The organism is Pseudoduganella sp. jia 9 (genome assembly GCF_055502615.1).
Window position 1 is genome coordinate 171,416 of record NZ_JBUPWE010000010.1, and the last position, 57,671, is coordinate 229,086.

Here is a 57,671-nt window from a genome sequence, read left to right on the forward strand (position 1 = left end):
ATGGCGACATCGCCCACGGCGCGCACGATTCCGACGCGCACCACGAAGAGGAAGACGACGACCACGGCCACCATGGCCTCGAGCCGGGCCAGAAGCCGCACGAGTCGCCGTTCGTGGTCTGGTTCCCGCTGGCCGCGCTGGCGATTCCTTCGGTGATCATCGGCTTCCTGGCCGCCGGCCCGATGCTGCATGGCGACTTCTTCAACAACGTGATCTTCGTCGACGCCGCCAAGCACCCGGCGATGAAGGAACTGAACGACATGTGGCACGGCCCGGTCGCGATGGCCCTGCACGGCCTGCAGACGGCACCGTTCTGGCTGGCACTGGCCGGCGTGGCAGCGTCGTACTACTGCTACATGATCAATCCGCGCGTTCCGGCATGGTTCTACGAGAAGTTCAAGTTCCTGCACACGCTGCTGGACAACAAGTACTACATGGACGCGTTCAACCAGGCCGTATTCGCCAAGGGCGCGCGCGTACTGGGCAACGGCCTGTGGCAGGTGGGCGACCGTGCGATCATCGACGGCTTCGTCGTCAACGGTTCGGCAAAACTGGTCGGCTGGTTCTCGTCGCTGACGCGCCTGGCGCAGACGGGTTACATCTACCACTACGCGTTCGTGATGATCATCGGCATCCTGGGCTTCCTGGTGTACTTCCTGCCGTTCTGGCACGCTTAACGCCACACGCAAAAGAGATAAAAGATGCAGTCAACGATTAATAATCTTCCTCCTTACCTCAGCCTGTCGATCTGGCTGCCGATCCTGTTCGGCGTCATCATCCTGGCGATCGGCCGCGATTCGCGCGCCGGACTGGTACGCGTGCTGGCACTGATCGGCTCGATCGTCTCGCTGCTGCCGACGATCCCGCTGTTCACGCAGTTCGACAATGCGGCGCACGGCATCCAGTTCGCCGAAAGCAGCCCGTGGATCGAGCGCTTCAACATCCACTACTTCCTCGGCATCGACGGCCTGTCGCTGTGGTTCGTGCCGCTGACCGCGTTCATCACGATCATCGTCGTGATCTCCGCCTGGGAAGTGATCCAGGAACGCGTGGCCCATTACATGGGTGCGTTCCTGATCCTGTCGGGTTTGATGATCGGCGTGTTCACCGCGCTGGACGGCCTGCTGTTCTACTTCTTCTTTGAAGCCACGCTGATCCCGATGTACATCATCATCGGCGTGTGGGGTGGTGCCAACCGCGTGTATGCGGCGTTCAAGTTCTTCCTGTACACGTTCCTCGGCTCGCTGCTGACGCTGGTCGCGATCATCTACCTGTACAACAAGTCCGGTTCGTGGAACATCCTCGAATGGCACCAGCTGCCGTTGACGATGACGGAGCAGGTCGCGATCTTCGTTGCCTTCTTCATGGCGTTCGCCGTCAAGGTGCCGATGTTCCCGGTGCACACCTGGCTGCCGGACGTGCACGTGGAAGCGCCGACCGGCGGTTCCGCCGTGCTGGCCGCGATCATGCTGAAGCTGGGCGCCTACGGTTTCCTGCGCTTTTCGCTGCCGATCACGCCGGACGCCTCGCGCGACCTGGCACCCGTCGTCATCGTGCTGTCGCTGATCGCCGTGATCTACGTGGGCCTGGTGGCCCTGGTCCAGAAGGACATGAAAAAGCTGGTCGCCTACTCGTCGATCGCGCACATGGGCTTCGTCACGCTGGGCTTCTTCATGTTCAACGACATGGGTACCCAGGGCGCCATCATGCAGATGATCTCGCACGGCTTCGTGTCCGGCGCGATGTTCCTGTGCATCGGCGTGCTGTACGACCAGGCGCACTCGCGCCAGATCGCCGACTACGGCGGCGTCGTCAACAGGATGCCGAAGTTCGCCGCGTTCTTCATCCTGTTCTCGATGGCCAACTGCGGCCTGCCGGCGACCTCCGGGTTCGTGGGCGAGTTCATGGTGATCCTGGGCGCCGTGCAGTTCAACTTCGTGACCGGCATCCTGGCCGCGACCGCGCTGATCCTGGGCGCTGCCTACTCGCTGTGGATGGCCAAGCGCGTCATCTTCGGCAAGGTGGCCAACCACCACGTGGCCGAACTGAAGGACCTGAACAACCGCGAGTTCCTGATGCTGGGCCTGCTGGCGATCGCGACCCTGTACATGGGCCTGTACCCGGCGCCGTTCACGGATACGATGCAAACCTCGGTGGCCGACCTGCTCCAGCACGTCGCGCAGACCAAGATTGCGCAATGATTGCAGATAGGACCCTAGTTACATGAATCCGAACGATACCAATCTCGCACCGATCTACGCGGAGATCTTCCTGCTGATCGCCACCTCGGCGATCCTGCTGATCGACGTGTACCTGCCTGCCGCGAAACGGAACATCACGTACATGCTGTCGCTGCTGGCCCTGGCCGGCGCGGCGGTGATCACGTACGGCGATTTCGCCGCCGGCACCACGACCTATGCGTTCAATAACATGGTCGTGTCCGACCCGATGGGCAACCTGCTGAAGCTGTTCACCTACCTGTCGGTGGGCGTCACGCTGGTGTATGCGCGCCAGTACACGACCGACCGCGGCATGTTGAGCGGTAACCTCGGCGGCGAGTTCTACGGCCTCGCGCTGTTCGCCACGCTGGGCCAGATGGTGATGATCTCGGCCAACAGCTTCCTGTCCATCTACCTGGGCCTGGAACTGATGTCGCTGTCGCTGTACGCGCTGGTCGCCCTGCGCCGCGACAACACCAACGCCACCGAAGCATCGATGAAGTACTTCGTGCTGGGCGCGCTGGCTTCCGGTTTCCTGCTGTACGGCATGTCGATGCTGTATGGCGCGACCGGCACGCTGGACCTGACGACGATGTCGGCCAAGATCGCCGCCGGATCCATCAACGACACGATCCTCGTGTTCGGCCTGGTGTTCGTGGTGGCCGGCCTGGCCTTCAAGCTGGGTGCCGTGCCGTTCCACATGTGGGTGCCGGACGTGTACCAGGGTTCGCCGACCGCCGTCACGCTGCTGCTGGGCGGCGCGCCGAAGCTGGCCACCTTCGCCATCGTCGTGCGCCTGCTGGTGGAAGGCCTGATCCCGCTGGCTTTCGACTGGCAGCAGATGCTGATGATCCTGGCCGTGATGTCGCTGGTGATCGGCAACCTGACCGCGATCGCGCAAACCAACCTGAAGCGCATGTTGGCTTACTCGACGATCGCGCAGATGGGCTTCGTGCTGCTGGGCATGATGGCCGGCGTGATCGGCACCGACCAGTCGAACGCCTCGGCAGCCTACAGCGCCGCGATGTACTACTCGATCACCTACGTGCTGACCACGCTGGCCACCTTCGGCCTGATCATGGTGCTGGCCCGCGCCGGCCACGAAGCCGAAGAGCTGTCCGACTTCAAGGGCCTGGGCAAGCGTTCCGGCTGGTACGCGCTGCTGATGACGGTATTGATGTTCTCGCTGGCCGGCGTGCCGCCGATGATGGGCTTCGCCGCCAAGTTCGCCGTGCTGCAGTCGGTGCTGAAGACGGGCTACCTGTGGCTGACCGTGTTCGCCGTGATGGCTTCGCTGGTGGGTGCGTTTTACTACCTGCGCGTCGTCAAGACGATGTGGTTCGACGAGCCGGCCGACACGGCGCCGATCAAGGTTGCCGGCGACAAGAACATCGTGCTGGCACTGAATGGCCTGATGGTCGTGGTGCTGGGCGTGATTCCCGGCCCGCTGCTCGATGCGTGCCTGCACGCGATGAGCAAGACGCTGGCATCGTAAGCCATGGATATCGGCGCCTCGGCATGGCTGGTCGTCCTGCTGGCCCTGGTGCTGGCCAACCTGCCGTTCTTCAATGAGCGCATCCTGGCCCTCGTCCCGCTGAAAGGCGGGGCAGGCCAGGCTCCCTCGAAACCCTTCCTCGTCCGGCTGCTCGAACTGACGGTGCTGTACTTCGTCGTCGGCGGCATCGGCCTGGCGCTGGAAGGGCGCATCGGTACCGTGTTCCCGCAAACGTGGGAGTTCTACGCGATCACCGCCTGCATGTTCGCCGTCCTGGCATTTCCCGGCTTTGTGGTCCGCTATCTGGGCAAGCGTCACTGAGAGCGCCTGGCAAACCTCCATGGCTGCGTTGCAGCTCCTCGCCGTACAGACGCGTACTGTCTTCGTCGCTGCGCCTTGCCCTGAAGGTTTGCCAGGCACTCTGATGCGCCACCGGCATCACCGGCGCTTCACGGCCGGTGCTGCGCTGCTACACTGTGGCCTTTACGATCATGGGAGTTTGCATGAGCAATGACGCTCACCTGGAAGAAGTGAAGGTCGACGGCGGCATCGCCTACGACGGCGGTTTCCTCAAGATCCACAAAGACCATGTCCGGCTGCCCAACGGCGCCGTGACGAGCCGCGAATACATCCGCCATCCCGGCGCTGTGGTCGTGCTGCCGGTGCTGGACGATGGCCGCATCCTGCTGGAACGCCAGTTCCGCTATCCGAATTCCCAGGTTTTCATCGAGTTCCCGGCCGGGAAGATCGACGAAGGCGAGGACCATCTCGACAGCGCCAAGCGCGAACTGGAAGAAGAGACGGGCTACACCGCCACGGACTGGCAATTCGTCGCCACCATCCACAATGCCATTGCCTATTCGGACGAGCACCTGGACCTTTACCTGGCGCGCGGCCTGACGAAAGGCCAGGCGAAACTGGACGACGGCGAATTCCTCGAATGCTTCACCGCCACGCTGGACGAGCTGCTCGAGTGGGTGCGCACCGGCCGGATCACGGACGTGAAGACGATCATCGGCACATTCTGGCTCGACAAGCTGCAGCGCGGGGACTGGAAGCTGGGCTGACCATGCCGCGCGTTTCACTGATGCCGCTGCTGCCGTTCCTGCCGGTTCTATTGCTTGTGCTGCTGTTCCTCGCGGTGCAGGCCGCGCAGGCCGCACCGGCGCGCACCGCATTCCAGGTGCGCTGCGAGGATACGATCACGAAAACCGTCTCGGTATTCTCGGCAAAGCAGAACGGCTACACGATCAACACGCAACTGTCCTATAAAATGCTGACCGCGATGAAGGGCGTCGCGCGCCGCAACGAGTTCGTGCTGGGCCTGACGCGCACCGAATCGGTGGTACGGGCCGGTGCCGAAGGCGCCATGCTGCAGGATCCGGCCAGCGGCTATGAGTGCATCGCGCCGCGGCTGAAGGTGGAGCTGACCTACGCGCCGGTGAAGATCTACGTCGGCAACGAATTCCCGGTGGGGTCGTGCGGCTACCGGGAAATACTGGCGCACGAGATGCGGCACATGCAGGCTTACATGGATCACTTGCCGAAGGTGGAAAAGACGGTGGCCGCTGCCCTGGCGAAGCGCTTCGGCGGCAAGCCGTTCTATGCGCCGAGCGGCACTGCGCGCACGGCGCTGTCGTTCGAGATCGATTCCGGCTGGCTGCCATACATCAAGGCCGAAATGGCGAAGGTGGAAGCGGTGCAGGCGGCGATCGACACACCCGCCGAATATGCCCGGCTGTCGAAGGCGTGCAATGGCGAGATCCAGAAGATACTCGTGAAAACCCGCGCCGGGCGCTGAGAGCCGCGGCACGATCCCCATGGCTGCGTTGCATCGTCTTGCCGTACTAAAGGACTGTCTTCGACGATGCGCCTTGCCCTGGGGGCCGTCTCAGGGGCCTGGAATATGATGAAGAAGAGATGAATTATTTTGCATTGATTCCCGCCGCCGGCGTGGGCGCGCGGATGGCGGTGGGCTATCCCAAGCAATACCTGCCGCTGCTGGGCAAGCCGATGCTGCGGCATACGGTCGAGGCGTTCCTCCGTTCGCCGCTGGTCGCGCACACCTATGTGGTTGTCAGCGCAGCCGACGCCTACGCCGGCGACGTCCTGCCGCCGGACCTGGCCGGCGTGACGGTGCTGCGCTGCGGCGGCGCCACGCGGATGGAATCGATCCGCAACGGCCTGCGGCTGCTGGCCTCGAGCATCGGCGCCGAGGACCGCGTGCTGGTGCACGACGCCGCGCGGCCGGGCCTGACGCCGGCACTGATCGAAAAGCTGGTCGCCGAAGCGGGCATGGAGCCGGCCGGCGGACTGCTCGCGCTGCCGGTCGTCGACACGGTGAAGAGCACGCGCGGCGGCATCGTCACCACCACGCCGCGCGACGGGATGTGGCTGGCGCAGACGCCGCAGATGTTCCCCTGCGCGCTGTTGCGGCGCGCGCTGGAGGAAGCGCCCGAGCCCGAAGCGATCACCGACGACGCCAGCGCCGTCGAACGGCTGGGCCTGTCGCCGCGCCTGGTCGAGGGTCATCCGCGCAACCTCAAGGTGACGCTGCCGGCCGACGTCCGCATCGCCGAAATGTATCTATCGATGGATTCCACCCAATGAAAAAACTCCCGTTCCGCATCGGCCAGGGCTACGACAGCCACCGCCTGGTCGAAGGCCGCCAGCTGATCCTCGGCGGCGTCGACATTCCCCACGTCAAAGGCCTCGACGGCCATTCCGATGCCGACGCGCTGCTGCATGCCGTGACCGACGCCATCCTGGGCGCGGCCGCGCTGGGTGACATCGGCAAGCATTTCCCGGACACCGCCGTCGAGTTCAAGGGCGCCGATTCGCGGGTCCTGCTGCGCGCCGCCGCCGCCAGGGTAAAAGCGACCGGCTATGACATCGGCAATGTCGATGCGACGATCATCGCCCAGCGGCCGAAGATGGCGCCGCACATCGCCACGATGGTCGCCAACATCGCCGCCGACCTGGGTGTCGAACCCGGCCAGGTGAACGTCAAGGCAAAGACCAACGAAAAGATGGGTTACCTGGGCCGCGAGGAAGGCATCAACGCCGAAGCCGTCGCGCTGCTGGTGCTGCACGCCGAATGACACGCGACCTGTCCGCCTACCGCGAGGTGGCCGTCGAATCCTTCGACGACCGCGGCACCGTGCGCGTGCGCCCCGTGGTCGGGCAGGCCTATCATCCGCTGCTGCGGGTGCAGTGTTCGCGCTCCCTCGTCACCGATCACCCGCTCGGCACGCGCTTCCTGGTGCAGGCAAAACTGACCGACAGGCTCGGCGGACCGCCGTTCCTGTACGTTTATCACGGCGATCCGGTCGTGGTGCTGAGCGCCGCGCAGGCAAGAAAATTCGTCGCCGAGTTCCGCCGCGGCCGCATCTGAAATCCCGAAAACCGGTGCCGGGCTCCGGTTAACCGGCAACAAGCGTTCCAGAAAAACTGGAGCCTGTCACCGGTTTTACGGACACCTGTCCCGGCAGCAGGTGGCGACATGCGGTGCCACGCAACGGTCAGTGGACGGCGTGCAGCGCGGTGTGCTTGCGCTCGCGCCCGAAATGCCAGCCGACGGCCGCCGTGGCCAGCGCGAATACGCCGCCGACCAGCATCGCGCTAGGCACGCCCAGGTGGTCGACGGCAAGGCCGCCCACGCCGGCACCCGATGCCAGCGCCACCTGGGCGGTGGCGACGAACAGCGCGCCGCCCGTCTCCATGCCATCCGGCGCGGCGCGGAACATCCAGTTCTGCAGGGAGATCGGCATCGCGCCGAAACCCAGCCCCCAGATCATGACCAGGGCCGTCGCGGCAACCGGATCCTGGCCGAACAGCGGCAAGGCCACCGTGGCCAGGCCCATCACGAGTCCAGTGCCGATCAGCGCGCCGCGGGCGCTCCGTTCCGCGGCCCAGCCGCCGATGATGTTGCCGAGGAATCCGGCGGCGCCGTAGGCGAGCAGCAGAACGCTGACCGTGCGCACGCTCATTGCCGACACCTGCACGAGGAACGGGGTGATGTAGGTGTAGGCGGCGAACTGGCCGACGAACATCAGCACCGTGGCCGCCAGGCCGACCCGGGCCTTGGCATTTTTCAGCAGCAGCGGCAGGTCGCGCGCCTTCGTGGCCCGGGTCGGCGGCAGCGGCGGCAGCAGGAAGACCTGGATTGCCAGCACCAGCACGCCGATGCCGGCGGCGATGCCGAATGCGGTGCGCCAGCCGAACAGTTCGCCGATCAGGGCGCCGGCCGGCACGCCAGCCACGGTGCCTATCGATACCCCGCCGAAGATCAGTGCGGTGGCGCGGGTGGTGTACCGCAGCGGCACCAGCCGCGGGCCGATCGCGACACCGATCGACCAGAAGCCGCCCACGCCGATACCCAGCAGCGAGCGGCCCATGAGGATGGGCCAGAACGACGTGGCGAAAGTCACCAGCAGGTTCGAGATCACCATCACGCCCATCAGCGCCCACAGCACGTGGCGCCGGTCGGCCCGGCCCACGCCGACGGTCACCGCCAGGGCGGAAATGGCGGCGACGATGCCGGGCACGGTGACCAGCAAACCGGCCAGGCCTTCGGTGACACGCAGTTCCGCAGCCATCTGCGGCAGCAGGCCGACCGGCAGGAACTCGGTGGTCACCAGCGCGAACGCGCCAATGCCCACCGACAGGACGGCCAGCCACGCGGCCAGGCCGGGCGGGCCGTCGTCCGGCGCGGGAAGCAGGGGATCGGGACTGGACGTGGCGGGTGCATGCATGATGATTCCTTGAGTTTTTAACCGGCCGGTTATAATCTATCGGGGCAGCATCACACGTCAAGGAATTTTTAACCGATCGGTATGAAAGTAAAGACGCATCAGGGAATGGATCCGCCGGGCCAGCCAGACCGTCCCCGCACGGGGCGCCCGCGCACGTTCGACGAGGAAGAAGCCCTCGACCGGGCCATGGAGGTTTTCTGGGAGAAGGGGTACGAAGGCAGCTCGTTGCCGGAGCTGACCGCGGCGATGGGCATGAACCGACCCAGCCTTTACGCGGTATTCGGCAACAAGGAGGGGCTGTTTCGCCGCGCGGTCCAGCGTTACCAGAGCACTCGGCTGGACTTCTGCGATGCGGCGCTGGAAGCCACAACCTCGCGCGAGGTGGTGGAACGGCTGCTGCGCGGTTCGGCCGATGTGCAGACATGCCCCGACAGTCCGCATGGCTGCCTGGGCACCAGTGGCGCGCTGGCCTGCGGCGACGAGGCCCGCCCGCTGCGCGATGAGCTCGTGGCACTGCGCAGCGCGCGCGAACAGCGCCTGCGCCAGCGCCTCGAACGCGCGGTCGCGGAAGGCGACCTGCCAGCCCACGCCGACGCGGCGCAACTGGCCAGTTTCGTCGCCACGATCGTGCAGGGCATGGCCGTGCAGGCCGCCGGTGGCGCCACCCGGGGCGAACTGTATCGGACCATCGATTTCGTCATGGCCGGATGGCCGGGAAAACAGGAGACCCGATGATTGCGATTCGTGAACTCGACCACATCGTGCTGCGCGTGGTCGACCTGGACAGGATGATCCGCTTCTACACCGGCGTGCTGGGCTGCCCGATCGAGCGGCGGCAGGACGAGATCGGCCTCGTGCAGCTGCGTGCCGGCAGTGCGCTGGTCGACCTGGTGCCGGTGCACGGCAAGCTGGGCCGGATGGGCGGCGCGCCGCCGGGGAAAGAGGGCCGCAATGTCGATCATTTCTGCTTCCGGGTCGAGCCGTTCGACGAAGCCGTCATCCGCGCGCACCTCGACCGGTGCGGCGTGGCCAGCGGCCCCGCCGAATCGCGCTACGGCGCGGAAGGCGAGGGGCCGTCGATCTATATCGAGGATCCCGAGGGTAATACGGTGGAACTGAAGGGTGCGCCATACCCGCCGGCGGCGAAGACCGGATCCTAGGCCGGGCGCAGCGGGAAGGCGACGCGGAATACCACGTGCGGCGCTTCGTAGCGGTAGGTGACGGTGCCGCCATGCCCCTTCACGACATTCTCGGCAATATACAGCCCGAGGCCCATGCCGGTGCGGTTGGCGCGGTTCTGCAGGGCCATCCGCTTGAACGGGTTGAACAGCTGCGCTTCGAGTTCGGGCGGGATCGGCGCGCCGTCGTTGCGCACTTGCAGCACGGCCTGGCCGTCTTCCTCGCGGAGCGTGACGAGGATCGGCAGGCCGTTGACGCCATGGTGGCGGGCGTTGCTGAGCAGGTTGCTGATCACCTGCGCCATCCGGTCCGGGTCGGCGCAGCCGAGCACCTCCGGCGCGATGTCGGCTTGGTAGACGGTGCCGGGATGCGCCATGCGGGTTTCATCGAGCAGGTCCTCCGTCATTTTCGACAGGTCGACGTCGGTCTTGCGCATGAAAAGTCCCAGTCCACTGTCGAGCCGGCTCATATCGAGCACCTGGCTGATCAGCCGCTGCATCCGGCCGGACGAGCGCTCGATGCGCTGACCCAGTTGCTGCGGCTGGGCGCCATGCTGCAGTACCGAGGCCGCCATCGAGATCGACTGCAGTGGATCGCGCAGGTCGTGGCCCAGCATCGCCAGCAGTTGCATGCGGGCCTTTTCCGTCTCGGCATGACGCGCCATGCTGGCCCGGTGCATCTCGCCCAGCAACTGGTCGGCCACCATCAGCCGCGCCGATTCCCATGGCACTGCCTTGTCGTGCACCGATTCCACCCATTCGTCGAACGAGCCGCGCGGTGTCAGGCGATGGCCCAGCGGGCCGGTCCTTTCCTGCTTGTCCGGCTTGCCGGCCCAGCGCACGGTTTCGATCTGCTCCTTGCGCAGCGCCAGCAGCCAGCCGGCGGTGGCCGGGTCGAAGTGCAGGGCCAGCAAGCCGACCCAGGGCCCGAGGCGCTCGCGCAGCGCTTCGGGCCACTGCCCACGGCTGAAGCGATGCAGCATCTCGTCGCCGTCCGGCGGCAGCGATGCGACGATCATCGCCGCCAGTTCGTCGTCCACGCCATGCGCCGTCAGCTTGCCTTGCTGTGCAAAGACCAGCGCGTCGGCAGCCAGGTTCGTGGCCAGTTCGTCGGCATGGCGCTCCAGGGCGGCCAGCACGTCGTCCTCGTGCAGCAGCGTTTCGATCAGGCGCGTGCGCGCCACGGCGGCGTGTTCGGCCAGCGCCGCGCGCTCGCGCGAGTCGATGCTCTGCACGGCGGCGGCCAGTACCTGCGCCATCACGTCGCACGCCATCCGCACCGAATACGGCACGCGCAGCGGCGCCATGTGGTGGCAGGCGATCAGGCCCCACAGCCGGCCATTGATGACGATCGACACGCTCATCGACGCGCCCACCCCCATGTTCTGCAGGTATTCGATGTGGATCGGCGATACGCTGCGCAGCACGCAATGGCTCATGTCCAGCGGTGCGTCGGCGGCCGTGCCCAGCACCGGCACCGGCGTGTAGCCGACGTCGGCGATCAGGCGCAGCGTGTTGATCGTATACAGGCGGCGCGCCTGCGCCGGTATGTCGCTGGCCGGGTAGCGCATGCCGAGGAACGGGTGCAGGTCGTCGCGCCGCGCCTCGGCAGTGACATCGCCGCTGTCGTCGTGGCGAAAGCGGTAGGCCATCACGCGATCGAAGCCCGTGATCTCGCGCACCTGCTCCACGGCATGGCGCAGCAGCGCCTCGGTCGAGCGCTGCCGGCGCAACCTTTCGATCGCGGCATGGGCTTTCAGCGCAAAGGCGGCCAGGGCGTCGGCCGCCACCTTGCGCAATTCGAATTCGGCGATGGCGTAAGTGCCATTACCGTGCACCACGCAGTCGAAGGTGTGGCCGTTGCCGCGGGTTTCGATGCCGCTTGGCGAATCGGCACCTTCCTCCAGGCAGGTGCGCAACTGCCCGGTCACGTCCGCCGCCAGTCCCAGCTGGCTGTACGGGGTGCCGGCGGCCGGCGCGAAGCCGAGCAGGTCGGCCACGTTGGCGCTCCATGCGCGCAGCGTGCCGTCGGCCGCGAAGGCCAGCATCGCACCATGCGGCTGCACCAGGCCGGGAATGTGGATCGGTTCGTCCGCGCAATTGTCCAGGCCGACCGGAGGGGCCGGCATTGCCTGGGCGCCCGGCTGTCCCTTCATGCCGCCCGCGATACCAGGGTGGCACCTGCCGCGCTGCTGCGCCGCAGGGTGATCAGGCTGTCGAACGCGTCGCAGGCGCCCCGGCAAGCCTCGGCGATGGCCGCCTCGCCCTGTACGCTGGCGCGCAAGGCACGGAGGAAATGCTGCCAGCGGGGGCCGGGCGCGACGCCGTCGGCACGCAGGTAACGCAGCGGATGCGGTGCCAGGCGGTCCGCCAGCCGGCGGTACAGCACCGCGCCGCCGAGGCGCGAACCCTCGATCACGTACGCGACGCCCCAGCGATAGGCCGCGGCGTCGCCGCCATGCCAAGGCACGGCAGCGAACGGCACGGCGCCGCCAAGCGACGGATCGTCCAGGTCGGCCTCGATCTGGGGCAGGTGCGGTGCCGGCGCCAGCAGCGCGCCATCCTGTGGCCCGTCGGCGAAACGGGCCTGCCAGGCCTCGATCGGCACGAGCCAGCTGCGCAGCAGCGCCAGGTGGTCGCGGTAATCGTGCAGTGTCGGTGCCGGCCGGGCAAGCGGCATGCTGCCGTCCAGCTCGGCGTGGCGGGCGGCGGTGGCATCGCGCAAGGCGGCAAGGATGTCGGGATGTGCTGCGGTCATCCCACTATTGTATCGCTCAGTCAACGTCTTCGTCGTCCGATTCGTCGCCCGGCACGTCCCGCTTGCGTTCCGCATCGGCTTCCAGCCGTAGCCGCGCCGCGGAACCCAGGAAATCGTCGACGCTGTGGTCCGGGCTCTGGCGCACGGCGGGCGGCAGCAGCACCGACATGTACAGCTCATCGGACAGGCGGCCGGTGCCTTGCAGGTTGCTCATCGCGACCAGCCCGGAGCCGAGCCCCAGCAGGATGCCGCAGGCGATCTGCAGCCGCCTGGTCGACATGTGCGGCCGCACGGTTCGCACATGGAAATACACCATGCCGCAGACGATCAGGATCGACACGTGGTTGCCGTAGCGCGTAAAGACTTCGGCGGACCAGGCAAAGGCCAGTACCGCCGACAGCGCCTTCCAGGCACCGATGGTGACCAGCCCGGCGCCCAGGATGAACAGGTGCCGCCCGAGCCGCGCGTGGCTGCCGAACAGGCGGTTGACCAGCGCCCAGACGCCGCTCCAGACCAGCCCGGCACCCACGCCGGTGGCGATCGTCAGCAGGTAGCGGATCGCCTGGAAGCCTTCGGTATCGGTCAGCGCTTCGTCGACGCCGAGGAACAGCGCGATCAGCGCCACCCCGGCCAGTGCCGGCGCGCCGCCTTCCCACGCATGCATCGTGGTGTCCGTCAGTTCCGGTTCGACCGGAAAGGCGGCGTCGCGCACGCGCAGCCGCGTGTGCCCGAGCCGCACCGTCGTCGTGCCGTTCAGTGCCACCGCCTGCTGGCGCCGGCCGTGCAGCACGATGCCGTTCTGGCTGCCCAGGTCGCGCAGCACCAGGGCACCGTCGCCATCCTGCTCCAGCACCGCGTGGTGCGGCGCGGTATGGGCATCGTCGAGAACGAAGTCGTTGTCGTAGCCGCGGCCCAGCGTGACGGGCAGCGACTCGAAGCGCTGCCTGGACAGCACATCGCCGTTGCGCGCGAGGATTTCAATGAAGTACGGTGCCGTCATCTGGTACCCGTACGCGCCAGCGCTTCGAGGAAGGCGCGCGCGGTGCGCATGCCATTGTCATAGGACACGCCGCGCGCATCCAGCCGGCTTTGCAGGTTCATCATGCCGTCGTCGGTGCTGGCCGTCAGCAGCGAGAAGTCGTACAGGCCGGCGAACTTGCGGTAGGCGCGCACGCACAGCACGGCGCGCATCGGCAGCGAACCATTCGTCACGAACTGCTCGGTGCATTGCGGGCCGGTCAGGCGGCTGTCCTTGTAGTTGCCGAAGGACTCGTTCTTGAACGAACTCGACGACAACTGGGCGAAGCGGATCGCATCGAGCCCGGTGCTGCGCAGGTATTGATGGCGGATGCCGACCGCCCCGGTCTGCAGCGCATTGGAAACGAAGACCGATGACTCCATCGTGCAGCTGGTGGTGTCGACCGCGAACGGTTTTTCGGTGCGCGACGTGGCCTGGGCGCTGGAGTTGCCCCAGCAGCGCATCTGCTCCGTTTCGCGCACCGGCACTTCGTACGGCCCCATCGTTTTCTTCGTCAGCGGCCCGGCCAGCAACTGGTCCACCATTGCTTTCTGGTGCGCCAGCAACTGCTGCGTGACGATGGCGGTGAAATCCCTTGGCGCCGCGGTTTTGTCGCCGACCTGCTTCAACAGCCGCTGCGCATAGCGGATCGGCACGAGGAAGCTGACCAGTTCGCCGTCCAGCCGCTTGGCCACGTTGACGCCGGCCACCTCGCCATTGGCCGTCACGCTGGGGCCGCCGCTCATGCCCGAATTGATCGGACCGGTAAACATCAGCTGGTCGTAGAAGCTGCGCGAGATGACGCCGTTGTACGCGCCTTCGGAGATGGCGAAGCCCAGGTCCAGCGGGTTGCCCAGCGAGTACAGGTACTGCCCCTGCGTCAGCCGCACCGTATCTTCCGGCACCTTGAAGAAGCCGGTGCCGTAGCGGTTCACGCGCACCACCGCCAGGTCATGCAGCACGTCGACCGCCAGCAATTCGATGTTGCCGCGCTGGCCGGACGTGTCGACCCATTCGCCCGTGTAGGTTTCCGGATCGAGTGCGAATTGCGAGACGACGTGGTAATTCGTCAGCACCAGGTTCGAGGTGCCGACCAGGAAGCCGGAACCGACCGAGGACTGCGTGCGGCCGCTTTTCAGCAGCGAACGCACCTGCAGCAGGTCGGCCTTGGCCGCCGCGTACAGCTTTTGCGCAGCGGAGGAGGGCGTAGGCAGCGGTGCGGAGTCGGCCTGCGCACCCTGCGCGCCCGGTGCCGGCACGCGCCGGGCAGCGGGAGCGCCGCCGGGTGGTGTCTGTGCGCCCGGCATCGTCGGGGGTGCCGATGGGGGAACGGGCGCGGCCGCGGCGGCGGCGCCCCAGGTCACGGTGATCGCGAATTGAACGGTTGCGGCAAGCCGGGTGGGTTTCATGCAGTTCCTGGACTACTTTTCGACAACGAAGAGTGTACCTCAGGAACCCTCGCCCGGGACGGCGCCAGCCCGGCCGTTACGCTTGGTTACTTTTTACTTACGGATGAAAATACGTGGAGTATCGGGTGGATATTACTGTTCGCCGTCGCTGGTGGCGGTGGCGACCACGGGCGACATCATGTGGCCCAGCTTCAGCGCCTTGGTGTTCAGGTAATGCTGGTTGAACACGTTGCGGTTGACCAGCAGCGGCACGCGTTCGGCGACCGGCATGCCGAGCTTTTCCATCGCGGCGATTTTGCGCGGGTTGTTCGTCATCAGGCGCAGGGCGCGCACGCCGAACTGGCGCAGCATCGGCGCCACCAGCTCATAGCTGCGCTGGTCCGGCTTGAAGCCGAGCTGCTCGTTGGCCTGCACGGTATCGGCGCCCGCCTCCTGCAGCCGGTAGGCGCGCATCTTGTTCAGCAGGCCGATGCCGCGGCCTTCCTGGCGCAGGTACAGCAGCACGCCGCGGCCTTCGGCCGCGATGCGCTGGAGCGCGCCTTCGAGCTGGGCGCCGCAGTCGCAGCGCTGGGAAAACAGCACGTCGCCCGTCAGGCACTCGCTGTGCACGCGCGCCAGCACCGGCGCGCCGTCGCCGATATCGCCCAGCACCATCGCCAGGTGTTCCTTGCCGGTCGAATGCTCGATGAACGCGTGCAGCGTGAATTCCGCCCACGGCGTGGGCAGCGCGCACGAGGTGACGTATTCGAGATCGGCGGGATCGACAGGGATTTCAGCGACGGGCAGCATGGCTAAGCTCTTTTCATTCGGGTACGTATAAGCCCTTCATCATAGCAAAGATTGCGGTTCCGGCAGAAGCGGCCAACGGTCGAGCCCGCATCCCTGCCACTGGCACGGGAGACGGGCTCTTCCATGCTACCGATCAGTAAGGCAGGTCGAACACCAGCACCTCGGCAGCTTCGGCGTGATCCAGCTTCACCTGCGTTTCGCGGGTGATCTTCAGCGCGTCGCCGCCTTTCAGCGCGGTGCCGTTGACACTCACCGTGCCGCGGATCACATGGACGTAGCCGGTGCGCTCTTCGTCCAGGGCGTGCGTCACGCTGTCGCCCTCGTTGAGGATCGTCGCATAGATGCGCGCATCCTGGTGAATCAGTACCGAGCCATCGTGGCCGTTCGGGGAGGCGATCAGGCGCAGCTTGCCCTGCTTGCTCTCAGGCGAGAAATGCTTTTCCTCGTAGCCCGGGGCAATACCGGCTTCGGATGGCTGCACCCAGATCTGCAGGAAGTGCACGCGCTCGGTCTTCGAGTGGTTGAACTCGCTGTGCCGCACGCCGGTGCCGGCCGTCATGCGCTGCACGTCGCCGTAGCGCAGCACGCTGCCGTTGCCCATGCTGTCCTGGTGTTCCAGCGCGCCTTCCAGCACGTAGGAAATGATCTCCATGTCGCGGTGGCCATGCGTGCCGAAGCCCTGGCCCGGCATCACCTTGTCCTCGTTGATCACCAGCAGCGGGCCAAAGCCCATGTGACGCGGATCGTGGTAATGGCCAAACGAGAAGGTATGGCGGGAATCGAGCCAGCCGTGGTTGGCGACACCGCGTTCTTCACTGCGACGGACTTCTTGCATGATATGCTCCTTGAATGTTGTTTGCGATCGTTTCGAACACCTGTTTCGTGGTGTTCGCTGCTCGGATGTAACTACTATACGCCGCCCCGAACGAATCAAAAAACGGAAAAAATACCGTTCAATTATCGAAAATTTCGAACATGCTCAGACTCAGCCTGGAAGCCCTGCAGATCGTCGATGCCATCGATCGCCGCGGCTCCTTTTCCGCCGCCGGCAAGGAATTGCACCGCGTGCCTTCGACCATTTCATACACCGTGGGCAAGCTCGAGGATGATCTCGGGGTGCAGGTGTTCGAGCGCAACGGCCCGAAAGTGGAGTTGACGAAAGCCGGCCGTGAACTGCTGAAAGAAGGCCGCTACCTGCTGCGCGCGGCACAAGACCTGGAGCACCGGGTCAGGCGTGTGGCATCCGGCTGGGAAACCGAGCTGGCGATCGGCCATGACTCGATGTTTTCCAGCCTCGCATTCGGCGACGACATCCGCGCCTTCTACGAAGTTGCGCAGCAGACGCGCCTGCGCATCGTGCGCGAGGCGCTGTCCGGTACCTGGGAAGCGCTGCTGGACCGGCGCGTCGACCTGGTGATCGGCGCGCCAGGAGATGGCCCGGCCGGCGGCGGCTACGTTTCCGAGCCGATCGGCACGCTGGGCTGGGTGTTCGCGGTGGCGCCATCCCACCCGCTGGCAGCCGTCCAGGGCCGCCTCGGGCGCACGCACCTGCAGCAATACCGCGCAGTGGCAATGGCCGATTCGGCGCGGCAGATGGCACCCCGCACTGTGGGCCTGTTGCTGGGGCAGGATACGCTGACGGTGCCCGACATGGCGGCCAAGGTGCAGTACCAGGTCGCCGGCCTCGGCTTTGGCTTCCTGCCCGAGCCGTGCGCGCGCGCCGCGATCGCCGCCGGCCTGCTGGTGGAGAAGGAGGTCGAGGAACCGAAACCGGACGAAACCTTCTATCTGGCCTGGCGCACCGGCGAAACGGGCGCCGCGCTGCAATGGTGGCTGGCGCGCATGCGCGCCGGCGTGCTGTTCGAGCGGATGTGCCGGCACCTGCCCGCGGCATGATTGCGGTGCATCAATAAGATGCGTCATGGCAAGCTTTTGCGTGGAATTGTGTTGCGGTAACTGTTGACTGTCGCCAATTATTCGGGGGTACTATCCTCTTCGTCGGCTCCCGCCCTTCGAGAGATCCTCCCCATGAATACGCTATTCCTGCAGTTGCTTGCCGACCGCCAGGGCAATCCGGCGGGACTGGTGCTGGCGCTTTCCGGCGGCCCGCCGGAAGAGCCCGCGCAACCGCTGCTGCGACTGGCGGCGCGCATCCCCTGTCATTACCGGCCCGGCCTGTCCGAGCGCTGCGCCGAACCGTTGCGCAAAGCCGGGTGGCATGAGTTGCCGTCCGGCCGTACCGTGCATGCCGATCGGCCGCCCGGCAACTCCTTGCCCGGCCATGTGATGTGGATCGAGGGCGACTGGGCACTGGCACTGCCGCAGCGGCCCGCCGGCAATGGTGCGGCATCGCGCGCACTGGCGTTGCAGCTGGTGCAGCGCGTCGCCGCCGATGCGGATACCCACGACATCGAGGAACTCCTGCGCCGCGACGCCACGTTGTCGTATCACCTGCTGCGGCTTGTCAATTCGCTGGGCATGGGCAGCGGCCGCAAGGTGACGAGCTTCTCGCAAGCCATCCTGCTGCTGGGCCGGCAGCAACTGCGGCGCTGGCTGAACCTGATGCTGTTCGCGGCACGCCGCGGCGACGAACGCTCGGCGATGCTGCTGGCACGGGTATCGGTGCGGGCGCGACTGATGGAGCTGCTGGCCCGCGCCATTGGCCTGGACCGGCTGAACCAGGAGCAGGCATTCATGACCGGCATGTTTTCGCTGCTGGGCGTGCTGTTCGGCGCGCCCCTGGCCGACGTGCTGGCGCCGCTGGCGATCGCCGATGCCGTCCAGGGGGCGCTGCTGGATCGCCAGGGCGAGCAGGGCGCATTGCTGGCGCTGGTGGAAGCAGCGGAACGGAGCGATTTCGGGCCGGTGGCCGCGGCGCTCGACCGTGCCCGGCTGCCTGCCGCCGATTTCAACGCGATGGTCGTCGAGGCCAATGAATGGATGCTGGTCGTGACCGGCGACGTGGCTGGCCGATCCCATGGATGACACGGCGATCGCGCGCTGCCTGGCGCTGTGCCGCGCGGCCCGCTCGCAAGCGGGCGCCGCGCTGGCGAACACGCTCGGCCAGCTCGAAAGTGCGCTGGCCGAAGCGGGTGCGCAGGCGGAACCGGGCGACCGGCCGCAGCCGGTCGAAGCTGCCGAGGCGGCGCTGGAACTCGACCTGGCCGGTTACGTCACCGCCTGGAACGCCGGCGCCGTGCGGATGTTCGGCTACACGGCCGGCGAAGCTGTCGGCCGGCACGTGCTGTTCCTGTACACGGATGACGACGAGGAAAGCAGCATCGCCGAACTGGTCGTGGAAACGGACCAGGCCAGCGCCGAGGTGCGCCGCCGCAAGAAGTCCGGCGATACCATCCGCGTCCGGCTGTCCATCATGCTGATGAAGGATGACACGGGCGACACCGCCGGCATGCAGGTGCGGCTGGCGCAGGTGGATGAAGGCCTGTCGGTGGCGGCGAAAGCGAGCCTGCATGGCCGCATCATCGACGACACCGACCAGGGCGTCATGATTACCGATGCCGGCGAACGCATTGTCTCCGTCAACAGTGCGTTCACGCGCATCACCGGCTACACGATGGCCGAGGCGATCGGCAAGACACCCGACCTGTTGCGCGCGGCCCTGCACGATGCCGGCTTCGGCGTGCAGGTGCGGGCCGCGATGGCGGGCGCCGGACCATGGCGCGGCGAGATCGTGGGCCGCCGCAAGAACGGCGAGCTGTTCCCGCAATCGGTGATCGTCGGTGCCGTGCGCGACGAGGCAGGCCGGATCAGTCATGCGTTCTCCCTGTTCAGCGACATCAGCGTGCACAAGAATGCCGAGGCGCGCATGCAGCGCATGGCCAATTACGACGCATTGACCGGTTTGCCGAACCAGGGCTTGCTGATGCAGTTGCTGGCACAGGCCATGGCCGAGGCGCGGCGCAACCGCGAGCCCGGCGCGCTGCTGGTCGTGGAGGTCACGCGGCTGGGCGCCATCGCCGACACGCTGGGCCACGACGTGGGCAACGCGGTGCTCGTCGAGGCTGCCCGCTTGCTGCGCTCGCGGCTGCGCGAGGGAGATATCCTGGCGCGGCTCGGTGGCGGCAAGTTCGCCATCGGGCTGCCGCGCATCGACCGGCGCGAACATGCGGCACTGGTGGCGCGCAAGCTGGTCGACGTGCTGGCGGCACCGATTGCCGTGGGCACGCACTCGCTGCAGGTCGGCACCCAGGTGGGCATCGCGGTCTGGCCCGAGGATGCGCACGAACCGGGCGCGCTGCTGCGCGGCGCCGACGTGGCCGCCACGCGCGCCGGCAACAGCATGGAGCCGGCGCTGCTGTTCTTTTCCGAAGAGATGAACCAGCGCGTCAAGGAACACCTGCGCATCGAAAGCGAACTGCGCGATGCGCTGGCGAACGGCGAACTGCTGCTGTACTACCAGCCGAAAGTCAGCCTGCGCAGTGGCCGGATCGTCGGCGCCGAAGCGCTGCTGCGCTGGCGCCATCCGGTGCGCGGACTGATATCGCCGGGCGTGTTCATTCCGGTGGCGGAGGAAACCGGGCTGATCATGGAGCTCGGCAACTGGGTCATCGAAGAAGCGTGCCGGCAAATCCGCCAATGGCGCGAGGCCGGCCTGGCGATGCCACCGATCGCGCTCAACCTGTCGGCGCGGCAGTTCGACCGCGGCCTGCCGCAGCGCATGGCCGATGTACTGGAGCGCTACCAGGTGCATCCCGAGCAGGTCATGCTGGAGATTACCGAAAGCCTGCTGGTACGCGGTGCCGATAGCGTGATCGCGATCATGAACGAGCTGGTGGCGATGGGGCTGGCGCTGGCGCTGGACGACTTCGGCACCGGGTACTCGAGCCTTGCCTACCTGAAGAAATTCCCGATCAGCACCCTGAAGATCGACCGCGCGTTCGTGGTCGGCCTGCCGCACGAGGAAAACGACTGCGCGATCGCGCGGGCGATCGTCACGATGGCGCAGCAGATGCGGCAGGAGATCGTCGCCGAGGGCGTCGAAACGATGGACCAGATGGCTTTCCTGCGCGAGCTCGGCTGCGACCAGCTGCAGGGCTACCTGTTCAGCCAGCCAATCGCCGCCGCCGACTTCGAGCGCATGATGGGCGAGGGCCGGCGGCTCGCACTGGCTCTACCGGATCGCTGAAAGGATCGCTGAACGCTGGCTCCGTTGAAGATGAGCCTGGTGAAACGGCGTGGATGGCGGTGCGTGCCGGCACCACGCAAAGCGTCCGTCAAAACGGGAAAGCCGCTCCTTCGAGCGGCTTTCGGTGTTCCCGAATGGCCGGGAACCGCGCATGGGCGCCGGGATGCTGCTACCGGCTTCCGCTAGCGCTTGTCGTCGTTCTTGTGGCTCTGACGACCGGCCTGGGCATGCTGTTCAGGCGTGCCGCCGCGGGTGCCGCCACCCTGGCCACCCTGGTTGCCGCCGCCGCTCGAGCCTTGATTGCCCTGGTTGCCGCTCTGGCGGTTGCCATCGTTCTTGTGGCTCATGCTGCCGGCCTTGCGTGCCTCTTCCGAGGTGAATTCATGCGCATTGCCGGAAGCGTGTGCCGCGCGGCCGCCTTCGGAGGCGATTTCGCGCTGGCGTTCAGGGTCCATGGAAGCAAAACCGCGGTTGCTGGTATCGCCACTCTGGTTGTTGCCCTTGTTGCCGCCCTGGTTGTTGCCCTGGTTAGATGATGCCATGGTTCTCTCCTTAAATCGTGATGAACATTGCACATCCTTTACCTGACCTGTCGTCACACTGGATTCGTGTGCAAGTCGTGTAAGGGAGCGCTCATCTTAGGCCCGTTGGATGGACGTTTTTATAAGCGGTCAGGAGGGGGGCGTGTAGGACAAAGCCTCATTGAAAAGTAACACAGCTGTAGACGAATGTAACAGTGCTAGCCATGCCGGAATGGGCATTTTCGCGCCGAAATCAGCTCGTCATCGCTGGCGTAGCGGATCGAGCAGCCCGCGCAAGGCGTTGTGGTCGAGTTCGTACATCAGGGCCAGCAGTGCGCCCAGTTCCCCTTTCGGAAAACCTTCACGCGCCAGCCACCCGAGGTAATGGCCGGGCAGGTCGGCCAGCTTGCGTCCCTGGTATTTTCCGTAAGGCATTTCGCGGATGAGCAGCAGGGCAAGGGCTTCACTATTCATGGTCAGGATTGTTGCGTGTGGATCAAATATGTTCTGCCGGAGCGCGGCTTTTTCGAAAGAATGACTTCCGTGATACTGCACGGCATCCCGCTACTTTACAGGAGTCATCCATGCCCATTGCCTTGCTGGCGCTGACGATCAGCGCCTTCGCCATCGGAACCACCGAGTTCGTCATCGTCGGCCTGCTGCCTACCATTGCCGCCGATCTGCACGTCACGCTGCCCTCGGCCGGCCTGCTCGTCAGCCTGTATGCGCTGGGCGTAGCAGTCGGCGCTCCCGTGCTGACAGCGCTCACCGGCAAGCTGCCGCGCAAGATGCTGCTGCTGGCACTGATGGTGCTTTTCACTGCCGGCAACCTGCTGGCCTGGCAGGCGCCCGGCTATGAATCGCTGGTGGCCGCGCGCATCCTCACCGGGCTGGCGCACGGCGTATTTTTCTCCATCGGCTCCACCATCGCCACGTCGCTGGTACCGAAGGAAAAGGCGGCCAGCGCGATCGCCATCATGTTTACCGGCCTGACGGTGGCGCTGGTGACCGGCGTGCCGCTGGGTACCTTCACCGGCCAGCACTTCGGCTGGCGCGAAACCTTCCTGGCCGTATCGGCGCTGGGTGTCATCGCCTTCATCGGCAGCCTGCTGTACGTACCGAAGGACATCCAGCACACGAAGCCGGCATCGCTGCTGGCGCAGATGCAGGTGCTGGCGCAACCCCGGCTGCTGCTGGTCTATGCCATGACAGCGGTCGGCTACGGCGGTTCCTTCATCGCGTTCACCTTCCTCGCGCCGATCCTGCAGCAGGTTGCCGGCTTTGGCGAGAGCGCCGTCGGGGTGGTGATGCTGGTGTATGGTGTCTCTGTGGCGGCCGGCAATATCTGGGGCGGCAAGCTGGCGGACCGGCGCGGCCCGGTCGACGCCCTGAAGATCATCTTCCTCGGCCTGGCCGCCGTGCTGCTGGCGCTGACCTTTACCGCACCGCACCCGTGGCTGGTGGTGCTGACGGTCCTGCTGTGGGGCGCGGTCGCATTCGGCAATGTGGCCGGCCTGCAGGTGTACGTGGTGCAGCAGGCGGAACACTACACGCCGCGCGCCGTCGACGTGGCATCGGGCCTGAACATCGCCGCCTTCAACCTCGGCATTGCCGGCGGCGCCTGGGGCGGCGGCCACATCGTCGAACATCTCGGCCTCGTGCACACCGGCTGGATCGGCGCGCTCGTCGTGCTGGGTGCTTATGGCCTGACGGTGCTGTCCGGCCGGCTGGACCGGCTCAACCCGCGGCCTGCCACGTCAGGCGAACCGCTGCGCGCGGTCGCACACTAGGGCGTTTCGGGATCCATCGCGGGCTCGTCCGGCAGCGCGGGCCCTTTCTTCAGGTGCTTCATGAACTGCTTGAAGTGCGGCTGCAATTCGGTGAACAGCGGGTGGTCGCGGTTTTCCAGCATGACCTCGGAAAACAGCTTCAGCCCGACGGCCAGCGACGTGGCGGTTTCCGCATCGAAGTCGCCACGCCCGCGCATGCGCTCGACGATGGAAAAAATGTCGTCGTGGTTGCCGGTCTCGAACGTCAGCGGGGTGCGCGTGACGGGATTGCCACCCGGGTCCTGCAGGTGTTCGACAGTGATGCGGTAACGGTGCTGTTTCATCGCTCATGCCTCCTGGCTGGGTTGGTTCGGCAGCAGCAGCGCATGCTGCGTGGCGGTATGGAAATCGCGCCAGACCCGGTTGATCGGGGCATCCTCGCGCGCCGCCTGCAAGCCGCAGTACGGGTACAGGCCGTCGACGGTACGGCGGCAGGTATCCACCAGCTGCAAGGATACCCGCTGCAGGTTCGCCTCGTCCGCAACGGAGCGGCGCAGCACGTCGGCCCAGGCACGGTCGAGCTCCTCGTACAATGCCGCGCGATGCGCTGCCAGCTCTTCCCGCGCCGTTGCGAGCCGCGCCGCCACCGCGGGAACTTCGCCCAGCGGCACGCCGCTGCCATGCTGGCGCCGCACGGCGATCAGCGGCCCGGCCAGCGCCACGAAACGGCCGGCCATGCCGACCAGGTTGGCCGCCAGCGTCACGTAGGCGAGCGCCATGAACGGGAAGCGGTACAGCGGCCCCTCGGCCGTGGCATGCACGGCGTCGATCGTGAAACCGTGGCTGGCCGGCACCCGCGCGCCATCGATCCGGTAAGCGTGCGAGGCGGAGGCGCGCAGTCCGATCGACTGCCAAGAGGCTTCCAGCGCGACATGCCGCGCCGGGACGACGAAGGCGCGGATGAGCGGTTTGCCATGCGCGTCGCGCAGCACTTCGCCGCGCGCGCGCAGCACCGCGTTCAGCGTGAAGTGCGTGGCCATTGGTGCGCCGCTGGCGTAATCCCACCGGCCGGTGATCACGACATCGTCGCCATCGGCATCGGCAAAGCCGGTCGCGGCACCGCTGCCGGCCAGGCAGGCGCCCGGCACCGCCATGATGTCGCGTGCCACGTGCGGCGGCAGGAAACCGGCGAACCAGCCGGCCCCCGCGCACAGCGTGACGACCCATCCCAGGCTGCCGTCGGTGGCGGCAAGCCGTTCTTCCAGCCGCACCACTTCCGGCAGCGGCAGCTCGGCACCGCCGGCGGCGCGCGGCGCCAGCATCTTCAGCCAGCCCTGTTCATGGATGTGCGCCTGCTGTTCGGGCAGCAGGAAACCGGCCAGCTCGGCTTCCCTCCAGGGATCGCCAGACTCGGCGCCAGGCACCGGCACTTCGGAAATATCTCTCATTGATAGTTGCCTGTCACCGGCTTTGTCACCGGTATTGCCGTCAGCCATAGATGCGCTCAAGGCTGCCTTTGCCGAAGTATTTTTCGTATTCGACGGCGGCGTTCACGTCCATCATGCCGGCCAGGTAGTCGAGCACGAGGCGTTCGCGCGAGTCGGCCAGGCAGCGCAGCTCGGGCGGCAGCAGCACGTTGTCGCGGTTGTAGCGGCGGTCGGTCAGTACTTCGAACAGGCCGCGGATGATCTTCTCGCCTTTTTTCTCGTACAGCTGGACGTCCTTCTTGCGCAGGATCGCCTTCCACAGCAGCGTCTTCAGGCCGCGCGCCAGCGGCCCCATCGTGCGGTAGCCGAGTTCCTGGCCATGCTTGCCATCGATCACGGCGATATCGCGGCACAGCTCGTGCACGATCTGCGACGTCATCTCCTTGCGCAGCACGATCGAATATTCCTCGGAACTGGCTTGCGCTTCGCTTTTCAGCGCTTCTTCGTGGGCGCCGTGGGCGATGCGCGAAAACGGTTCGAAGGCGTCGGCGAAGTCGCGGCTGATGCGGAATTCGTGCAGGATCTCGCCCCAGGTGATGATGCCGAAGCTCATCGCATCCTCCAGGTCGTGCGCGGCGTAAGCAATCTCGTCCGACAGGTCCATGATCTGTGCGTCGATGGTCTTGCGGATCGCCAGGCCATGCCGCGCCATTTCACCGGAGAGGAAGTGAAAGTCCTCGTCGTACAGGAATTTCTTCGGGTTGTCCGCACGGCGGTAGAAATACTTGGTGATGCCGGCCAGCGTACGCACCGTCAGGTTCAGGCCCGCATAGGCGTGGTGCTTTTTTTCCAGGGTGCGCAGGATGCGGAAGGCCTGGGCATTGCCCTCGAAGCCGCCATGTTCCGCGCCCAGTTCGTCGAGGATGCGCTCGCCGTAATGGCCGAACGGCGGATTGCCCAGGTCGTGCGCCAGCGCGCACGTTTCGGCCACCACGCTGCGTTCCAGCCCCAGGTCGGCGGCGATCGAGCGGGCGATCTGCGCCACCTCCAGGCTGTGCGTCAGCCGGTTGCGGTTGAAATTACTGGCATCCACGCCGAGCAGCTGCATCTTGCCCTGCAGCCGCCGGAACGACGACGAATACAGCACGCGCGCATAGTCGCGCATGCATTCCTCGCGGCCCGCGGCGCGGCCGTCGGCCTGCGCATGGATGCGTACCTCGAGCGGCAGGATCAGCGCTTCCTGCTCGCGCGCGAATTGCCGGGTAGCTTCACTGTACATACGGATTTCCTCTTTGACTCCGGCGATTGTAGCCCGGCGGCCAGTGTATATTGCTGCCGATTCACACTTTGGATGCATCGAGCATGTCCCCGGCTTTCCTGTTTTTCGTCATCTTCGCGTATTTCGGCCTGCTGCTGGCGGTGGCCTGGGCCACTTCCCGCAACGCCGACAACGCCAGCTTCTTCATCGGCAACAAGAACTCCAGCTGGGCGCTGGTCGCGTTCGGCATGGTCGGCACCACGCTGTCCGGCGTCACGTTCGTCAGCGTGCCCGGCGCCGTCGGGCGCGACGGCTTCGGCTACCTGCAGATCACCGCCGGCTACGTGATCGGCTACCTGGCCGTGACGTTCGTGCTGCTGCCGCTGTACTACCGCCTGAAACTGACCTCGATCTATCATTACCTCGACGTGCGGCTGGGCCGGCGCGCCTGCCAGAGCGGCGCCGCGTTCTTCATCGTCTCGCGCACGCTGGGCGCCACCGCGCGGCTGTACCTGGTCGTCAACATCCTGCAGGCCACCATCCTGGACCGCCTGGGCGTGCCGTTCTGGGCCACCAACCTGGTGATCCTGCTGATGATCCTGCTTTATACGTACGAGGGCGGGGTGAAGACGATCGTCTGGACCGACACGCTGCAGACTACCGGCATGCTGGCCGGCCTGGCCGCCTGCGTGTGGTTCCTGCTGCACGCGATGAACCTGTCCGTGGCGGACAGCCTGGCGCAGATGCAGGCGGCGGGCCTGGCGCGCGTGTTCGACTTCAACGTCGACAGTCCCGGCTACCTGTGGAAGCAGGTGGTGGCCGGCGCCTTCATCACGATCGCGATGACCGGCATGGACCAGGAAATGATGCAGAAGAATATCTCGGTGCGCACCTTGCGCGGAGCGCAGAAGAACATGCTGCTGCTCACGGTCATCCTCGTGATCGTGCTGGGGCTGTTCCTGTTCCTTGGCGGCCTGCTGCACCTGTATGCGCCGCAGGCCGGCGTGACGGCCAGCGGCGACAAGCTGTTCCCGACGATCGTGATGGAGCACCTGCCGGCCGCGATGCAGCTGGTCTTCTTCATCGCCCTGGTATCGGCGCTGTTCCCCAGCGCCGACGGCGCGATCACCGCGCTCACGTCATCGTTCTGCATCGACCTGCTGGGCGTGCAGCGCAGAAAGGGAGCCCATGCACTGGACGAACGGACTGCCATGCGCTGGCGCCACCGCGTGCACCTGGGCTTCTGCGCGCTGTTCCTGCTGCTGGTAATGGTGTTCAAGTGGATCGACAGCGCCAGCATGATCGGCGTGATCCTGAAGCTGGCCGGGTACACCTATGGTCCTCTGCTGGGCCTGTTCGGCTTCGGGCTGCTGACGCGCCGCGCCGTGCGCGACCGGCTGGTGCCCGCCGTCGTCATCGCCGGGCCGGTCCTGTGCGCGCTGCTGGAACACTGGCAGCACCTGTTCTTCGGCAGCTATCGGCTGGGGCTGGAACTGCTGCTCGTCAATGGCCTGCTCGTGTTTGCCGGGCTGTGGCTGGTTTCCTCACCCGGAAGGCGTGGCGCGCTGGCTGGCGCAAACTGATACAGTCACGTATAGAGTCACCTTATCAACATTATCTCGGAGTTGCCCGTGTCCCGATCCGTGTTTTCCTATATCCGAGGCGGCGTTGGCCGCGTGTGGCGCTTCATCGATGCCAGCCGCCGCGCCGTGATGAACCTGATTTTCCTGGTCATCGTCATCGCGCTGCTGTACGCGCTGTTTGGCGGCGGCGCCAAGCCGCTGGGCGACAAGACGATGCTGGTCCTGAATTTGAACGGGCAGCTGGTCGAGCAGGCGCCGGGCGGCGCCAAGCTGGCCGCGCTGGCCAATCTCGGCGACGACAATGTGCGCCGCTACATCCAGCTGCGCGACGTGCTGCGCGTGCTGGACAATGCAGCCCGCGATCCGGACATCGGCGGCGCCCTGCTGCTGGTCGATGAAATGGAAGGCGGCGGCCCGGCGATGCAGCGCGAGATCGCCGCGGCCATCGACCGCTTCCGCGCCAGCGGCAAGAAGGTGGTGGCCTGGGGCTCGAACTACAATCAGGGCCAGTACCAGATCGCCGCCCATGCCAGCGAAGTCTACCTGCACCCGATGGGCACCGTGATCCTGGACGGCTACGGCAAGTACCGCACATATTACCGCGATGCCCTCGACAAGCTAGGCGTCACGGTGAACCTGCTGAAAGTGGGTAACTTCAAGAGCGCCGCCGAGCCGCTGGTGGCCAACGGCCCGTCGCCGGCCGCGATGGAAGCGGAGGCCTACCTGAACAACGATCTGTGGAACCGCTACCTGCAGGATGTGGAAACGGCCCGCAAGCTGCCGGCCGGCACGATCGCGCGCGGCATCGAGAACCTGCCGGCCCTGGTGGAGCAGAGCGGCGGCAACCTGGCAAGGATGGCGCTGGGCGTGAAGCTGGTCGATGGCCTGAAGACGCGCGACGAGATCCGCGCGCTGGTCCTCAGCCACGGCGCGCCGGACCTGGAGAACAAGTCGTTCCGGCAGGTCGGCTTCGACGAATACCTGGCGCGCCTGGTGCCGCAGATGACGGGCGACGCGATCGGCGTGGTGATGGCGGTCGGCGAGATCGGCGACGGCATCGCGGCGCCGGGCGCGATCGGCGGCCTGTCGACATCGAACCTGATCCGCATGGCGCGCGAGGACGACAGCATCAAGGCCATCGTGCTGCGCGTCGATTCGCCCGGCGGCAGCGCGTTCGGCTCGGAACTGATCCGGCGCGAACTGGAACTGACGCGCGCGGCCGGCAAGCCGGTGGTCGTCTCGATGGGCAACCTGGCGGCATCGGGCGGCTACTGGATCTCGATGTCGTCCGATGAAGTGATCGCCGATGCATCGACGATCACCGGCTCGATCGGCGTGTTCGCCCTGTTCCCCACCGTCGACAAGGTCATGGACAAGCTGGGCATCCACACCGGCGGCCAGCCAACCACGTGGCTGGGCGATGCCGGCAACCCGACGCGGCCGATGGATCCGCGCTTCGGCCAGCTGCTGCAATCGTCGATCAACCACGTCTATGCCGAATTCACGACGAAGGCCGCGCAAGCCCGCAAGAGCACGCCGGAGAAGATCGACGCCGTGGCGCAGGGCAGGGTGTGGACCGGTGCGCAGGCGCAGGAGCGCGGCCTGGTCGACACGCTGGGCAGCTTCAATGACGCGGTGCGCTCGGCGGCGCGCCGCGCCAAGCTCGGTACCGACCCGCGCATCGTCTATATCGAGCGCGAGACAACGCGCTTCGACAAGCTGCTCGATTTCTTCGGCGCGCCGCAAGCCGTCAGCGACATCATCGACGCCGCCGTGGCGAAACAGGTGGGCTCGGTGCTCGCACCGGCCGGCATCCCCGCCGGCGTGGCGGGCCATGTCGTGAAGGAGCTGAACTGGCTGAACGAGATGACGGCGCAGAAAAAGCCGTTCATGGCGCTGACCCACTGCATGTGCGGGGTGCCGGAGTGACACCTCTGGCGGCAATCGACCTGCAAGTGCGCGACGTGCGGCCCTTTGTCGGTGCCGCCGACTTCGCCGTGTCGAAGTCGTTCTACGTGGCGCTGGGCTGGCAGGCCGAGTACGAGGATGCCAGCCTGGCCCTGCTGGCCAACGGCAGCCACCGCTTCTACCTGCAGAACGCCTACGCCAAGGAGTGGGTCGAGAACACGATGCTGCACGTGACCGTGGCCGACGCGGCGGCGGCTCACGCACAGGTAGGGGCGCTTCTCGATACCGGCAGGTTCGGCAGCGCCCGCGTGGCGCCGCCGAAGCGCGAGGTTTACGGGGCGCTGGTCACTTACGTATGGGATCCGGCAGGTGTGCTGCTGCACCTTGCGCAGTGGCTCGGCGACAGGCCGGCGGCCAGTACCGCGCAGGCATGAACATCGCCGATCCGGCGCCCATCGCGACGGATGGCTTCACCTGGCAGCAGCGCGACGGCACGGAAGTAGTGGCGTGCACGCGATCCTGCGGCCGGCAGGTCGACCTCCCCGGTCGCTTTCCAGCAGCTCATCGGCGTCGCGCCGGCCTGGCCCGGCGAGCATGTTCCATGCTCGCCGATCGCTAGCATAAAAAATTCTTTCTCGCAATTTCTGGTTCATGAGAGAACCTTCGCGGCGCCACGCCCATGCGAATAGGGTTCATGTACGGAAGAGCGCACACGCTTATATCGCCCATGCACGAAAGATAACTGTTGCCGCGGCGTTTTGCGCCAGCAGCAGGAAATGCGCTGTTTTTGTCGTCCCGTCGCGACTGGCAATAGTACTTCTGGGCGAAGTTTGACGCAGGGCAAGAGCGCGATATATCCCACCGGCATTATTTGAATTCCAAAAATTACTGTTGGGAAATCGCGATGAGTACCGTAACGACCCTCTTCGATGCCGTTCTGGACGGCACGCAGCAATATTACCGTCCCCGCCTGCCGTGCGATATCGCCGGCCAGGATAACGACATCGGCTTTTCCGCGATCTGGTATGCAGACGACATCATTGCGATCAACCAGGCAAATCAAAACGCACTCTACAGTTATACGTCGCAGATCATCACGCCGACGGTTAGCGGCGCCTACACGCTCACCGTCGACTCCGCGGTGGACCTGTGGACCGACAGCGGCTTGGGGGATTTGCGCCATGACACCCAGATCTGGCTGTACGACACGACGTTCGATCCGCTGAACCCGCTCGTCAATATCATTGCCGCCAACGAGGACATCGATTACAGGGACGAGGAAGGCGTGCCGGTCAACTGGCTGTCGCAACTGCCGGACATGGAGCTGGTTGCCGGTCACACCTACGTTCTGGTGGTCACCACTTACTCCGCCGATGCCACCGGCGCCGCGAATTTCAGCGCCGTCGGGCCAGGTCAACTGATGTTGGGCGAACTCCCCCCAGATAGCACGGCACCGGTGGTGGAATCGGTCGATGTGCCGGCATCGGGCACCTACAGCGCTGGCGCACACCTCGACTTCACGGTCACGTTCGATGAAGCGGTGCTGGTCGACACGGTCGGCGGCACGCCGGCATTGGGCCTCGACATCGGCGGCCAGGCGGTGCGGGCGGAATACGTCGGCGGCGGCGGCACCACCGCGCTGACATTCCGCTACACGCTGGTCAATGGACTGAGAGATACCGACGGCATCGAAGTCACGGGACTGGCGCTACACGGCGGCTTGATTCGCGATCTCAGCGATAACGATGCCGATCCTGCGCTGCACGACGTGGACAGCACCACAGGCGTGCTGGTCGACAGTGTCGCACCAGCCGTTCTTGCGGTCGCGGTACCGGCAGCGGGAACCTATGCGCTGGGAGGGCAATTGGAATTCACGGTGACGCTCGATGAAGCCGTCACCGTCGATACCGCAGGCGGCACTCCGCGTCTCGCGCTGGTCATCGGCAGCCAGACCGTCTATGCGAACTACGTGAGCGGCAGCGGCACCACGGCGCTGGTATTTCGGCACACCCTGACAGTCGGCAGGTCCGACAGCGACGGCATCAGTATCGGCGCGCTGTCGGCCAATGGCGGCACGCTGAAGGATGCCGCCGGCAACAATGCCGCGCTGGCGCTGCAAGGGGTAGCGAGCACCACTGGCGTGCTGGTCGACAGTGTCGCGCCGTCCATCAGCGGCGACATCAGCGCCCCTGCGGCTGGCTCGTACCGTGCCGGTGAAGCACTGAGTTTTATCGTCACTTTCGACGACAATGTGACCGTCACGGGAACCGACAGCTCGCTGAGTATTGTCATCGGCAGCACGACACGCCTTGCCTCGTTTGTTTCCGCCACGAGCAATTCGATCACGTATGTATATACCGTGCAGCCGGGCGAGAACGATGCCAACGGCATTGCCATCACGTCGCTGTCCACGGGCACCGGCACGATCCGCGATGCGGCCGGCAACGACGCTTCGCTGACGCTGTTCCGGCATATACCGTCAACGGCCAATATCCTGGTGGACACGCGGACACCAGCGGTGACCGGCGTGACGGTACCGCCGAATGGTACGCACACCGCCGGCACGGTTCTCGATTTCACGGTCGCCTTCGACGAGGCAGTGACGGTCACCGGCATCGACGGCACGCTGGCCCTGACGATCGGCGGCACCGCCCGCAGCGCAACCTTCCTGTCCAGCAGCGGCAACACGGTGACTTACCGATACACGGTGCAGGCCGGCGATAACGATGCCGACGGCATTGCTGTCGGTGCGATCAGTACCGGCAGCGGCGCGATCCGCGATGCGGCCGGCAACAACGCCGCGCTGTCGCTGGTCGGGCGTATACCCTCGACCGCGGGCATCATGGTGGACACGCAGGCCCCGGCGGTGACCGGCGTAACCGTGCCGCCGAATGGCACGCACACCGCTGGCACGGTGCTCGATTTCACGGTCGCTTTCGACGAGGCAGTGACCGTCACCGGCATCGACGGCTCGCTGGCGCTGACGATCGGCGGTAGCGCCCGCAGCGCAACCTTCCTGTCCAGCAGCGGCAACACGGTGACTTACCGCTACACGGTGCAGGCCGGCGACAATGATGCCGACGGCATTGCTGTCGGTGCAATCAGCACCGGCACCGGCGCGATCCGCGATGCGGCCGGCAACCACGCATCGCTCGTGCTGACGGGACGGGTGCCCAGCACGGGCGGCATCCAGATCGATGCCGCCGGTCCCGTCGTGACCGGCGCCATTGCCGTCCCCGCCACCGGTACCTATGCGGCCGGCGACACCCTGATATTCACGGTCGCCTTCGACGAGGCGGTGACCGTCACCGGTACCGACGGCTCGCTGGCGCTGATGGTCGGCGGCGCGGCTCGCAACGCGACATTCCTGTCCAGCAGCGGCAACACGGTGACCTACCGCTACACGGTGCAGGCCGGCGACAACGATGCCGATGGCATTGCTGTCGGTGCCATCAGTACCGGCAGTGGCGCGATCCGCGATGCGGCCGGCAACAACGCCACGCTGTCGCTGGCCGGGCACGTGCCTTCGACCGCCGGCATCACGGTGGATACGCATGCGCCAGTGGTGACCGGCTTCACGGTACCGCCGAACGGCACGCATGTCGCCGGCACGGTGCTCGATTTCACGGTTGCCTTCGACGAGGCGGTAACCGTTACCGGCACCGACGGCTCGCTGGCCCTGATGGTCGGCGGCGCGGCGCGCAGCGCGACCTTCCTGTCCAGCAGCGGCAACACGGTGACCTACCAGTACACGGTGCAGGCCGGCGACAACGATGCCGATGGCATTGCTGTCGGTGCCATCAGTACCGGCAGCGGCGCGATCCGCGATGCCGCTGGCAATGACGCCACACTGTCGCTGGCCGGGCAGGTACCGTCGACCGCCGGCATCACGGTGGACACGCAGGCGCCGGCGGTGAACGGCGTGACGGTACCGCAAGCCGGCATCCATGGCGCTGGGGAACATCTCGACTTCACGGTCGCCTTCGACGAGGCAGTGACCGTCACCGGCACAGACGGCACGCTGGCCCTGGTGGTCGGCGGCGCGGCACGCAACGCGACGTTCCTGTCCAGCAGCGGCAACACGGTGACGTACCGCTACACGGTGCAGGCAGGCGACAGCGATGCCGACGGCATCATTGTCGGTACGCTGGACCTGGGCACGGGCACGATCCGCGATGCGGCCGGCAATGACGCGACGCTGGTGCTGACGGGGCGGGTACCCAGCACGGGCGGCATCCAGGTCGATACCGATGCACCTGTCGTGGCTGGTGCCATCGGCGTGCCCGCCGCCGGTACCTACGCGGCCGGCGACACGCTGGTGTTCACGATCACGTTCGACTCGAACGTGATCGTGCAGGGCACCGGCAGCGTGCTTGGCCTGACGATCGGCGGCGCGGTGCGCGAAGCCATCCTGGTCTCCTCTCCAGGCACGACAACCCTTACCTATGCCTACACGGTGCAGCCGGGGGACAGCGACGCCGACGGCATCGCCGTGACCGGCATCGCGCTGAACGGCAGCACGATCCGCGATGGGGCCGGCAACGATGCGATGCTGGCGCTGGGTGGCCATGTGCCGCCACTGGACGCGGTGCTGATCGACACGCAGGCGCCGTCGGTGGCAGGCGTTTCGGTTCCCGCAGTCGACACGTATCGTGCCGGCGACATGCTGAGCTTTACCGTCTACTTCGACGAAAACGTGACCGTCGCCGGTAGCGACAGCACGCTGGCATTGACGGTCGGCAGTACGTCGCGCATGGCCTCCTTTGCGTCGAGCAGTGGAAATTCTGCCACCTACACGTACACCGTGCAGGCCGGAGAGAACGATGGCGATGGCATCGCGATCGGGGCGCTGGCGCTGGGCACGAGCACGATCCGTGACGCCGCCGGCAACGATGCCGTGCTGTCGCTGGCCGGTCGCCTGCCGCCGACTGCGGGCATCGTGGTGGATACGCAGGCGCCATCGGTGGCAAACGTCACGGTGCCGCCGGGTGGTCTTTACGGTACCGGCGCGCACCTCGATTTCACCGTCGCCTTTGACGAAGCGGTCAATGTCGGCGGCGGTGGCAGCACGCTGGGCCTGGCGATCGGCGGTGCCGCGCGCGCGGCAACGTTCGTGTCCAGCAGCGGCAACACGGTGACGTACCGGTACACGGTGCAGGCGGGCGACAGCGATGCCGATGGCATCGCCATCACCGGGCTTGCCCTGAACGGCAGCACCATCCGCGACGCTGCCGGCAACGACGCGACACTCGCGCTGGCCGGCCATGTGCCGCCGCTCGGTGGCGTGCTGGTCGATACGACGGTCCCCGGGCCGGTGGATACGCAGGCACCGTCGGTGGCTGTCGTCGGCACGCCAGCCAACGGCACGTACGCCGCTGGTGGCCAGCTGGAGTTTACGGTGGTCTTCGATGAGAACGTGACCGTCGGCGGCACCGGCAGCACGCTGGGCCTGGCGATCGGCGGTACCGCGCGCAATGCAACGTTCGTGTCCAGCAGCGGCAACACGCTGACGTACCGCTACACGGTGCAGGCGGGCGACAATGATGCCGACGGCATCGCCATCACCGGGCTTGCCCTGAACGGCAGCACGATCCGCGACGCTGCCGGCAACGACGCAACACTCGCGCTGGCCGGCCATGTGCCGCCGCTCGGTGGCGTGCTGGTCGATACGACGGTGCCGGGGCCGGGCGATACGCTGGCACCGTCGGTGGCTGTCGTCGGCACTCCGGCCAACGGCACGTACGCCGCTGGCGGCCAGATGGAGTTTACGGTGGTATTCGACGAGAACGTGACCGTCGGCGGCACCGGCAGCACGCTGGGCCTGGCGATCGGCGGTACCGCGCGCAATGCAACGTTCGTGTCCAGCAGCGGAAATACGCTGACGTACCGATACACGGTGCAGGCGGGCGACAATGATGCCGACGGCATCGCCATCACCGGGCTTGCCCTGAACGGCGGCACCATCCGCGACGCCGCCGGCAACGACGCGACACTCGCGCTGGCCGGCCATGTGCCGCCGCTCGGTGGCGTGCTGGTCGATACGACGGTCCCCGGGCCGGTGGATACGCAGGCACCGTCGGTGGCTGTCGTCGGCACGCCAGCCAACGGCACGTACGCCGTTGGCGGCCAGCTGGAGTTTACGGTGGTCTTCGACGAAGCAGTGACCGTCGGCGGCAGCGGCAGCACGCTGGGCCTGGCGATCGGCGGTGCCGCGCGCAATGCCACGTTCGTGTCCAGCAGCGGCAACACGGTGACGTACCGATACACGGTGCAGGCGGGCGACAATGATGCCGACGGCATCGCCATCACCGGGCTTGCCCTGAACGGCAGCACCATCCGCGACGCTGCCGGCAACGACGCGACACTCGCGCTGGCCGGCCATGTGCCGCCGCTCGGTGGCGTGCTGGTCGATACGACGGTCCCCGGGCCGGTGGATACGCAGGCACCGTCGGTGGCTGTCGTCGGCACGCCAGCCAACGGCACGTACGCCGTTGGCGGCCAGCTGGAGTTTACGGTGGTCTTCGATGAAGCCGTGACCGTCGGCGGCACCGGCAGCACGCTGGGCCTGGCGATCGGCGGTACCGCGCGCAGTGCGACGTTAATGTCCAGCAGCGGAAATACGCTGACGTACCGCTACACGGTGCAGGCGGGCGACAACGATGCCGACGGCATCGCCATCACCGGGCTTGCCCTGAACGGCAGCACCATCCGCGACGCCGCCGGCAACGACGCGACACTCACCCTGGCTGGCCACGTGCCGCCACTCGGTGGTGTGCTGGTCGATACGACCGTCCCCGGGCCGGGCGATACGCTGGCGCCTTCGGTGGCTGTCGTCGGCACGCCAGCCAACGGCACGTACGCCGCTGGTGGGCAACTGGAGTTTACGGTGGTCTTCGATGAAGCCGTGACTGTCGGCGGCGGTGGCAGCACGCTGGGCCTGGCGATCGGCGGGGCCGCGCGCAATGCAACGTTCGTGTCCAGCAGCGGCAACACGCTGACGTACCGCTACACGGTGCAGGCGGGCGACAGCGATGCCGATGGCATCGCCATCATCGGGCTTGCCCTGAACGGCAGCACGATCCGCGACGCCGCCGGCAACGATGCGACGCTCACCCTGGCCGGCCATGTGCCGCCGCTCGGCGGCGTGCTGGTCGACGGCAGCGCGCCGGATACCGTCGCCCCTGTATTCGGCGGGGCGACCGTCAATGGACGCACGCTGGTGCTGGCGTACGACGAGGCAGGCCAGCTCGACGCGGCGCATGGCCCGGCTGCAGGCGCGTTCACGGTGATGGTCGGCGGCGCGGCCGTCGCCGTATCGGCAGCCGCTGTCGATGCCGCAGCCCGCACGGTGACGCTGACGCTCGCCACGGCGGTGCGCGCTGACCAGCCGGTGACGGTCGCCTACGCTGACCCGACCAGCGGCAACGATGCCGCGGCGATCCAGGATGCGGCCGGCAACGATGCCGCACCGCTGGCGGCGACGCCGGTCATGAATACCACGCCGCCGATCCAGAATCCGCCGCCGCCGGCCGGTCCGCCGCCAGCCGGCGACAGCACGATCGATGGCGTGGTGGTCCGGGTCGTTACCGTCAACCACGGCGACGGTTCGGTGTCGCAGGTCGTGTCGATCCCGGTGGTGACGTCGACGCGCGTCGAGCAGGTGGGCGACAAGGACATGGCCGACATTGCGCTGGTGAGGAATGGGGCTGGCACCAGCCTGCTGACCGCACAGCTGCCGGTGGGCTTCGGCCTGGAGGCCAGTGGCGCGGCCCGGCCGGCATCGGCTGCGGCAGCGTTGACGGACCTGGTCAGCGAAATCCGTGCGCACACTCCGGACGGCTCCGTCGACCAGGTGCAACTGACCGGAGCCGGCAGAGGCTACGTCGGCACGCTGGATGACGCGACACCGCTGCTGGTGCAAACCCTCGTGCCGACCGCCGCGGCGAATGCCGTTCCGGGCACGCTGGTGATTTCCGGCGCGCCGGCCGCCGCGGGCCACGTGCCGACGGCACTGGTCATCGATGCCCATGGCTTGCCGCCCGGTTCGAGCATCGCATTGCATGATGTGGAGTTCGCGGTGGTGGTCGGCGCGGTGCGGATCGTCAGTGACGCCGGGGCCCAGGTGGTATGGGGAGACAGCGCGGCGCAGGAAGTCGTGCTGGGTGCGGGTGACGACGTACTGCACGGTGGCGCCGGCAACGATATCCTCGCCAGCGCGGCCGGCAGCGACAGCGTATTCGGCGACGCCGGCGACGATGTCGTCATCGGCGGCGGTGACAACGATACGATCGATGGCGGCAGCGGCAGCGACATCGTGCAGCTGGCGGGCAACGGCCGTGCCGACTACACCCTGCGCATGCTGGAAGGCGACCTGGTGGTCGCGCACCGCGGCGGCGGCACGGATGGCAGTGATATCGTCAGCAACGTGGAAACGCTGCGGTTCCTGGGCGCCGACACGTCGGTCGCGGGCACGGCGACGCGCCTGGTCGAAGCACTGAGCGGCAAGCAGGCCAGCGCGACCACGCTCGACGGGATGGAGCGCATGGCGGAGCAGGGCGCCAGCCTGTCCCAGGTCGCGCATGCACTGTACGACCAGGCTGCTGCCAACACGGCACTGGACGATGCCGGTTTCGTCGGCCAGTTGTACCGGAACGTGTTCGACCGGGCCGCCGATGGCAACGGGCTGGCTTACTGGACGGGCAAGCTGGGCAGCGGCGCGGCCCGTGCCGACGTGGCACTGGAGTTCGCCAATTCGGCCGAAAAGCTGGCATTGCCCACCGATCTGGACTTCGGCACCACCGACGTCGGCACGCTGGTGCGGCTGTACAGCGCGCTGTACGACCGCGCGCCGGACGAGGCCGGCCTGAACTGGTGGATCGGCGCCCATGAAGGCGGGATGTCGATGGCGGCAATCGCCGACGCGTTCGTGGCGGATGCGGAAGGCCGCGGCCAGTACGGCGGGCTGGACGATGCGGAATTCGCCGCAACGCTGTACCGTACGGCGCTGCACCGCGACGCAGTGGCGGGGGAAGCGCAATACTGGGGCGATCTGCTGGGGAGTGGCCACGTCGACCGCGGCGACGTGCTGCTGGCTTTCGCCGATTCGGCGGAGAAAGTAGCACTGATGGGCGTCATGTCGACCAGCATCGAGATGCTGTAGCCGCCCGCAGTCGTGGCGGTGCGCCGGGATCGCACAAGCCCGGCGCGCGGCCGCTTACGGCTGGCGCCGGCATGAGCGCGGCACGGAGATTTGTAGCCAGTTTGTAACTGCCACCAGTACACCCCCGAGCGCGGCCGGCACCGCGCAAGCCCCGCCAGTTCAGCCTTTCCGCCGGCACGCGCGCCGGTGCGGTCCGGTGCGTCTCCCCGTATCCCATAGTTTCAGCGTGTAAATGTAAGCAAAGCGAAACAAGCCGCCGAATCCGCTGTGATAGAGTCGATTTGATAAGCATAGTTACTCTACTGAACAGCCACAAGGATCAGCGATGACCTCGCCAGCAGCGCCCACGAACACCCCGAACAAACCCCGCCGCCGTACCCGCATCCTCGGAACCATCATTGCCATTCTCGCCATCGCCGCCATGGGTTGGCTGGCGTGGTACCTGACGCACCGGCCTGCCGAAGGCGGGCCTGGCGGACCCGGCATGCGTGGCCAGGGCGGGCCTGGCGGTCCGGGTGGGCCGGGCGGCCGCCGTGGCGGCATGGCGACCACGGTCGGCGTGGCGACGGCCGAGCAGGCCAGCCTGCCCGTCACGCTCGACGCGCTCGGCACGGTGACGGCTGCCGCGACCACCACGGTGCGGCCGCAGGTCTCCGGCATCCTGCAAAAGGTGCTGTTCAAGGAAGGCCAGCTCGTCAAGGCGGGCCAGGTGCTGGCGCAAATCGACCCGCGCCAGTTCGAGATGGCGCTGCTGCAGGCCACCGGCCAGCGCCAGCGCGACGAGGCGCAACTGGAAAACGCGCGGCTGACGCTGGAGCGCTATCGAACGCTGCTGGCGCAGGACTCGATCGCCCGCCAGGACGTCGATACCCAGGCCGCCCTGGTGAAACAGCTGGAAGGCACGGTGATGACGGACCGCGCCGCCGAAGGCACGGCAAAGCTCAATCTCGGCTACACGAAAGTGGTGGCGCCCATCACCGGCCGTGTCGGCCTGCGCGTGGTCGACGTCGGCAACCTGGTCTCCAGTGGCGATACCAGCGGCATTGCCGTGATCACGCAGCAATCGCCGATCGACGTGGAATTCGCCGTGCCGCAGGACCGCGTACCGGACATCATGAGCCGCGCCTCGACGGGTGCCACGCTGGTCGCGCAAGCGTATGACCGCACCCGTACCGAAGTGCTGGCCAGCGGCCGCTTCGCAGCGCTGGACAACCAGGTCGATACCTCCACCGGCACCGTGATGGCCAAGGCCCGCTTCGACAACGACAGGATGACCCTGTTCCCCAGCCAGTTCGTCAACGTGCGCCTGGAAATGCGGACGATCGCCAATGCCGTGCTGGTGCCGGTCACGGCGCTGCGCCACGGCACCGACGGCGACTATGTGTGGGTGCTGAAGAACGACCGCACCGTGACGATGCGGCCGGTGAAACGCGGCCAGGCCACGGTGGACAAGGTGCAGGTCGTTTCCGGCCTGAAGGTCGGCGAGAAGGTCATCACCGAAGGCGCCGATCGCCTGAAGGAGGGCGCGAACGTGATGCTGCCGGGCGACAGGCCTGGACAGCAGCAGGGGGGCCAACGGCGTGCGGGCGCCCAGCAGGAAGGTACGGGGAGCGGCGCGGCCGCAGGCCGGGCGGACACGCGCCCCGCCGGCACGCCCGACGTGGCGCCGGGCGCCGTGGGCACCGATGCGGCGAAGATGCAGGGCCGCCGCGCCACGCAGGGTGAAGCGCCCGAGCGTTCGATGCCGGAAGAGGGCGGCCGCAGCGCGCCGAGCGCCGCGGATGGCAGCAATACCGCGCCAGGCGCAGGAAACCAGCGCGGCAACGAACGCCGCGAACAGCCGGCCGCCGCAAAATGAGTCCATCGGCACCATTCATCCGCCGGCCGGTGGCGACATCGCTGCTGATGCTGGCGATCATGCTCGCCGGCCTGGTGGGGTTCAAGTTCCTGCCCCTGTCGGCGCTGCCGCAGGTCGATTTCCCGACCATCCAGGTGCAGACGCTGTATCCGGGCGCCAGCCCGGAAGTGATGGCGCAGACCGTGACGGCGCCGCTGGAACGCCAGTTCGGCCAGATGTCCGGCCTGCAGCGCATGAGTTCGAACAGCGCGGCCGGCGTGTCGATCATCACCCTGCAGTTCGGACTGGGCCAGACGCTCGACGTGGCCGAGCAGGAAGTGCAGGCGGCCATCAACGCGGGCAGTTCGCTGCTGCCCACCGACCTGCCGGCGCCGCCCGTCTATGCCAAGGTCAACCCGGCCGATGCGCCGGTGCTGACGCTGGCCATCACGTCCGACACGATGCCGCTGACGGAAGTGCAGAATATCGTCAACACCCGCCTGGCCCTGAAGATCAGCCAGGTGTCGGGCGTGGGCCTGGTCAGCCTGTCCGGCGGCCAGCGCCCCGCGGTGCGCATCCAGGCCGATACGCTGGCCCTGGCCAGCTATGGCCTCGGCCTCGACACGCTGCGCACCGCGATCAGCAACGCCAATTCGAACAGCGCCAAGGGTTCGTTCGACGGTCCCACGCGGGCCTTCACGATCAATGCCAACGACCAGCTGCTGACCGCCAACGACTATAAGAGCCTGATCGTCGCCTACAGGAATGGCGCGCCGGTGCGGCTGACCGACGTGGCGCGAGTGGTCGACTCCGCCGAGAACATCAAGCTGGGCGCCTGGGCCAACACGAAGCCGGCGATTATCCTGAACGTGCAGCGCCAGCCCGGCGCCAACGTGATCGCCACGGTCGATGCGATCAAGGAACGCCTGCCCGAACTGCAGGCCGGCCTGCCGAGCGCAATGCGGGTGGACGTGCTGTCAGACCGCACCACCGGCATCCGCGGTTCGGTGCACCACGTGCAGCTGGAGCTGCTGCTGGCCGTCATCCTGGTGGTGCTGGTGATCTTCCTGTTCCTGCACAGCGTGCGCGCCACGGTGATCGCCAGCCTGGCGGTGCCGATCTCGCTGATCGGCACCTGCGGCGTGATGTACCTGATGGGCTACAGCCTGAACAACCTGTCGCTGATGGCGCTGACGATCGCCACCGGCTTCGTGGTCGACGATGCGATCGTGATGATCGAGAACATCGCCCGCTACATCGAGGAGGGCGAGACGCCGATGGCTGCGGCGCTGAAGGGCGCGCAGCAGATCGGCTTCACCATCATTTCGCTGACCGTGTCGCTGATCGCCGTGCTGATCCCGCTGCTGTTCATGGGCGACGTGGTGGGCCGGCTGTTCCGCGAATTCGCCGTCACGCTGTCGATCACCATCCTGATCTCGGCCGTGGTGTCGCTGACCCTGGTGCCGATGATGTCGGCGCGCTGGCTCACGTCGCACCAGAACGACGATCCAAAGAGCTTCGGCGGCCGCGTGCAGCATTTCTTCGACTGGGTGATCCACCATTACGACCGCTCGCTGCAGTGGGTGCTGCTGCGCCAGGGCCTGACGATGCTGGTGGCACTGGCCACGCTGGTCCTGACGGCGGTGCTGTACGTGCTGATCCCGAAAGGCCTGTTCCCGACCCAGGACACGGGCCAGCTGCAGGCGCGCATCGAGACGGCGCAGGCGGTGTCGTACAGCCGCATGGCCGAGCTGCAGCGCCAGGCGGCCGCGGCGATCCTGCAGGACCCGGAAGTGCAGTCGCTGAGCTCCATCGTCGGCGTCGACGCCGCCAATAACACGATGTTGCACACGGGCCGCATGCTGATCAACCTGAAGGAGGACCGTGGCGACCAGGGCGAGCTGATGAACCGGCTGCGCCAGCGCGTGTCCGAAGTGGCGGGCGTGCGCATCTACCTGCAGCCGACGCAGGACCTGACGATCGATGCCGAGAGCGGCCCCACGCAGTTCCGTGTATCGATCGAAGGGGCCGACACGGCCACCGTCAACGAGTGGGCCAACAAGCTGGCCACCCGCATGGCGCAGAAGGCGCAATTGCGCAACGTGGTCTCCGATGCCGGGGCCACCGGTGCCGCGGCCTATATCAATATCGACCGCGATACGGCTTCCCGGCTGTCGATCACCGCCTCGGCCATCGACGATGCGCTGTACAGCGCGTTCGGCCAGCGCATCGTCTCCACCATCTTCACGGAGACCAACCAGTACCGCGTGATCCTCGAAGCGGCGCCGGGCATGCTGTCGACACCGCAATCGCTGGGCGACCTGCAGATCCGCACCGGCGGCGGCAAGCCCACGCCGCTGTCCGCCGTGGCGACGATCACCGAGCAGCCGGCACCGCTGCAGATCACCCACGTGGCGCAGTACCCTGCCACCACGCTGGGCTTCGACACGGCCGACGGCGTTTCGCTGGGCCGCGCGGTGGAAGCGATCCGCGAAGCCGCCGCCGACATCGGGCTGCCCGGTTCGGTGACGATGACGTTCCTGGGCGCCGCCGGCGCCTACCAGGCGTCGCTGACCAACCAGCTGTGGCTGATCCTGGCCGCCGTGGTGTGCGTCTACATCGTGCTGGGCGTGCTGTACGAAAGCTATATCCACCCGCTGACCATCCTGTCGACGTTGCCGTCGGCCGGCGTGGGTGCGCTGCTGGCGTTGATGGTGTCCGGCCAGGACCTGGGGGTGATCGGCATCATCGGCATCATTCTGCTGATCGGCATCGTCAAGAAAAACGCGATCATGATGATCGACTTCGCGATCGAGGCCGAACGCGATGCCGGCAGCAGCCCGCGCGAGGCGATCCACCAGGCGGCGCTGCTGCGCTTCCGCCCGATCCTGATGACGACGCTGGCCGCCCTGTTCGCCGCCGTGCCGCTGATGTTCGGCTGGGGCGAGGGCGCCGAGCTGCGCCGGCCGCTGGGCCTGGCCATCTTCGGCGGCCTGCTGCTGAGCCAGTTGCTGACGCTGTACACCACGCCGGTGATCTACCTGGCGTTCGACCGCCTTGGCCAGCGCTTCGGCAGGAAGCCCGAGCTGTCTGCAGGCGACAGGAATCCTGACGGAGCGGTATCGTGAACCTGTCCGAACCGTTCGTCCGGCGCCCGATCGCCACCGTCCTGCTGACGATCGGCCTGGCGCTGGCCGGCATTGCCGCGTTCTTCGTGCTGCCGGTCTCGCCGCTGCCGCAGGTCGATTTCCCGGCCATTTCGGTGTCGGCCAGTTTGCCGGGCGCCAGCCCGGACACGATGGCCAGCAGCGTCGCCACGCCACTCGAACGCAGGCTGGGCGTGATCGCCGGCGTCAACGAGATGACGTCGAACTCGTCTTCCGGGTCGACGCGCATCAACCTGCAGTTCGACCTGAACCGCAAGATCGACTCGGCGGCCCGCGAAGTACAGGCCGCGATCAATGCCTCGCGCGCCGACCTGCCGGCCACGCTGAAGAGCAACCCGACCTACCGCAAGATGAACCCGTCGGATTCGCCGGTGATCATCCTGGCGCTGACGTCGCCGACCAGGCGGCCGGGCCAGATCTACGAAGCCGTATCGAACATCGTGCAGCAGAAGCTGGCGCAGGTACAGGGCGTGGGCGACGTGGAGATCGGTGGCGGCTCGCTGCCGGCGGTGCGCATCGAGCTGCTGCCGTTCGCGCTGAACCAGTACGGCGTGTCGACCGAGGACGTGCGCGCGGCGATCCAGGCCACCAACGCCAACCGCCCGCGCGGCGCGATCGAGAGCGAAGGCCGCCGGCTGCAGATCTACTCGGCACCCGGCACCGAGACGGGCGGGCGCACCGCGGCCGATTACCGCGATCTCGTCGTTGCCTGGCGCAATAACGCGGCGATCCGCCTGCGCGACGTGGCCACCGTGGAGGATGGCCCCGAAAACAAGAACACCCTCGGCCTGTTCAACGGCCAGCCGGCCGTGATCGTGCTGATCACCCGCCAGCCGGGCGCCAACATCATCGAGACGGTGGACAGCGTGCGCGCGCTCTTGCCGCAACTGCGCGCCCAGCTGCCGCAGGACATCACCGTGTCCGTCGCGTCGGACAGCACGACGTCGATCCGCTCGTCGCTGCACGAGGTCGAGTTCACGCTGATCCTGTCGGTGGTGCTGGTGGTGCTCGTCGTCAGCGCCTTCCTGCGCAGCGTGCGGGCCACGATCATTCCCGCCATCGCCACGGTGGTGTCGCTGCTCGGCACGTTCGGCGTGATGTACATGCTGGGTTTTTCGCTGAACAACCTGTCGCTGATGGCGCTGACGGTGGCCACCGGCTTCGTCGTCGACGACGCGATCGTGGTGCTGGAAAACACCGCGCGCCACGTCGAGAACGGCGTCGACCGGTTCAAGGCGGCGCTGCTCGGCGCCAAGGAGGTCGGCTTCACCGTGCTGTCGATCAGCCTGTCGCTGGTGGCGGTGTTCATTCCGCTGCTGTTCATGGGCGGCCAGGTGGGACGGCTGTTCCGCGAGTTCGCGGTGACGCTGTCGGCCGCGGTGATGATTTCGCTGGTGATCTCGCTGACGACGACGCCGATGATGTGCGCCTGGCTGCTGAGGGCCGAAAAGGACCGCAAGCCGCCGGGCCGCATCTCGCGTGCTTTCGAGGCCGGCTTCAACTGGATGCAGCGCGTGTATGCGCACGCGCTGGACTGGGCGCTGCACAGTGTGTGGCTGGTGATGCTGATCCTGGGCTTCGTGGTGGCGCTGAACGTCTACCTGTTCGCAGCGGCGCCGAAAGGCTTCTTCCCGCGGCAGGACACCGGCCAGATCAATGGCGGCATCCGCGCCGACCAGAGCATCTCGTTCCAGGCGATGCAGCAGAAGCTGCGGCAACTGGTGGAGATCATCCGCAAGGACCCCGCCGTCGATACGGTGGTGGGCTTCACCGGCGGTTCGCGCGCCGGCGGCGGCTTCATGTTCGTCAACCTGAAGCCGGCCGACGAGCGCGACGTGGCGGGGCAGGCCGTGATCGATCGCCTGCGCCCGCAACTGGCGAAGGTGACCGGCGTGCAGCTGTTCCTGAACCCCGTGCAGGACTTGCGCATGGGCGGCCGCTCCAGCAATTCCACCTACCAGTACACGTTGAAGAGCGATAACCGCGAGGATCTGAAGAACTGGGCGATGAAGCTGGCCGACGCGATGAAGAACCAGCCGGAAATGACCGACGTCGACACCGACCAGCAGGACAATGGCGTGGAAACCTTCGTGACGATCGACAAGGAAACCACGGCGCGCTTCGGCATGACGGTGCGCGACGTCACCAATTCGCTATACAACGCGTTCGGCCAGCGGCAGGTGGCCACCATCTACGATGAGCTGAACCAGTACAAGGTGGTGATGGAAGTGGCGCCGGAATACGCGCAGAGCCCCGAGGCGCTGCGCGACGTGTACGTCCCCAGCAAGGCCAAGGCCACCGACACCGCGGGCGATACGTCCACGACTTCCGGCGGCACCAATGCATCGACCAACAACGCGCAGGGCCAGCGCGATTCGTCGACCGGATCGGCGTTGTCGACCGCGCGCTCGGCGATGGTGCCGCTGTCCGGCATCGCTTCGTTCGCCGAAAGCGCGACGCCGACGTCGGTCAACCACCAGGATGGCGAACTGGCGACGACGATCTCGTTCAACCTGGCCGAAGGGTTCACGCTGAGCCAGGCGCAGGAAGCAGTGAAGCAGGCCGAGGCCGACATTGCGATGCCGAACAACGTGCGCGGCAGTTTCGAGGGCCAGGCGAAGCAGGCGGAGGAATCGAACAGGCAGCAGCCGCTGCTGATCCTGGCCGCGATCGTCGTCATCTACATCGTGCTGGGCATCCTCTACGAAAGCCTGGTGCATCCGGTGACCGTGCTGTCCACGCTGCCGTCGGCCGGCGTGGGCGCCGTGCTGGCATTGCTGCTGTTCCGCATGGAGTTCTCCATCATCGCGCTGATCGGCGTGTTCCTGCTGATCGGCATCGTCAAGAAGAACGCGATCCTGATCATCGACTTCGCGCTGGAGGCGGAGCGGGCCCGCGGCATTTCGGCGATCGAGGCGGTACGCGAGGCGTGCCTGCTGCGCTTCCGCCCGATCCTGATGACGACACTGGCCGCGGCGCTGGGCGCGCTGCCGCTGGCGATCGGCTTCGGCGAAGGTTCCGAGCTGCGCCAGCCGCTGGGCATCGCCATCATCGGCGGGCTGATCGCCAGCCAGTTGCTGACCTTGCTGACGACGCCGGTCGTCTACATCCTGCTCGACAAGCTGCGCACCCGCAATCCCGAAGAACGCAACCTGAGCCGCGCCGCTGGCGGCGACGAGCCATTGACCACATGAAGACATCCATGATTTTCCGCCTGTCCGCCATTTCCCTTGCCGCCGTGCTATGCGGCTGCGCCGTCGGCCCGAAGTACGAGGTGCCGGCCGCGGCGGCGCCGGCCACGTTCAAGGAAGCCGAGGGCTGGACGCCGGCGGCGCCCGCCGATGCGCTGGAGCGCGGCCCCTGGTGGATGCTGTTCGGCGACCCGGTGCTGAACGAACTGGCCGCCTCGGTCGAGGTGAACAACCAGAACGTGGCGCTGGCCGCCGCGCAGTACGCGCAGGCGCGCGCCGTCGTTGCCGAGCAGCGCGCGTCGCTGTTTCCCAACGTTGCGCTGAACGGATCGGGCTCGCGCTCCGGCGGTGGCGGGGCGTCGCAGACGTCGAACAACTACCGCGTGGACATCGGCGGCAGCTGGGAGCCGGATATCTGGGGCAGCCTGCGCGCCGGCGTGACGGGCGCGCAGGCCAGCGCCCAGGCCAGCGCGGCGGATCTCGCCGCGGCGCGGCTGTCGGCCCAGGGCGAGCTGGTGGCCAACTACATCGGCCTGCGCCAGGCCGACGTGGAAAGGCAGATCCTCGATACCACGATCGCCGGATACGAGCGCGTGCTGCAGATTACGCAGAATCGTGTGAGCGCCGGCGTGACCGCACGCTCCGACCTGCTGCAGGCGCAGACGCAGCTGTTCAACGCGCGCGCCGACCAGCTGACGGTGATCCGCCAGCGCGCCGTGTACGAACATGCGATCGCCGTCCTGCTGGGCAAGGCGCCGGCTGAATTCTCGCTGGCGCCGGCAACGTGGAGCATTGCCGTGCCCGACGTGCCGCTGGGCGTGCCGTCGACCCTGCTGCAGCGCCGGCCGGACATCGCCGCCGCCGAACGCGACGTGGCCGCCGCCAACGAGAACATCGGCATCGCCCGCGCGGCATACTTCCCGTCGCTGAACCTGTCCGCCTCGTATGGCTATGGCAACAGCCAGGTGGGCGGCCTGTTCAGTGCATCGAACAGCCTGTGGTCGCTCGGCCTGTCTGCCGCGCAAACGATCTTCGACGCCGGCGCCATCGCTGCCCGCGTCGAGCAGACCAGGGCCGCGCGCGACGCCGCCATCGCCCGCTACCGGCAAACCGTGCTCGATGCCTTTGCCGACGTGGAAGACCAGCTGGCCGCCACCCGCGCGCTGGCGCAGCAGCAGGAACTGCGGCGCCAGGCCTCGGAGGCCGCCGACCAGGTCGAGCAGCAGATGGAAAACCGCTACCGCGCCGGCCAGGTGAACTACACCGAAGTCGTCAGTGCGCAGGTCACCGCGCTATCCGCCCGGCGCGCGCTGATTCAGGTACAGGCCGACCGGCAGACCACCGCCGTCGCCCTGATTCAATCCTTGGGCGGTGGGTGGCAGAGTCCTTGAAGCAAAACCGGGGACGTACCCCTGTTTTCCGGAAAGTCTGGCCGCAGTCATTTTCTGCCGCGCAGGCCTCGGGCATATTTCCTTGAAACAGGGGTACGTCCCCAGTTTTGCCGGTTTTGTACAGGAAAGTTGCCTGTAAAACAGGGTCCATCCCTAGTTTTCCGTCTATACTTCCCCGGCTTTTCATCAACCCCAGGGGAACATATCTTGTTCAAAAAACTAGTCCTGCCGGCCGCTCTGCTGGCCGCCTTCGGTGTCGCACACGGCGACGAAGGCCAGTGGCAACCCCACCAGCTGCCGCAACTGAAATCGGAACTGAAGCGCATCGGCATCCAGATCCCCGCGGAGCGCATCGCGGATCTCACAAAGCACCCGATGAGCGCCATCGTGTCGCTGGGCGGCTGCTCGGCGTCGTTCGTGTCGCCGGACGGCCTGGTGGTCACCAACCACCACTGCGCCTATGGCTCGATCCAGCGCAATTCCACGGCGGAGAAGAACTACATCGTCAACGGCTTCCTGGCGAAGACGCGCGCCGAGGAACTGCCGGGCGGCCCGAACGCGCTGGTGTACGTGACCGAGAAGGTCGAGAACGTGACCGAACGCGTATTGAAAGGGCTGGAGAACGTGGGCGGCAAGGCGCGCCACGAGGCGATCGCCAGCCGCATCAAGGCGCTGACCGCCGAATGCGAGACGGATAAATCGTACCGCTGCTCGGTGCCCGCATTCCACCGCGGCCTGGAGTACTACCGCATCCGCCAGATGATGATCCGCGACGTGCGCCTGGTCTACGCGCCGGCCGACATGGTAGGCAACTACGGCGGCGACATCGACAACTACGAGTGGCCGCGCCACACCGGCGACTATTCGTTCCTGCGCGCCTACGTGGGCAAGGATGGCCGCCCGGCCGATCCTTCTCCGGACAACGTGCCGTACAAGTCGAAGGACTTCCTCGTCGTGTCGGCCGAAGGCCTGAAGGCCGGCGATCCGATCCTGCTGGCCGGCTATCCGGGCCGCACCAGCCGCTACAAGCTGCCGGCCGAGATCCGTTTTGCACGCGATACGTCGTACCCGGCGATGGTGGCGGAATACCAGGCCGACCTGGACACCATCGCGGCCGCGACGAAGAGCAGCAAGAACGACGAAGTGCGCTACGCCTCGGTCGTCAAGTCCATCAACAACCGCATGAAGAAGACGCAGGGCCTGCTGGACGGCTTCGCGCGCAAGGACATCGCCGCCATCAAGGATGGCCAGGATGCGGAGTTCCGCGCGTGGTACGGCAAGCAGGCAGGCGTTTCCGGGTCGATGTTGTCCGAGCTCGACGCGGCCATCGCCGCCGACATGGCGCTGGAACAGCAGACGTTCGCGTGGAACGTGGCTACCAACTCCGACCTGTTCAAGAGCGCGCGCACGCTGTACCGCCTGGCGCTGGAACGCGAAAAGCCGGACGCGCAGCGCGAAGCCGGCTACCAGGACCGCGACCTGGCCATGATCAAGGCGCGCCTGACCCGCCTCGAGCAGTCGTATGTGGGCGGCGTGGACCAGGCGCGCTTCACCGCCGGCCTGCAGCGCTACGCGAAGCTGCCGGCGGCATTCCGTCCGCAGGGACTCGACGCGCTGCTGCCGTCCGTGGCCGACGTGCCGGCGCTGTATCGGAAGTCGACGCTGGGCGACACGAAGACGCGCCTGGCGCTGCTCGATGCCGACGCCGCCGCGCTGGAAAAATCCGACGATCCGTTCATGCGGCTGGCCGTGAAGATGCATGCTTTCGCATCGGCGCTGGAAGACCGCTCGAAGGAATCGGAAGGCAACCTGGAAAAGGTGATCCCGCAGTACATGAGCGCCGTGATCGCGTGGAAGAAGTCGCAGGGCAAGCCGGTGTACCCGGACGCCAATTCGACCCTGCGCGTGACCTACGGCACCGTGGACTCGTACTCGCCGAAGGACGGCATCACCAAGGGCCCGTTCACCACCGTGGAAGGCATCGTCGAGAAGCACACCGGCAAGGATCCGTTCAATGCGCCGCAGGCGCTGCTGGACGCGGTGAAGGCGAAGCGCTACGGCCAGTTCAAGGACCCGGTGCTGGGCACGGTGCCGGTAAACTTCCTGTCCAGCGCGGACACCACCGGCGGCAATTCCGGTTCGGCGATCGTCAACAGGCGCGGCGAACTGATCGGCCTGAACTTCGATTCGACCTATGAATCGATCACCAAGGACTGGTACTTCGACACCGCCATCACGCGCGCCATCCACCTCGATGTGCGCTACATGCTGTGGGTGATGAAGGAAGTCGATGGTGCCGACAACCTGCTGAAGGAAATGACGATCAGGTATCCGAAGAAGTAAGTACGCCCGATCGCATGGAAAAGGCCGCCGTCCGGAAGGAGGGCGGCTTTTTTACGTTCCAAGCAGGTCGAGCGTGGCCTCGTCGGGCAGGCCGGCGCAGAAAGCCGCCAGCGCCGTGGTGAACACGGCATCCTGCGTCGCCTGTGCAAACAGCGTCATCGAGGAGCGGAATTTCAGGGCGTCCACGTGGCCGAGAATGACGTCGAGCGGCGTGCCGGCATGCGCGTTGACGAGCTGTGTGCATTCGCGCAGCCGCGCGCCCAATACCGGATGACCGGCGTAGGCGCGCGCTTCGTCCAGCGTGGCAATGCCGTAGAAGCGGCTGGTGTCCGAGCGGCCCAGTTCCTTCAGCTGCGGGAAGATGAACCACATCCAGTGGCTGGCCTTGCGGCCGGCGCGCAGCTCGCGCAGCACGTCGTCATAGATGCGGTCCTGCGCGGCGATGAAGCGGTCGAGATCGAACGGCATGCTGTCCTCCTGGGCGAGCATGCAGTCTACACCGGCCTATCTGCCGATGTGTTTCGCCAGGAAGGTCTCCAGCCGGCGGTAGACCTCGGCCTGGTTCTCGGTATCGTAGAAGCCGTGCGCCTCGTAGTCGACGTAATACCACTCGGGGGCGTTGCCGGCTTTCGTCAGCGCATCGCGCATGCGCAGCGCGTGCTCCTTGGGCGCGACCTTGTCCTTGCCGCCGTGGATCAGCAGCACTGGCGCCTTGATCGTGCCGGCGTTCAGCGCCGGCGAGATGCGGTCGAGTTCCTTGATGTCGTCGCCCACGTAGTGCCGGTACAGGCTGGTCACGCTTTTCGAGCGTTTCGCCCGGTCTTCTTCATAGAACAGCTTGATGTCGTAGACGCCGGCATAGCCGGCCGCGCACTTGAACAGCGACGGTTCGCGCGAGGCCAGCGTCAGCGCCGCATAGCCGCCGAAGCTGGCACCATACACGCACATCCGGTTGCCATCGATATTGCCCTGTTCGGCAGCCCAGCGCACGCCATCGACCAGGTCGTCCATGATCTTGCCGCGCCACTGGCGGAAGCCGGCTTCGCGAAACGACTCGCCGCGGCCTTCCGAGCCGCGGAAGTTTACCTGCAGCACCGCATAGCCGCGGTTGGCCAGGAATTGCGCATCGGTGTCGAAATACCAGCTGTCATGGATGCCGTGCGGGCCGCCGTGCGGCAGCAGCACCAGCGGCAGCTTGCCGGCGGCCGGCTGGCGCGGCAGCGTCAGGTATCCGTGCAGCTGCAGGCCGTCGCGCGCCTTGAACGATACCGGCTTGCGTTCGGCCATCTGGTCCGGCTCCAGCGAGTCCATGGCGGCGAACAGCATGTCGGCGCGGCCGCTCTTGCGGTCGAACAGGTAGTACGTACCGGGGTCGCGGTCGCTGTAGACGATGAACAGCAGCTTGGCGCCATCGGTGGTGCTGTCGATGAAGCGTACCGTGTCGCCGGGGAATTGCGCGGCGAGCTGCCTGTGCAGCGCGACGTCCGCATGGCTGTCCGGTTCCAGGTAGCGCACCTGCGGAATGCCGACGGTCGTGAAGGCCGCGATCGGCAGGTAGGGGCTGGTGCCATACATCAGTTCGGCCAGTTCTCCATCGCGGTCTGTCGCCACCACCCGGCGCGCGCCGGTCGCCAGGTTTTCCCGGACCAGGGACTCCGGTTCCCCCTTTTGCGAATGCCAGGCCAGGAATTCCTGGTCGTCCGCGGAAAAGGCAACCGGCTGCAGGTACGTGCCGGCCTTTTCGGTCGGCACGCGCAGCCACCGGTTGCTGCCGTCCTCCCGGCGCAGCAGCATGAAATGCGCATCGTCGTCGACGCCGCTGGCGAAGCGCGGCTGTCCGTCATTCTGCACGTGGAACCGGAACGACGGATGCGGCACGCGGGCCACCGAGCGCCGGCTGCCCTTGACGGTGTCGACGTCGATCAGTTCGCTGAAATCCGCCTGCCACAGGTTGGCGGACAGGAACACGCGGCCATTGCCGCTGGCCGGGATACTGGCGATGTAGGCCGAACCATAGTCGTCGTGAAAGCCGCTGTTGCGCGGCGCATTCTGGAAGCGTTCGTAGCCGTACAGGTATTCCTGCTTCTTGCCGTCATAGTCCATGGCCAGCACTTCGCCGTACGACTCGGGAGCCTCGCGCGATCCCTGTTCGTGGCCCTTGCTGACGACCAGGCGGGTATTGCTGACCCAGTAATAGTTCATCGGCACCTGGAATGCCGGCAGGCGCACCACGCTTTCGATCTTCAGCTCGGGCAGGCTGTAGAACGTGATCGTCTGCACGTCGCGCTTGCCGATCGGCGTGCGCACGGTTACCGCGAGGTGCTTGCCGTCCGGTGACAGGCGCGGGCGGGTAAATTGCTCCTCCTTGACGAAGGAAAGAATGGGAATCGGGGCCGCGGGCGTCTGGGCGATGGCGGGCAGCGCGGGAAGCACGAGCAGGAGCGGAAGGTGGCGGTACATGTCGGGCCTCGGATGTTTTACCCATTATTCGCCATGCAGACGATGTTGACAATATGCAATAATTGGTGAGAATTGCGCGTAGTAACTAGACGTTGCACGGAATCGCCGCCTGCTGGCCCAGCCAGCCTGTCCGGCGGGGCGCCACCATGGCATAATCCGCCGTCCTCCAGAGCGCTGCCTCATGAACGAAACCCTCAACCTGTCCGGCCTGTCCACCACGCCGCTCGAACTGCTGTCCTTTGTGCTGTCGATCGCCACCGTCTGGCTCAATATCCGCCAGAAGCACTGGGCGTGGCTGTTCGCGATCCTTTCTTCCGCGCTGTACGGCGTGGTGTTCTATCAGTCCAGGCTGTATGGCGACATGGGCTTGCAGGTGGTATTCATCACGGTGTCGTTCTGGGGCTGGTACCAGTGGCTGCATGGCGACGATCGCCACGCGCGATTGCCGGTCACGCAGCTGTCGTGGTCCGCCAGGGCAGTGGCTGCGCTGGGCTGGATCGTCGGCTTCATCGCGCTGGCCTGGTTCCTGATGGCGTTCACCGATACCGACGTGCCGTTCGCGGACGGCTTCCTGACTGCCGGCAGCCTGGTCGGCCAGTTGCTGCTGTCGCGCAAAAAGCTGGAGAACTGGCATGTATGGATCATCGTCGACGTGCTGTACGTGGCGCTGTACGTGCACAAGGGCCTGATGCTCACGGCCGTGCTGTACGGCCTGTTCGTGGTAATGGCCACGATCGGCCTGCTGGCGTGGCGCAGGTCGATGCTGGCCGACGCGTCGGGCAATGAGCCTGCCAGCGATTCGATGGTGCTGCGGTGAGGACGATGCGCATCGCGATCGTCGGCAGCGCCTCTTCCGGCAAGACCACGCTGGCGCAGGCGCTGGCCGAACGCTATGGCGATGTGTGGGTGCCGGAATACCTGCGCGAGTTCGTCGAACTGCGCCAGCGCGTGCCGGTCGAGGACGACCAGCTGCACATCGCCGAAACGCAGGCCGCGCGCGAGGATCTCGCCATGGCGCGGGCCAGCCGCTTCCTGTTCTGCGACACCACGCCGCTGATGACGGCCGTCTACAGCCGCCATTACTTCGGCCGCATCGAACCGCGCCTGGAGGCGTTGGTGGCCTCGCGTCGCTACGACGTGACGCTGGCCTGCGCGCCGGATATCCCCTGGACGCCGGATGGCCTGTGCCGCGAACCGGAAGACCAGAGCGGTGCCGTCAATGCGATCCTGTCCGAGGAGCTGGCCACCCGCGCGATCGCGCACGTGCGCATCCACGGACCGCTGGCGCAGCGGCTGCGCCAGGTGGAAGAGGTACTCGGAGCGTAGCGGGGCGTAGGACGCCGCCCCGCGCCGGCCCGCGCAGGTCACGTATCGGCAGCGCTCAGAACTCGAGCTGCGCGGAGACCCGGAACGTGCGCCCCAGCCCCGGCATCAGGTAGCCGCCCAGGTCCGGCGTGACGTCGCGCCAGTAGAACTTGTCGAGCGCGTTGCGTACCTGCGCGCGCAGCACCAGCGGCATGCCGCCGGCACGCGTCACATAGGAAGCGCCGACGTTCAACAGGTGATACTTCGGCACGAACACCTTGTTTTCCTCATCGAACGCCTTCTTGCCGGCGAACTGCCAGTCGCCGTTCACCTTGAATGCCGCGGACAGCGCATATTCGGCGAACACGGTGGACCGGATGGCCGGCACGTTGGTGACCCGCTTGCCGTCGTAGATGGCCTGGCCGGTACCGCTCTGCTTCGTGCTCAATGCGGCCAGCGAGGCGCCGACCGTCAGTTCGCGCGTGGCCTTGCCCTGCGCCGAGAATTCGAACCCGCGGTGCTGCGCTTCGCCATTGCGCACGAAGGTGTTGCCGGCGTCGATGTATTCCAGTCCCTGTTCGATCTGGAACAGTGCGGCGGCATAGCTGATGCCGCCGACCAGGGCCTTGGCGCCCACCTCGACCTGCTTCGACTTCGACGGGGCCAGCGCACGGTTTTCGTTCACCGTCTGCAGCGGCGCGATGCCGCCGTGCTTCAGGCCGCGCGCATAGGTCGCATACAGCGACACGTTGCCGCGCGGGCTATAGACCAGCGAAGCGTTCGGCAGCCAGAAGCTGGCGCTGCTCGGCGCCACGCCGGCTTCGTCGCGCTTCAGTTTCACGTAGCGCGCGCCGGCATGCAGCGCCAGCTCGCTGGTCAGGCCGACGATGTCCTGCGCGAACAGGGCGCGTTCGTTGTCCTTGCGGCGCACCGAGGCCGGGCCGGTCTGCAGGTCGCTCCTGTCGGGCACCGCCACCGGGCGGTAAATGTTGCTGGTACCGGCATATTCATAGACATCCTCGCCCCAGCTTTCCTTGTTGCCGTGGTAGGCCACGCCGGCCGACAGGTCGTGCGACAGCGCGCCGGTGGCGAAGCGACCCTGCAGCATGGCCTGCGCGGCCAGCGGCTTTTTTTGTTCGCCGAGGCTGCGGTAGTCGTAGACGTCGTAGTCGCCGTTGCCGCAGAAGCCCGGATACAGCTCCTGGGCCGAGCAGCCGTAGGGGAATGCGGTGTAGTCGTCGCGCTTGAACACGTGGCGGTTCGCTTTCACTTCCACCTTCCAGTCGGGGGCGAGACGGTACTCGAAGCGCGCGCCGAAGTTCATGCTTTCGGTGGCTACCGGGTAGCTCCAGGGCTGGTCGTTCAGCAGCGTGGCGGCATCCACGACCGGCAGCGAGACGCCGTTGATCAGCTGGAAGCCGGGCGCCGAGACCTGCGATTTCTTCTGGTAGTCGGCATCGACCTGCAGCAGCGCCTGGGGCGAAATCTGCCAGTCGAACGCGCCCGAAACGAAGCTGCGGCGGCCGTCCGCGCCGTCGATGTACGAGCGCAGCCGCTCGCCCGCCACGTTGATGCGGTAGCCGAAGCGGCGATCCTCGAAGCGGCCGCCAAGGTCCACGGCCCCGTACAGCGTGCCGCGCTCGCTCACTTCGAACAGTACCGAACGCAGCGTGCCGCTGGTCGGCCGCTTCGTCGTATAGTCGACGATGCCGCCCGGTGCCGCCACGCCGGCAGTAAGTCCAGCCAGGCCCTTCAGCACCTGGAAGGTTTCCTTGTTCTCCAGCGGAATCTGTGTGTCGGCCGAGATCGCCAGGCCATCCTTGCGATAACTGGAGGCATTGTCGAGCTTGAAGCCGCGGATGGAGAACTGCTCGGCGTAGCCGACCGCGTTGTAGGCGTCGCTGATGCTGGCGTCGTAGCGCGCCGCGTCAGTGGTGGAGCGGATGTTCAGCGCCTGCATCTGCTCGCGCGTGACCACGCTGACCGAGGCCGGCGTCTGCAGCAGCGGCCGTTCCGAGAAGCCGGCGACCGAAGCGCTTTCCGCGGTGCCGCGCACCGCGGTGATGACGACTTCCGTCATCGTGGGATCATTGGCGGTGGCTGCGGCCTGCTGTGCAAGGGCGGGGAAAGCCTGCGCGATGGCCAGCGCGGCGGCGGAGACGGCGAAAGTGGTCTTGTTCATCGATGTGCTCTAATTCTCGTTCTCGTTCGTTATCGAACCAGCGAGGGAGCACACCCGGGAAGAGGAAGAGGGAGAGTGACGAGCACTGCGTTGCGCTTTCCTTCGCTGGCATTATCCAGATCAGGTACGGAGGGTATCTCTCACCCGGACATGCAAACCTGTCCAGGACCCCTAGCGAAGCCGGAAGCTTATCACATTTGAATGCAATGTCGTGCGCCATCCGTCCGGGGCCATAGTTATACTTGTGGAAACATGGACTCCGAAGCACAATACCGGCTTTCCATGCCATGCCGACAGGAGGCCTTCATGACGCAGGAACACGTCGTTGAAAACCGCGAGAGCCTGGATGCCCAGGTACTCGACATGCATCGTGCGCTGACTTCGCTGATCGACCGGCTCGGCGCGCTGGACACGGCAAACCAGCGCTGGGCGGCCTGTACGGACCCGGAGCTGAAGCTCGTGCTGGCCAGCCAGCGCGACAGTGCGCGCAAGCACGTGGCCATGCTGGTCGAATGGACCCGCCGGCGCGACCCGAAGCTGGACAAGGAATTGCGCGATGCGCTGTTCAAGGCCGGCCCGATCGCGGCCCAATACCGCTACGACGAGAACATGTAAGGCAGTCCACATAATGAGAATCGAATGAAGCAGCCGTATTACGAAGGAAGCTGGTTCGCCGTGCCGCTGATCAACGGCGGTTACGCGGCCGGGCTCGTTGCCCGCATGTCGCCCCAGGGCAAGATCATGCTGGCCTATCTGTTCGGGCCGAAGCGCGCCACGATGCCCACGCTGGCCGATGTGCAGGCCCTGAAGGCGGGCGATGCCGTCAAGGCCATCCGCACCGGCGACATGGCGCTGGCCAACGGCCGCTGGCCGGTGCTCGGCGAAGCCGGCCACTTCGACCGCAACGACTGGCCGGTGCCCGTGTTCATCCGCCGCTCGGATGCGCTGAAGCGCGCCTGGCAGGCGACCTACGCGGACGATCCGGCCAAGCCGGAGCGCGAAGTGTCGGTGCCGTATGAAACATCGGGCCTGGAAAGCGATTCGCTGTACGGCTACGGGTCCACCGAGCTGCTGCTGACCAAACTGCTCGAGCAAGGCTGAAACTGGCCTGAAGGAGGGAAGATGCACCAGGGAGGCTGCTTCTGCGGTGCCGTGCGCTACCTGGTCACGGCGAGGCCGTTCAACAGCACGCTGTGCCACTGCACGATGTGCCGCCGCGCCAGCGGGGCGCCCTGCGTGGCATGGTTCTCGGTGCCGCGCGCCGGCCTGCGTTTCACGGCGGGCTGCCTGGCATATTACGCATCCAGCCCCGGCGTGCGCCGCGGCTTCTGTGCCGGCTGCGGCACGCAGATGACGTTCGAGGACGCGCGCTGGCCGGAGGAACTCGATGTCACCACCGCCAG

Annotated in this window: 44 protein-coding genes and 1 riboswitch (2 of these 45 running past the window's edge); of the genes, 29 read left to right on the plus strand and 15 right to left on the minus strand. The window is 66.4% G+C overall.

Annotated elements, in window-relative coordinates; translation table 11 throughout:
• The 9 genes from nuoL to ACY34H_RS14795 all read left to right on the plus strand — a co-directional run.
• On the plus strand, window positions 1-677 hold the 3' portion of the coding sequence (gene nuoL / locus ACY34H_RS14755; RefSeq protein ID WP_464978223.1) for an NADH-quinone oxidoreductase subunit L. It extends 1,432 nt beyond the left edge of the window; only the last 677 of its 2,109 coding nucleotides appear in the window; the start codon falls outside the window, past its left edge; it ends in the stop codon at window positions 675-677.
• Window positions 678-701: 24 nt separating this feature from the next.
• Complete coding sequence (locus ACY34H_RS14760) at window positions 702-2,201, plus strand: NADH-quinone oxidoreductase subunit M (RefSeq protein WP_464978224.1); 1,500 nt, start codon at window positions 702-704, stop codon at window positions 2,199-2,201.
• A 22-nt stretch (window positions 2,202-2,223) separates the two neighbouring features.
• Window positions 2,224-3,714 (plus strand): NADH-quinone oxidoreductase subunit NuoN, encoded by a 1,491-nt coding sequence (nuoN, locus tag ACY34H_RS14765; RefSeq protein ID WP_464978225.1) that lies wholly within the window; start codon window positions 2,224-2,226, stop codon window positions 3,712-3,714.
• Between the two features lie 3 nt (window positions 3,715-3,717).
• Window positions 3,718-4,035 (plus strand): DUF2818 family protein, encoded by a 318-nt coding sequence (locus tag ACY34H_RS14770; protein ID WP_464978226.1) that lies wholly within the window; start codon window positions 3,718-3,720, stop codon window positions 4,033-4,035.
• Between the two features lie 182 nt (window positions 4,036-4,217).
• A complete protein-coding gene (locus ACY34H_RS14775) occupies window positions 4,218-4,781 on the plus strand; it encodes an NUDIX domain-containing protein (protein WP_464978227.1) in 564 nt (187 codons plus the stop codon).
• Between the two features lie 2 nt (window positions 4,782-4,783).
• Complete coding sequence (locus ACY34H_RS14780) at window positions 4,784-5,515, plus strand: hypothetical protein (protein ID WP_464978228.1); 732 nt, start codon at window positions 4,784-4,786, stop codon at window positions 5,513-5,515.
• Between the two features lie 119 nt (window positions 5,516-5,634).
• The gene (gene ispD / locus ACY34H_RS14785; RefSeq protein ID WP_464978229.1) at window positions 5,635-6,324 is read left to right on the plus strand and encodes a 2-C-methyl-D-erythritol 4-phosphate cytidylyltransferase; all 690 of its coding nucleotides are present in this window, start codon (window positions 5,635-5,637) and stop codon (window positions 6,322-6,324) included.
• On the plus strand, window positions 6,321-6,815 hold the full coding sequence (ispF, locus tag ACY34H_RS14790) for a 2-C-methyl-D-erythritol 2,4-cyclodiphosphate synthase (RefSeq protein ID WP_464978230.1): 495 nt from the start codon (window positions 6,321-6,323) through the stop codon (window positions 6,813-6,815). Before ispD ends, ispF begins: the two co-directional genes overlap by 4 nt.
• On the plus strand, window positions 6,812-7,108 hold the full coding sequence (locus ACY34H_RS14795) for a hypothetical protein (protein WP_464978231.1): 297 nt from the start codon (window positions 6,812-6,814) through the stop codon (window positions 7,106-7,108). The genes ispF and ACY34H_RS14795 overlap by 4 nt, the downstream gene beginning before the upstream one ends.
• 127 nt (window positions 7,109-7,235) lie before the next feature.
• Here ACY34H_RS14795 and ACY34H_RS14800 read toward each other — a convergent pair whose 3' ends face one another.
• Complete coding sequence (locus tag ACY34H_RS14800; protein ID WP_464978232.1) at window positions 7,236-8,468, minus strand: MFS transporter; 1,233 nt, start codon at window positions 8,466-8,468, stop codon at window positions 7,236-7,238.
• Between the two features lie 81 nt (window positions 8,469-8,549).
• On the opposite strand from ACY34H_RS14800, the gene ACY34H_RS14805 reads away from it, so the two are divergent.
• Window positions 8,550-9,203 carry a TetR/AcrR family transcriptional regulator gene (locus tag ACY34H_RS14805; protein WP_464978233.1) on the plus strand — a complete coding sequence of 218 codons (654 nt, stop codon included), beginning with the start codon at window positions 8,550-8,552 and terminating at the stop codon, window positions 9,201-9,203.
• Window positions 9,200-9,628 carry a VOC family protein gene (locus ACY34H_RS14810; RefSeq protein WP_464978234.1) on the plus strand — a complete coding sequence of 143 codons (429 nt, stop codon included), beginning with the start codon at window positions 9,200-9,202 and terminating at the stop codon, window positions 9,626-9,628. The genes ACY34H_RS14805 and ACY34H_RS14810 overlap by 4 nt, the downstream gene beginning before the upstream one ends.
• Here ACY34H_RS14810 and ACY34H_RS14815 read toward each other — a convergent pair.
• The 6 genes from ACY34H_RS14815 to ACY34H_RS14840 all read right to left on the minus strand — a co-directional run bounded on the left by ACY34H_RS14815 (window position 9,625) and on the right by ACY34H_RS14840 (window position 16,455).
• Window positions 9,625-11,802 (minus strand): ATP-binding protein, encoded by a 2,178-nt coding sequence (locus ACY34H_RS14815; protein WP_464978235.1) that lies wholly within the window; start codon window positions 11,800-11,802, stop codon window positions 9,625-9,627. The genes ACY34H_RS14810 and ACY34H_RS14815 overlap by 4 nt on opposite strands.
• On the minus strand, window positions 11,799-12,404 hold the full coding sequence (locus tag ACY34H_RS14820) for a biliverdin-producing heme oxygenase (RefSeq protein WP_464978236.1): 606 nt from the start codon (window positions 12,402-12,404) through the stop codon (window positions 11,799-11,801). Before ACY34H_RS14820 ends, ACY34H_RS14815 begins: the two co-directional genes overlap by 4 nt.
• Before the next feature lie 16 nt (window positions 12,405-12,420).
• Window positions 12,421-13,404: an FHA domain-containing protein gene (locus ACY34H_RS14825; RefSeq protein ID WP_464978237.1), complete on the minus strand. Its 984-nt coding sequence runs from the start codon at window positions 13,402-13,404 to the stop codon at window positions 12,421-12,423.
• Window positions 13,401-14,831 (minus strand): S1 family peptidase, encoded by a 1,431-nt coding sequence (locus tag ACY34H_RS14830; RefSeq protein WP_464978238.1) that lies wholly within the window; start codon window positions 14,829-14,831, stop codon window positions 13,401-13,403. Before ACY34H_RS14830 ends, ACY34H_RS14825 begins: the two co-directional genes overlap by 4 nt.
• A gap of 132 nt (window positions 14,832-14,963) precedes the next feature.
• The gene (gene ribA / locus ACY34H_RS14835; protein ID WP_464978239.1) at window positions 14,964-15,620 is read right to left on the minus strand and encodes a GTP cyclohydrolase II; all 657 of its coding nucleotides are present in this window, start codon (window positions 15,618-15,620) and stop codon (window positions 14,964-14,966) included.
• 133 nt (window positions 15,621-15,753) lie between these two features.
• Complete coding sequence (locus ACY34H_RS14840; RefSeq protein ID WP_464978240.1) at window positions 15,754-16,455, minus strand: pirin family protein; 702 nt, start codon at window positions 16,453-16,455, stop codon at window positions 15,754-15,756.
• A 140-nt stretch (window positions 16,456-16,595) separates the two neighbouring features.
• Between ACY34H_RS14840 and ACY34H_RS14845 the strand changes: the two genes are divergently transcribed.
• The 3 genes from ACY34H_RS14845 to ACY34H_RS14855 all read left to right on the plus strand — a co-directional run bounded on the left by ACY34H_RS14845 (window position 16,596) and on the right by ACY34H_RS14855 (window position 20,766).
• The gene (locus ACY34H_RS14845; protein WP_464978241.1) at window positions 16,596-17,516 is read left to right on the plus strand and encodes a LysR substrate-binding domain-containing protein; all 921 of its coding nucleotides are present in this window, start codon (window positions 16,596-16,598) and stop codon (window positions 17,514-17,516) included.
• A gap of 132 nt (window positions 17,517-17,648) precedes the next feature.
• Window positions 17,649-18,605: an EAL and HDOD domain-containing protein gene (locus ACY34H_RS14850; protein ID WP_464978242.1), complete on the plus strand. Its 957-nt coding sequence runs from the start codon at window positions 17,649-17,651 to the stop codon at window positions 18,603-18,605.
• Entirely contained in the window at window positions 18,598-20,766 is a 2,169-nt protein-coding gene (locus ACY34H_RS14855; RefSeq protein WP_464978243.1) for a putative bifunctional diguanylate cyclase/phosphodiesterase, read from the plus strand. Before ACY34H_RS14850 ends, ACY34H_RS14855 begins: the two co-directional genes overlap by 8 nt.
• Before the next feature lie 182 nt (window positions 20,767-20,948).
• On the opposite strand, the gene ACY34H_RS14860 is transcribed toward ACY34H_RS14855, so the two are convergent.
• Window positions 20,949-21,308: a KGG domain-containing protein gene (locus ACY34H_RS14860; RefSeq protein WP_464978244.1), complete on the minus strand. Its 360-nt coding sequence runs from the start codon at window positions 21,306-21,308 to the stop codon at window positions 20,949-20,951.
• A 240-nt stretch (window positions 21,309-21,548) separates the two neighbouring features.
• Window positions 21,549-21,761 carry a DUF3820 family protein gene (locus ACY34H_RS14865; RefSeq protein ID WP_464978245.1) on the minus strand — a complete coding sequence of 71 codons (213 nt, stop codon included), beginning with the start codon at window positions 21,759-21,761 and terminating at the stop codon, window positions 21,549-21,551.
• A gap of 110 nt (window positions 21,762-21,871) precedes the next feature.
• On the opposite strand from ACY34H_RS14865, the gene ACY34H_RS14870 reads away from it, so the two are divergent.
• Window positions 21,872-23,077, plus strand: a complete 1,206-nt coding sequence (locus ACY34H_RS14870) for an MFS transporter (protein WP_464978246.1) — start codon at window positions 21,872-21,874, stop codon at window positions 23,075-23,077.
• Here ACY34H_RS14870 and ACY34H_RS14875 read toward each other — a convergent pair.
• From ACY34H_RS14875 to dgt, 3 genes are read right to left on the minus strand one after another with little or no spacing between them, the layout of a single operon-like run.
• Entirely contained in the window at window positions 23,074-23,400 is a 327-nt protein-coding gene (locus tag ACY34H_RS14875) for a DUF3861 domain-containing protein (RefSeq protein WP_464978247.1), read from the minus strand. The two genes, ACY34H_RS14870 and ACY34H_RS14875, sit on opposite strands and share 4 nt — an antisense overlap.
• A gap of 3 nt (window positions 23,401-23,403) precedes the next feature.
• The gene (locus tag ACY34H_RS14880; RefSeq protein ID WP_464978248.1) at window positions 23,404-24,504 is read right to left on the minus strand and encodes an acyl-CoA dehydrogenase family protein; all 1,101 of its coding nucleotides are present in this window, start codon (window positions 24,502-24,504) and stop codon (window positions 23,404-23,406) included.
• Window positions 24,505-24,544: 40 nt separating this feature from the next.
• Window positions 24,545-25,762: a dGTP triphosphohydrolase gene (gene dgt, locus ACY34H_RS14885; protein WP_464978249.1), complete on the minus strand. Its 1,218-nt coding sequence runs from the start codon at window positions 25,760-25,762 to the stop codon at window positions 24,545-24,547.
• Window positions 25,763-25,845: 83 nt separating this feature from the next.
• Between dgt and ACY34H_RS14890 the strand changes: the two genes are divergently transcribed.
• The 9 genes from ACY34H_RS14890 (at window position 25,846) to ACY34H_RS14930 (ending at window position 50,321) form a co-directional block, all read left to right on the plus strand.
• Window positions 25,846-27,324, plus strand: coding sequence for a sodium:solute symporter (locus ACY34H_RS14890; RefSeq protein ID WP_464978250.1), 1,479 nt, complete (start codon window positions 25,846-25,848; stop codon window positions 27,322-27,324).
• A gap of 48 nt (window positions 27,325-27,372) precedes the next feature.
• On the plus strand, window positions 27,373-29,253 hold the full coding sequence (sppA, locus tag ACY34H_RS14895; RefSeq protein ID WP_464978251.1) for a signal peptide peptidase SppA: 1,881 nt from the start codon (window positions 27,373-27,375) through the stop codon (window positions 29,251-29,253).
• Window positions 29,250-29,666 carry a VOC family protein gene (locus ACY34H_RS14900; RefSeq protein WP_464978252.1) on the plus strand — a complete coding sequence of 139 codons (417 nt, stop codon included), beginning with the start codon at window positions 29,250-29,252 and terminating at the stop codon, window positions 29,664-29,666. The genes sppA and ACY34H_RS14900 overlap by 4 nt, the downstream gene beginning before the upstream one ends.
• A gap of 470 nt (window positions 29,667-30,136) precedes the next feature.
• Window positions 30,137-38,392, plus strand: a complete 8,256-nt coding sequence (locus tag ACY34H_RS14905) for a DUF4214 domain-containing protein (protein WP_464978253.1) — start codon at window positions 30,137-30,139, stop codon at window positions 38,390-38,392.
• Between the two features lie 325 nt (window positions 38,393-38,717).
• Window positions 38,718-40,250, plus strand: a complete 1,533-nt coding sequence (locus tag ACY34H_RS14910; RefSeq protein WP_464978254.1) for an efflux RND transporter periplasmic adaptor subunit — start codon at window positions 38,718-38,720, stop codon at window positions 40,248-40,250.
• Window positions 40,247-43,357 carry an efflux RND transporter permease subunit gene (locus ACY34H_RS14915; protein ID WP_464978255.1) on the plus strand — a complete coding sequence of 1,037 codons (3,111 nt, stop codon included), beginning with the start codon at window positions 40,247-40,249 and terminating at the stop codon, window positions 43,355-43,357. Before ACY34H_RS14910 ends, ACY34H_RS14915 begins: the two co-directional genes overlap by 4 nt.
• On the plus strand, window positions 43,354-46,590 hold the full coding sequence (locus ACY34H_RS14920) for an efflux RND transporter permease subunit (RefSeq protein WP_464978256.1): 3,237 nt from the start codon (window positions 43,354-43,356) through the stop codon (window positions 46,588-46,590). The genes ACY34H_RS14915 and ACY34H_RS14920 overlap by 4 nt, the downstream gene beginning before the upstream one ends.
• Window positions 46,587-47,978 (plus strand): efflux transporter outer membrane subunit, encoded by a 1,392-nt coding sequence (locus ACY34H_RS14925; RefSeq protein WP_464978257.1) that lies wholly within the window; start codon window positions 46,587-46,589, stop codon window positions 47,976-47,978. The genes ACY34H_RS14920 and ACY34H_RS14925 overlap by 4 nt, the downstream gene beginning before the upstream one ends.
• 207 nt (window positions 47,979-48,185) lie before the next feature.
• Window positions 48,186-50,321 carry a S46 family peptidase gene (locus ACY34H_RS14930; protein WP_464978258.1) on the plus strand — a complete coding sequence of 712 codons (2,136 nt, stop codon included), beginning with the start codon at window positions 48,186-48,188 and terminating at the stop codon, window positions 50,319-50,321.
• Between the two features lie 51 nt (window positions 50,322-50,372).
• On the opposite strand, the gene ACY34H_RS14935 is transcribed toward ACY34H_RS14930, so the two are convergent.
• Entirely contained in the window at window positions 50,373-50,789 is a 417-nt protein-coding gene (locus tag ACY34H_RS14935) for a DUF1810 domain-containing protein (protein WP_464978259.1), read from the minus strand.
• Window positions 50,790-50,825: 36 nt separating this feature from the next.
• Entirely contained in the window at window positions 50,826-52,781 is a 1,956-nt protein-coding gene (locus ACY34H_RS14940) for an alpha/beta hydrolase family protein (protein ID WP_464978260.1), read from the minus strand.
• Between the two features lie 181 nt (window positions 52,782-52,962).
• Here ACY34H_RS14940 and pnuC point away from each other — a divergent pair, with 181 nt between their 5' ends.
• Both pnuC and ACY34H_RS14950 read left to right on the plus strand, forming a co-directional pair.
• On the plus strand, window positions 52,963-53,598 hold the full coding sequence (gene pnuC, locus ACY34H_RS14945; protein WP_464978261.1) for a nicotinamide riboside transporter PnuC: 636 nt from the start codon (window positions 52,963-52,965) through the stop codon (window positions 53,596-53,598).
• Window positions 53,599-53,603: 5 nt separating this feature from the next.
• Window positions 53,604-54,107, plus strand: a complete 504-nt coding sequence (locus ACY34H_RS14950; protein ID WP_464978262.1) for an AAA family ATPase — start codon at window positions 53,604-53,606, stop codon at window positions 54,105-54,107.
• A 55-nt stretch (window positions 54,108-54,162) separates the two neighbouring features.
• Here the strand turns inward: ACY34H_RS14950 and ACY34H_RS14955 are convergent, their stop codons facing one another.
• On the minus strand, window positions 54,163-56,268 hold the full coding sequence (locus tag ACY34H_RS14955; RefSeq protein WP_464978263.1) for a TonB-dependent siderophore receptor: 2,106 nt from the start codon (window positions 56,266-56,268) through the stop codon (window positions 54,163-54,165).
• Between the two features lie 80 nt (window positions 56,269-56,348).
• Window positions 56,349-56,451, minus strand: a riboswitch (TPP riboswitch).
• A gap of 123 nt (window positions 56,452-56,574) precedes the next feature.
• On the opposite strand from ACY34H_RS14955, the gene ACY34H_RS14960 reads away from it, so the two are divergent.
• The 3 genes in view from ACY34H_RS14960 to ACY34H_RS14970 are tightly spaced (at most 24 nt apart) and all read left to right on the plus strand, a layout consistent with a single transcriptional unit that may run on beyond the window.
• On the plus strand, window positions 56,575-56,883 hold the full coding sequence (locus ACY34H_RS14960) for a ferritin family protein (RefSeq protein WP_464978264.1): 309 nt from the start codon (window positions 56,575-56,577) through the stop codon (window positions 56,881-56,883).
• 24 nt (window positions 56,884-56,907) lie between these two features.
• Window positions 56,908-57,369, plus strand: coding sequence for an Imm26 family immunity protein (locus ACY34H_RS14965; protein ID WP_464978265.1), 462 nt, complete (start codon window positions 56,908-56,910; stop codon window positions 57,367-57,369).
• A 21-nt stretch (window positions 57,370-57,390) separates the two neighbouring features.
• Window positions 57,391-57,671, plus strand: partial view of a GFA family protein gene (locus tag ACY34H_RS14970; RefSeq protein WP_464978266.1) — the 5' portion only. The gene runs 133 nt beyond the window's last position; only the first 281 of its 414 coding nucleotides appear in the window; its start codon is at window positions 57,391-57,393; its stop codon lies beyond the right edge, outside the window.

Excerpts from the sequence above, each read along its gene's own strand:
- ACY34H_RS14910 (WP_464978254.1), top strand. The coding sequence starts at position 38,718 with ATGACCTCGCCAGCAGCGCCCACGAACACCCCGAACAAACCCCGCCGC.
- ACY34H_RS14890 (WP_464978250.1), top strand. The coding sequence starts at position 25,846 with ATGTCCCCGGCTTTCCTGTTTTTCGTCATCTTCGCGTATTTCGGCCTG.
- ACY34H_RS14965 (WP_464978265.1), top strand. The coding sequence starts at position 56,908 with ATGAAGCAGCCGTATTACGAAGGAAGCTGGTTCGCCGTGCCGCTGATC.
- ACY34H_RS14845 (WP_464978241.1), top strand. The coding sequence starts at position 16,596 with ATGCTCAGACTCAGCCTGGAAGCCCTGCAGATCGTCGATGCCATCGAT.
- ACY34H_RS14850 (WP_464978242.1), top strand. The coding sequence starts at position 17,649 with ATGAATACGCTATTCCTGCAGTTGCTTGCCGACCGCCAGGGCAATCCG.
- ACY34H_RS14800 (WP_464978232.1), bottom strand. The coding sequence starts at position 8,468 with ATGCATGCACCCGCCACGTCCAGTCCCGATCCCCTGCTTCCCGCGCCG.
- ACY34H_RS14880 (WP_464978248.1), bottom strand. The coding sequence starts at position 24,504 with ATGAGAGATATTTCCGAAGTGCCGGTGCCTGGCGCCGAGTCTGGCGAT.
- ispF (WP_464978230.1), top strand. The coding sequence starts at position 6,321 with ATGAAAAAACTCCCGTTCCGCATCGGCCAGGGCTACGACAGCCACCGC.
- ACY34H_RS14865 (WP_464978245.1), bottom strand. The coding sequence starts at position 21,761 with ATGAATAGTGAAGCCCTTGCCCTGCTGCTCATCCGCGAAATGCCTTAC.
- ACY34H_RS14935 (WP_464978259.1), bottom strand. The coding sequence starts at position 50,789 with ATGCCGTTCGATCTCGACCGCTTCATCGCCGCGCAGGACCGCATCTAT.
- ACY34H_RS14855 (WP_464978243.1), top strand. The coding sequence starts at position 18,598 with ATGGATGACACGGCGATCGCGCGCTGCCTGGCGCTGTGCCGCGCGGCC.
- ACY34H_RS14840 (WP_464978240.1), bottom strand. The coding sequence starts at position 16,455 with ATGCAAGAAGTCCGTCGCAGTGAAGAACGCGGTGTCGCCAACCACGGC.
- ACY34H_RS14810 (WP_464978234.1), top strand. The coding sequence starts at position 9,200 with ATGATTGCGATTCGTGAACTCGACCACATCGTGCTGCGCGTGGTCGAC.
- pnuC (WP_464978261.1), top strand. The coding sequence starts at position 52,963 with ATGAACGAAACCCTCAACCTGTCCGGCCTGTCCACCACGCCGCTCGAA.
- dgt (WP_464978249.1), bottom strand. The coding sequence starts at position 25,762 with ATGTACAGTGAAGCTACCCGGCAATTCGCGCGCGAGCAGGAAGCGCTG.
- ACY34H_RS14955 (WP_464978263.1), bottom strand. The coding sequence starts at position 56,268 with ATGAACAAGACCACTTTCGCCGTCTCCGCCGCCGCGCTGGCCATCGCG.
- ACY34H_RS14940 (WP_464978260.1), bottom strand. The coding sequence starts at position 52,781 with ATGTACCGCCACCTTCCGCTCCTGCTCGTGCTTCCCGCGCTGCCCGCC.
- ACY34H_RS14875 (WP_464978247.1), bottom strand. The coding sequence starts at position 23,400 with ATGAAACAGCACCGTTACCGCATCACTGTCGAACACCTGCAGGACCCG.
- ACY34H_RS14915 (WP_464978255.1), top strand. The coding sequence starts at position 40,247 with ATGAGTCCATCGGCACCATTCATCCGCCGGCCGGTGGCGACATCGCTG.
- ACY34H_RS14950 (WP_464978262.1), top strand. The coding sequence starts at position 53,604 with ATGCGCATCGCGATCGTCGGCAGCGCCTCTTCCGGCAAGACCACGCTG.
- nuoN (WP_464978225.1), top strand. The coding sequence starts at position 2,224 with ATGAATCCGAACGATACCAATCTCGCACCGATCTACGCGGAGATCTTC.
- ACY34H_RS14780 (WP_464978228.1), top strand. The coding sequence starts at position 4,784 with ATGCCGCGCGTTTCACTGATGCCGCTGCTGCCGTTCCTGCCGGTTCTA.
- ACY34H_RS14870 (WP_464978246.1), top strand. The coding sequence starts at position 21,872 with ATGCCCATTGCCTTGCTGGCGCTGACGATCAGCGCCTTCGCCATCGGA.
- ACY34H_RS14830 (WP_464978238.1), bottom strand. The coding sequence starts at position 14,831 with ATGAAACCCACCCGGCTTGCCGCAACCGTTCAATTCGCGATCACCGTG.
- ACY34H_RS14820 (WP_464978236.1), bottom strand. The coding sequence starts at position 12,404 with ATGACCGCAGCACATCCCGACATCCTTGCCGCCTTGCGCGATGCCACC.
- ACY34H_RS14795 (WP_464978231.1), top strand. The coding sequence starts at position 6,812 with ATGACACGCGACCTGTCCGCCTACCGCGAGGTGGCCGTCGAATCCTTC.
- ACY34H_RS14905 (WP_464978253.1), top strand. The coding sequence starts at position 30,137 with ATGAGTACCGTAACGACCCTCTTCGATGCCGTTCTGGACGGCACGCAG.
- ACY34H_RS14815 (WP_464978235.1), bottom strand. The coding sequence starts at position 11,802 with ATGAAGGGACAGCCGGGCGCCCAGGCAATGCCGGCCCCTCCGGTCGGC.
- ACY34H_RS14860 (WP_464978244.1), bottom strand. The coding sequence starts at position 21,308 with ATGGCATCATCTAACCAGGGCAACAACCAGGGCGGCAACAAGGGCAAC.
- ACY34H_RS14805 (WP_464978233.1), top strand. The coding sequence starts at position 8,550 with ATGAAAGTAAAGACGCATCAGGGAATGGATCCGCCGGGCCAGCCAGAC.
- ACY34H_RS14925 (WP_464978257.1), top strand. The coding sequence starts at position 46,587 with ATGAAGACATCCATGATTTTCCGCCTGTCCGCCATTTCCCTTGCCGCC.
- ribA (WP_464978239.1), bottom strand. The coding sequence starts at position 15,620 with ATGCTGCCCGTCGCTGAAATCCCTGTCGATCCCGCCGATCTCGAATAC.
- ACY34H_RS14770 (WP_464978226.1), top strand. The coding sequence starts at position 3,718 with ATGGATATCGGCGCCTCGGCATGGCTGGTCGTCCTGCTGGCCCTGGTG.
- ACY34H_RS14760 (WP_464978224.1), top strand. The coding sequence starts at position 702 with ATGCAGTCAACGATTAATAATCTTCCTCCTTACCTCAGCCTGTCGATC.
- ACY34H_RS14960 (WP_464978264.1), top strand. The coding sequence starts at position 56,575 with ATGACGCAGGAACACGTCGTTGAAAACCGCGAGAGCCTGGATGCCCAG.
- ispD (WP_464978229.1), top strand. The coding sequence starts at position 5,635 with ATGAATTATTTTGCATTGATTCCCGCCGCCGGCGTGGGCGCGCGGATG.
- ACY34H_RS14825 (WP_464978237.1), bottom strand. The coding sequence starts at position 13,404 with ATGACGGCACCGTACTTCATTGAAATCCTCGCGCGCAACGGCGATGTG.
- ACY34H_RS14775 (WP_464978227.1), top strand. The coding sequence starts at position 4,218 with ATGAGCAATGACGCTCACCTGGAAGAAGTGAAGGTCGACGGCGGCATC.